The sequence below is a fragment of the Telmatospirillum siberiense genome, assembly GCF_002845745.1.
GTDB lineage: Bacteria > Pseudomonadota > Alphaproteobacteria > Rhodospirillales > Magnetospirillaceae > Telmatospirillum > Telmatospirillum siberiense.
Map to the genome: position 1 here is coordinate 1 of NZ_PIUM01000028.1, position 57671 is coordinate 57671.

47 protein-coding genes and 1 other RNA gene (1 of these 48 running past the window's edge) are annotated in these 57671 nt (G+C 64.3%); 35 read left to right on the plus strand and 13 right to left on the minus strand.

The window, feature by feature from the left end:
• Positions 1-282 precede the first annotated feature (282 nt).
• From CWS72_RS20195 to CWS72_RS20220, 6 genes are all read right to left on the minus strand, one after another.
• A complete protein-coding gene (locus tag CWS72_RS20195) occupies positions 283-1431 on the minus strand; it encodes a Fic family protein (protein WP_241911822.1) in 1149 nt (382 codons plus the stop codon).
• A gap of 307 nt (positions 1432-1738) precedes the next feature.
• The gene (locus CWS72_RS20200; protein ID WP_241911823.1) at positions 1739-2833 is read right to left on the minus strand and encodes a restriction endonuclease; all 1095 of its coding nucleotides are present in this window, start codon (positions 2831-2833) and stop codon (positions 1739-1741) included.
• Between the two features lie 17 nt (positions 2834-2850).
• A complete protein-coding gene (locus CWS72_RS20205; protein ID WP_101252453.1) occupies positions 2851-3198 on the minus strand; it encodes a transposase in 348 nt (115 codons plus the stop codon).
• Between the two features lie 302 nt (positions 3199-3500).
• A complete protein-coding gene (locus tag CWS72_RS20210; RefSeq protein WP_101252454.1) occupies positions 3501-4295 on the minus strand; it encodes a hypothetical protein in 795 nt (264 codons plus the stop codon).
• Positions 4296-4933: 638 nt separating this feature from the next.
• Positions 4934-6487: a glutamine-hydrolyzing GMP synthase gene (gene guaA, locus CWS72_RS20215; RefSeq protein ID WP_101252455.1), complete on the minus strand. Its 1554-nt coding sequence runs from the start codon at positions 6485-6487 to the stop codon at positions 4934-4936.
• Positions 6488-6546: 59 nt separating this feature from the next.
• Positions 6547-7056 carry a prolyl-tRNA synthetase associated domain-containing protein gene (locus CWS72_RS20220; protein ID WP_101252456.1) on the minus strand — a complete coding sequence of 170 codons (510 nt, stop codon included), beginning with the start codon at positions 7054-7056 and terminating at the stop codon, positions 6547-6549.
• Between the two features lie 317 nt (positions 7057-7373).
• Here CWS72_RS20220 and CWS72_RS20225 point away from each other — a divergent pair, with 317 nt between their 5' ends.
• The 3 genes from CWS72_RS20225 to CWS72_RS20235 all read left to right on the plus strand — a co-directional run bounded on the left by CWS72_RS20225 (position 7374) and on the right by CWS72_RS20235 (position 10632).
• On the plus strand, positions 7374-9215 hold the full coding sequence (locus tag CWS72_RS20225; protein WP_158240743.1) for a sulfotransferase family protein: 1842 nt from the start codon (positions 7374-7376) through the stop codon (positions 9213-9215).
• Positions 9216-9289: 74 nt separating this feature from the next.
• Positions 9290-9520, plus strand: coding sequence for a hypothetical protein (locus CWS72_RS20230; RefSeq protein ID WP_101252458.1), 231 nt, complete (start codon positions 9290-9292; stop codon positions 9518-9520).
• A gap of 188 nt (positions 9521-9708) precedes the next feature.
• Positions 9709-10632, plus strand: coding sequence for an EamA family transporter (locus CWS72_RS20235; RefSeq protein ID WP_101252459.1), 924 nt, complete (start codon positions 9709-9711; stop codon positions 10630-10632).
• 369 nt (positions 10633-11001) lie between these two features.
• Here the strand turns inward: CWS72_RS20235 and CWS72_RS20245 are convergent, their stop codons facing one another.
• The 3 genes from CWS72_RS20245 to CWS72_RS20255 form a co-directional block, all read right to left on the minus strand.
• Positions 11002-11712 (minus strand): aspartate/glutamate racemase family protein, encoded by a 711-nt coding sequence (locus CWS72_RS20245; protein ID WP_101252460.1) that lies wholly within the window; start codon positions 11710-11712, stop codon positions 11002-11004.
• Positions 11713-11796: 84 nt separating this feature from the next.
• The gene (locus CWS72_RS20250; protein WP_101252461.1) at positions 11797-12321 is read right to left on the minus strand and encodes a carboxymuconolactone decarboxylase family protein; all 525 of its coding nucleotides are present in this window, start codon (positions 12319-12321) and stop codon (positions 11797-11799) included.
• 21 nt (positions 12322-12342) lie between these two features.
• Positions 12343-13149 carry a MetQ/NlpA family ABC transporter substrate-binding protein gene (locus CWS72_RS20255; RefSeq protein WP_101252462.1) on the minus strand — a complete coding sequence of 269 codons (807 nt, stop codon included), beginning with the start codon at positions 13147-13149 and terminating at the stop codon, positions 12343-12345.
• Positions 13150-13366: 217 nt separating this feature from the next.
• Here CWS72_RS20255 and CWS72_RS20260 point away from each other — a divergent pair, with 217 nt between their 5' ends.
• Genes CWS72_RS20260 through CWS72_RS20270 form a run of 3 tightly spaced genes read left to right on the plus strand, consistent with a single transcriptional unit; the run spans position 13367 to position 16147 of the window.
• Positions 13367-14470, plus strand: coding sequence for an NAD(P)/FAD-dependent oxidoreductase (locus CWS72_RS20260; protein WP_199175828.1), 1104 nt, complete (start codon positions 13367-13369; stop codon positions 14468-14470).
• Positions 14451-14741, plus strand: a complete 291-nt coding sequence (locus CWS72_RS20265) for a (2Fe-2S)-binding protein (protein ID WP_101252464.1) — start codon at positions 14451-14453, stop codon at positions 14739-14741. Before CWS72_RS20260 ends, CWS72_RS20265 begins: the two co-directional genes overlap by 20 nt.
• The gene (locus CWS72_RS20270; RefSeq protein ID WP_101252465.1) at positions 14738-16147 is read left to right on the plus strand and encodes an FAD/NAD(P)-dependent oxidoreductase; all 1410 of its coding nucleotides are present in this window, start codon (positions 14738-14740) and stop codon (positions 16145-16147) included. Before CWS72_RS20265 ends, CWS72_RS20270 begins: the two co-directional genes overlap by 4 nt.
• A gap of 196 nt (positions 16148-16343) precedes the next feature.
• Here the strand turns inward: CWS72_RS20270 and CWS72_RS20275 are convergent, their stop codons facing one another.
• Genes CWS72_RS20275 through CWS72_RS20290 form a run of 4 tightly spaced genes read right to left on the minus strand, consistent with a single transcriptional unit; the run spans position 16344 to position 22707 of the window.
• On the minus strand, positions 16344-19490 hold the full coding sequence (locus CWS72_RS20275) for an efflux RND transporter permease subunit (protein ID WP_101252466.1): 3147 nt from the start codon (positions 19488-19490) through the stop codon (positions 16344-16346).
• A gap of 21 nt (positions 19491-19511) precedes the next feature.
• A complete protein-coding gene (locus tag CWS72_RS20280) occupies positions 19512-21011 on the minus strand; it encodes an efflux RND transporter periplasmic adaptor subunit (protein WP_101252467.1) in 1500 nt (499 codons plus the stop codon).
• Positions 21008-22276 carry a TolC family protein gene (locus CWS72_RS20285; RefSeq protein ID WP_158240744.1) on the minus strand — a complete coding sequence of 423 codons (1269 nt, stop codon included), beginning with the start codon at positions 22274-22276 and terminating at the stop codon, positions 21008-21010. Before CWS72_RS20285 ends, CWS72_RS20280 begins: the two co-directional genes overlap by 4 nt.
• A 23-nt stretch (positions 22277-22299) precedes the next feature.
• Positions 22300-22707, minus strand: a complete 408-nt coding sequence (locus CWS72_RS20290; RefSeq protein ID WP_101252469.1) for a FixH family protein — start codon at positions 22705-22707, stop codon at positions 22300-22302.
• A gap of 216 nt (positions 22708-22923) precedes the next feature.
• Between CWS72_RS20290 and CWS72_RS20295 the strand changes: the two genes are divergently transcribed.
• The 29 genes from CWS72_RS20295 to CWS72_RS20435 form a co-directional block, all read left to right on the plus strand.
• Positions 22924-25098, plus strand: a complete 2175-nt coding sequence (locus CWS72_RS20295) for a YgiQ family radical SAM protein (RefSeq protein WP_101252513.1) — start codon at positions 22924-22926, stop codon at positions 25096-25098.
• A 38-nt stretch (positions 25099-25136) separates the two neighbouring features.
• On the plus strand, positions 25137-25859 hold the full coding sequence (locus tag CWS72_RS20300) for an NUDIX hydrolase (protein ID WP_101252470.1): 723 nt from the start codon (positions 25137-25139) through the stop codon (positions 25857-25859).
• A 216-nt stretch (positions 25860-26075) separates the two neighbouring features.
• A complete protein-coding gene (locus CWS72_RS20305) occupies positions 26076-26825 on the plus strand; it encodes a TerB family tellurite resistance protein (RefSeq protein WP_101252471.1) in 750 nt (249 codons plus the stop codon).
• Positions 26825-28636, plus strand: coding sequence for an ATP-binding cassette domain-containing protein (locus tag CWS72_RS20310; protein WP_101252472.1), 1812 nt, complete (start codon positions 26825-26827; stop codon positions 28634-28636). Before CWS72_RS20305 ends, CWS72_RS20310 begins: the two co-directional genes overlap by 1 nt.
• Before the next feature lie 340 nt (positions 28637-28976).
• The gene (locus tag CWS72_RS20315; RefSeq protein WP_101252514.1) at positions 28977-29687 is read left to right on the plus strand and encodes an N-acetylmuramoyl-L-alanine amidase; all 711 of its coding nucleotides are present in this window, start codon (positions 28977-28979) and stop codon (positions 29685-29687) included.
• A 137-nt stretch (positions 29688-29824) separates the two neighbouring features.
• An RNA gene (rnpB, locus tag CWS72_RS20320) (RNase P RNA component class A) lies at positions 29825-30242 on the plus strand.
• A gap of 334 nt (positions 30243-30576) precedes the next feature.
• A complete protein-coding gene (gene mraZ, locus CWS72_RS20325; RefSeq protein ID WP_101252473.1) occupies positions 30577-31041 on the plus strand; it encodes a division/cell wall cluster transcriptional repressor MraZ in 465 nt (154 codons plus the stop codon).
• Positions 31038-32000, plus strand: a complete 963-nt coding sequence (rsmH, locus tag CWS72_RS20330; RefSeq protein WP_101252474.1) for a 16S rRNA (cytosine(1402)-N(4))-methyltransferase RsmH — start codon at positions 31038-31040, stop codon at positions 31998-32000. The genes mraZ and rsmH overlap by 4 nt, the downstream gene beginning before the upstream one ends.
• Entirely contained in the window at positions 31997-32773 is a 777-nt protein-coding gene (ftsL, locus tag CWS72_RS20335) for a cell division protein FtsL (RefSeq protein ID WP_101252475.1), read from the plus strand. The genes rsmH and ftsL overlap by 4 nt, the downstream gene beginning before the upstream one ends.
• Positions 32770-34536 (plus strand): peptidoglycan D,D-transpeptidase FtsI family protein, encoded by a 1767-nt coding sequence (locus tag CWS72_RS20340; RefSeq protein ID WP_101252476.1) that lies wholly within the window; start codon positions 32770-32772, stop codon positions 34534-34536. The genes ftsL and CWS72_RS20340 overlap by 4 nt, the downstream gene beginning before the upstream one ends.
• The gene (locus CWS72_RS20345; protein WP_199175830.1) at positions 34520-35959 is read left to right on the plus strand and encodes a UDP-N-acetylmuramoyl-L-alanyl-D-glutamate--2,6-diaminopimelate ligase; all 1440 of its coding nucleotides are present in this window, start codon (positions 34520-34522) and stop codon (positions 35957-35959) included. Before CWS72_RS20340 ends, CWS72_RS20345 begins: the two co-directional genes overlap by 17 nt.
• The gene (locus CWS72_RS20350; RefSeq protein WP_101252478.1) at positions 35956-37395 is read left to right on the plus strand and encodes a UDP-N-acetylmuramoylalanyl-D-glutamyl-2,6-diaminopimelate--D-alanyl-D-alanine ligase; all 1440 of its coding nucleotides are present in this window, start codon (positions 35956-35958) and stop codon (positions 37393-37395) included. The genes CWS72_RS20345 and CWS72_RS20350 overlap by 4 nt, the downstream gene beginning before the upstream one ends.
• Positions 37396-37398: 3 nt before the next feature.
• Complete coding sequence (gene mraY / locus CWS72_RS20355; RefSeq protein ID WP_101252479.1) at positions 37399-38484, plus strand: phospho-N-acetylmuramoyl-pentapeptide-transferase; 1086 nt, start codon at positions 37399-37401, stop codon at positions 38482-38484.
• Between the two features lie 7 nt (positions 38485-38491).
• Complete coding sequence (gene murD / locus CWS72_RS20360) at positions 38492-39910, plus strand: UDP-N-acetylmuramoyl-L-alanine--D-glutamate ligase (protein ID WP_101252480.1); 1419 nt, start codon at positions 38492-38494, stop codon at positions 39908-39910.
• Positions 39907-41031, plus strand: coding sequence for a putative lipid II flippase FtsW (gene ftsW, locus CWS72_RS20365; RefSeq protein ID WP_101252481.1), 1125 nt, complete (start codon positions 39907-39909; stop codon positions 41029-41031). The genes murD and ftsW overlap by 4 nt, the downstream gene beginning before the upstream one ends.
• Positions 41028-42149, plus strand: a complete 1122-nt coding sequence (murG, locus tag CWS72_RS20370; RefSeq protein ID WP_101252482.1) for an undecaprenyldiphospho-muramoylpentapeptide beta-N-acetylglucosaminyltransferase — start codon at positions 41028-41030, stop codon at positions 42147-42149. The genes ftsW and murG overlap by 4 nt, the downstream gene beginning before the upstream one ends.
• Positions 42146-43582, plus strand: coding sequence for a UDP-N-acetylmuramate--L-alanine ligase (gene murC / locus CWS72_RS20375; RefSeq protein ID WP_101252483.1), 1437 nt, complete (start codon positions 42146-42148; stop codon positions 43580-43582). Before murG ends, murC begins: the two co-directional genes overlap by 4 nt.
• The gene (gene murB, locus CWS72_RS20380; protein WP_101252484.1) at positions 43579-44502 is read left to right on the plus strand and encodes a UDP-N-acetylmuramate dehydrogenase; all 924 of its coding nucleotides are present in this window, start codon (positions 43579-43581) and stop codon (positions 44500-44502) included. Before murC ends, murB begins: the two co-directional genes overlap by 4 nt.
• Before the next feature lie 5 nt (positions 44503-44507).
• On the plus strand, positions 44508-45434 hold the full coding sequence (locus CWS72_RS20385; RefSeq protein WP_101252515.1) for a D-alanine--D-alanine ligase: 927 nt from the start codon (positions 44508-44510) through the stop codon (positions 45432-45434).
• Positions 45422-46399 carry a cell division protein FtsQ/DivIB gene (locus CWS72_RS20390; RefSeq protein WP_101252485.1) on the plus strand — a complete coding sequence of 326 codons (978 nt, stop codon included), beginning with the start codon at positions 45422-45424 and terminating at the stop codon, positions 46397-46399. The genes CWS72_RS20385 and CWS72_RS20390 overlap by 13 nt, the downstream gene beginning before the upstream one ends.
• A gap of 6 nt (positions 46400-46405) precedes the next feature.
• On the plus strand, positions 46406-47662 hold the full coding sequence (ftsA, locus tag CWS72_RS20395; protein WP_101252486.1) for a cell division protein FtsA: 1257 nt from the start codon (positions 46406-46408) through the stop codon (positions 47660-47662).
• Between the two features lie 54 nt (positions 47663-47716).
• Positions 47717-49411, plus strand: a complete 1695-nt coding sequence (ftsZ, locus tag CWS72_RS20400) for a cell division protein FtsZ (RefSeq protein ID WP_101252487.1) — start codon at positions 47717-47719, stop codon at positions 49409-49411.
• A gap of 351 nt (positions 49412-49762) precedes the next feature.
• On the plus strand, positions 49763-50776 hold the full coding sequence (lpxC, locus tag CWS72_RS20405; RefSeq protein ID WP_101252488.1) for a UDP-3-O-acyl-N-acetylglucosamine deacetylase: 1014 nt from the start codon (positions 49763-49765) through the stop codon (positions 50774-50776).
• 75 nt (positions 50777-50851) lie between these two features.
• On the plus strand, positions 50852-51667 hold the full coding sequence (locus CWS72_RS20410) for an outer membrane protein assembly factor BamD (RefSeq protein WP_101252489.1): 816 nt from the start codon (positions 50852-50854) through the stop codon (positions 51665-51667).
• A gap of 10 nt (positions 51668-51677) precedes the next feature.
• Positions 51678-53345 carry a DNA repair protein RecN gene (gene recN / locus CWS72_RS20415; RefSeq protein ID WP_101252490.1) on the plus strand — a complete coding sequence of 556 codons (1668 nt, stop codon included), beginning with the start codon at positions 51678-51680 and terminating at the stop codon, positions 53343-53345.
• A 135-nt stretch (positions 53346-53480) separates the two neighbouring features.
• Positions 53481-55565: an NAD-dependent DNA ligase LigA gene (gene ligA / locus CWS72_RS20420; protein WP_199175835.1), complete on the plus strand. Its 2085-nt coding sequence runs from the start codon at positions 53481-53483 to the stop codon at positions 55563-55565.
• Between the two features lie 136 nt (positions 55566-55701).
• Complete coding sequence (locus CWS72_RS20425) at positions 55702-56139, plus strand: CBS domain-containing protein (protein ID WP_101252516.1); 438 nt, start codon at positions 55702-55704, stop codon at positions 56137-56139.
• Between the two features lie 146 nt (positions 56140-56285).
• Complete coding sequence (locus CWS72_RS20430; protein WP_241911824.1) at positions 56286-56819, plus strand: pentapeptide repeat-containing protein; 534 nt, start codon at positions 56286-56288, stop codon at positions 56817-56819.
• Positions 56819-57671 carry the 5' portion of a GGDEF domain-containing protein gene (locus tag CWS72_RS20435; protein ID WP_158240745.1) on the plus strand. Its footprint extends 227 nt past the window's final position, so the window shows 853 of its 1080 coding nt (coding positions 1-853); its start codon is at positions 56819-56821; the stop codon falls past the right edge of the window. The genes CWS72_RS20430 and CWS72_RS20435 overlap by 1 nt, the downstream gene beginning before the upstream one ends.

Here is a 57671-nt window from a genome sequence, read left to right on the forward strand (position 1 = left end):
CGTCATCACCCGCATCGTCGCCGGCCATCCGCAAACAGGCCTCGACGATCTGCTGCCTTGGGCTTACGCCGCCGCCAGTATCAAGGCCGTGGCCTGAGAACACCGCTTACGTATTATCGTTCATATATGACCAATCATCGTAGTTCGGAAATGTAGGTGGCACTGTGAGGTTTCCTCGGCAAACTCCGCAGATGGCAGAGGTTTCATCACTCCATCCACGTAAGGGAACCCGGAGTGCGAGCAAAACGAATCCGGAGCAAAATCATAGAGCTCGGATTCGAATTAGCTGGGCGCGAGCGAATAGCTCGTGCTGCGCCCCCCGGCCTCATCTCTGATCAAGATCTCTCGCCCTATGAGATCGTTGATGTCACGCAGGGCCGTGTCGGGCGACACTTTCGTGAGCTTGGCCCATTTCGACGACGTCAGCTTGCCCTCGAAGCCGTCGAGGAGACGGTTGATCATCGCACGCTGCCGGTCGTTCAGCGGTTGGCCCTCCATTTGCCGCCAGAAGCGGGCCTTGCGAAGAACATTGCCGAGGACCGCCTCGGCTCCGTCGATCGCCCGGTCGAGGCAGGCCAGAAACCAAGTGATCCACTCCGTGATGTCGAGATCGCCCTTCTGCGTGCGCTCGAGGACAGCGTAATAGCCCTTCCGTTCCAACTGGATCTCGGCCGATAGGCTGTAGAAGCGCTGCGGGCTGCCCTCTGAACGAGCGAGAGCCATGTCGGCGATCGCCCGGGCGATCCGACCATTGCCATCCTCGAAGGGATGGATCGTCACGAACCAGAGATGCGCGACGGCGGACTTCAATACGGGGTCGATGCCCGTTTCGCCCTCGAACCAGACAAGGAAGGCCGTCATCTCATGAGATAATCGGCCCGCATTCGGTGCCTCGAAATGCACGCGCTCGCGCCCATAGGGACCAGAGACCACCTGCATGGGACCGGAACTCTCGTCGCGCCAGGCTCCGACGGCGATCCTGGTCATGCCGCTTCGCCCGGTCGGGAAGAGCGAGGCATGCCAGTCGAACAACCGCATCTCGGTCAGCGCCCGGGCATAGTTCTGCGTGGCGTCGAGCATCATCTCGACCACGCCTTCGACGTTTCGATCGACCGGAGTGAGCGCGCCGATGTCCAGGCCGAGGCGCTGGGCGATCGACGAGCGCACCTGCTCCTTGTCGAGCTTCTCACCCTCTATCTCGCTCGACTTGACCACGTCCTCGGTCAGAGTGGCGAGAACTGCTTCGGTCCGGAGATCGAAGCCGAGCGCCTCCATGCGACCAATCAGCCGGCCCTGGCGATGACGAACGGCTGCCAGCGGCCCGCTGATCACTGCCTCCGCCCACCTGAACCGTGGCCAATCTTCCAACTCGTGGATATAGACCATATTCACCGCACCTTTCGCGGTGAATATGGTCTTCTTTCTCCGCATGGACAAGGGCAATCACCGCGAAATTTGCAGCGTATGATGCGAGCCATCTCCGCATACCCATCCCAGGCAGCTTGAAGCGGGCATCTCAGGCGGTTTCCCAGACCTTGTCGAGAATGCGCGGGCATCTGAACAGGCCCGTTGAGTGGTCTTTCCGTCTGTGAGCGGCCGAGGTGGCTGAACGAACAGGAGAGAGAATATGTCGAGACCGCGCCGCGGCGGCGGCCAGCGTTCTCGTTGCTCATCGAGAGAGGGAGATCGAAGGCACAGGGCATGAACGCAAGACCGCGAAATGCGGCAACCGTGCCGGTCATTCCTCGACAAAAAAATCCTCATCGATACGCTTGAACTCCAGCACGCGGCTCGATCGGACGCCGACGCCGTGCTCGATCATGAGTTCGGTGAGCCTCTTCCCGTCAATCAGGATGACGCGTTGCGGGATGCGTGCGGCGAATTCGACGGCCTGCGGAGAAAACGTCGAGGTCGTGACGAACACGCCCTTCGTCGCACCGAGCCCGACCAGGCTGCCTGTGAAAGCCTGAACGTCAGGACGACCAACGGATGTGCCGGGGGTGTAGCGTTTGGCCTGCACATAAACGCGGTCAAGGCCCAGAACATCCTCGTTGATCACGCCGTCGACACCGCCATCGCCGGTTCGACCGAGTTGAGCCGCCGCATTTCGATGCGAACCGCCGTAGCCCATGGCAACGAGAAGATCGACAATCAGCCCCTCGAAGAAGCCCGGTCCGTTCTGGAGGATGCGTTCCAAAAGCTCTGTTCGGAGCGCGGCCTGCGTGGCGTTGAACGCTGCCTCGATCACTTCCTCGGGTGTCGCACTGGGCGCTGCACCTTGCGTCGTCGCGCCGACTGTCTCCTCGGGTTGATCGGCCCGGTAGAACTCGCGGAACGCCGGCACGGACAGTAGGTGTTGGGTGTCAAGCTTGGTGGGCGGGTTCGCGAGCAAAGCCGTTCCCGAGGGAGTGATGGCAAACCGGCCACGCTTGAAGAACTGTCCTTTCACCGGTCCCTTGAGCTTCGTTATATCCCAGGACCAGACCTGATTGGGGCCGGTGGCCAGTAATTCCGGCCGGGTATAAACGGGATGACGGCGCAGATTGCGGCGCTCGCGCACTTCGGCATTGGCCGCCAGGATCCGATACATGGTCCGGATCGAACAGAGGTAACGGCCTTCATCAAGCAGGATCGCATAGATTTCAGCAGGCGCCTGGTCGATGAACCGCACTTCATGCAGGACATCCAGAACGGCTTGCCGCTCGATCGGCGTCAATGCTCGATGGTGAGGGCGCTGCGGCGTCACGACGGTGACGCGCGTCGAGCGGCTGTACAAGCGCGAGCGGACCAAGCCGGTCGCCACACAGGCGGCCCGGCGCTGCCCTTTCGGCATGGCGACGATAAAACCCGTCAGGAGTCGTCGTCGTTCCGTTTGGCTTCCATCAACATCGCTACTTTTTTTTGGATATCGATGATCAGGTGAGCCGTTTCCAGTTCGCGCTTCAGACGGCGGTTTTCACGAAGAAGTTCTTTGTTTTCAGGAGCCTGTTTTACGGGCACAAGCGGCGCCGGGCCACGCTTGGTCTCCACCAATTGCCCCGCGCGCCGAAGTCTGCGCCATTCTGATATCGAAGAAGAATAAATGCCTTCCCGGCGCAAAATCGCACCAGCTTCTCCTGGTTGGCAATTATCCAATTCCGCCAGTAGGGCCGCCTTGTAGGCGGCGGTCAGCGTTCTCCGCCGAGGTTTCGGGGTCACCTCCGGATCCGGAGGTGACCCCGAAACCTCAACACCCGTCCCGCCTGCATACGCAGGCCGTTCATCCGACACTGACTGCCTCCTGTGTGATCCTCACTAAACCTCATAGCCCGAGGTTGTCGCAAGAATCATTGGCACACAGGGCCATCGTTGACGCGGATCCAAGGGACGCGGAGGCGTCCCGCCCGGCGCATAAGGGGCGGTGATCGGTTGCCGCGCCGCGGAAGAACTGGAATAAACGTCTCATTACTGTTGGGAAGATTCCCCCGAGGTCGGGCGAAAGAACCACTCCAGAATTTACCTCACCCTATGGGGATCGCAATGAACGAAGGGAACTTTGCCCTCGCTTGCCTTATGAGGTCGAGGCACTTCCCACATTTACCAGCATGGTCAAGATCGTTGAAGTCCTCCGCAGATAATAGGAAAGGATCGTAATCAAACGAGCCTTCCGCAGCGCAGACATCGAGGAACAATTCCATTTCCAAGGTGAAATATGACATCAAGGACCTAAATGCGGCGCTTGCCTGGATTAGCAGGGTGACATTGTCAACTTCGTCCAATTTGAGACCCGCCACCTTCATCCGGTCGGCATGCTTCAGGAAATTCGGCACTTCGTTGAAATAATCGGCTATTTTCTTCACGAATTTGCTGTCCACGAGAGACAGGGCATCTTTCACGAAGCTAGGCGGTTGACCTCCGTTCTCGGCAATGATCCGTTCATCCTCGGACGTGAGTTCGCCGAACAGAAACCGTTCATCAAAATCCGACTGGGTTTTCCGAGCCAGAACCAACCTTTCGACCAGCGAACGGTAGGTGGGCTCAGCCAAAAAAGCGATGTCCCGCTCGTCAAGCGGTCCCTGTTCCATTTTCCGAGCCAGAACCCCCAGACCGCGCTTCACTATGTCCTGATACCAAAGGCCTTCCTTCGGCTGGTCTTTTTTCTTCGGCAAAGGATCCTGAAGGTCCCTGAGGATCGTGTAGGCTGCGGCTGCCACCGTTTGCACCGCCAGTTCGTCCTCTTGCGCGAAGTACATCCTGATGGCGGCGTCGATCTGACGCTGCGCCGCAGTCTCCTTAGTGACGATTACGCTTCCCATGCCGATCCCTCCGTCGCTGGGCGATCAGGATAGCTCTCATGAGGTTGATTTTCGTGCAGCACCGCTTCCAAAGCCCCTGCGCTGAAGAAATGCTATCACGCGTTTCGGCTGCGTGCCAGCCGGCTAGGGCCGCTCATGGCCCAATCCTGTCGGCGCAGGTGGCTTGCGGAAGGTCCGCTCTCGGGAACTGGCGCAACCTTCGAAACGACCACCATGGGCGCTAAAAAGGCCTTTCGCCCAGCACAGATGCCCCCGAAAATTCTCTTCTTAGTGCAATGAGTTAGCCCGAAAGCCAGCTATCATCGGGCGCCATATACCGTCAGGCAAAAACACTGCCGCTGGATTCAGATTTTCAGCACAAAATCAGCGAGTTAAGGGCAGAAACCGTACCGTCAGAGGCGATTTTGCGCCGACGGTATTTTGCTTTTGGCCATGTCCACGCCCGGCAGATACCGTCAATTTTTCTCGCTGCTTGGCATCCCACAAAAAAGCCGACGTGCGAAACGCCTGAAAATCAGCCCTTTAGCGAATCACCCCGTCCCGTTGATGATGCAGGCGCAGCCGTAAACAGAAACGACGGGAATCGCTACCTTTTCAGCGTAATTTCGCGCCAGAACCGCCGGTTCCCGCCGATTCCCCTACTCCCACTCGATGGTCCCCGGCGGCTTGCTGGTAATGTCGTAGGTCACCCGGTTGATGCCCTTGACCTCGTTGATGATGCGGTTGGCGACGCGGGCCAGGAAATCGTGGGGGAAGGGGTAGAAATCGGCGGTCATGCCGTCGGTCGAGGTCACCGCGCGCAGGGCGCAGGCATAGTCGTAGGAACGCGAATCGCCCATCACTCCGACGGTGCGGACCGGCAGCAGGACGGCGAAGGCCTGCCAGATGGCGTCGTAGAGCCCCGCCTTCCGGATCTCGTCGAGATAGACGGCGTCGGCCTTGCGGAGGATTTCCAGCCTTTCGCGGGTGATCTCCTGGCCGGGAATACGGATGGCCAGGCCAGGACCGGGGAACGGGTGGCGGCCGACCATCTCGTCGGGCAGGCCCAGTTCGCGGCCCAGCGCGCGGACCTCGTCCTTGAACAGTTCGCGCAAGGGTTCGACCAGTTTCATATTCATACGGTCGGGCAGGCCGCCGACATTGTGATGGGACTTGATGGTCACCGACGGCCCCCCGGTGAAGCTCACCGATTCGATGACGTCGGGGTAAAGCGTGCCCTGCGCCAGGAAATCGGCGCCGCCCACCTTGCGGGCCTCCTCCTCGAAGACGTCGATGAAGGTGGCCCCGATGATTTTCCGCTTTTCCTCGGGGTCGGTCTTGCCGGCCAGCTTGCCGAGAAACAGGTCGGAGGCGTCCTTGTGGACCAGCTTGATATTGAAGCGGTCGCGGAAGACGGTGACCACCTGATCGGCCTCGTTCGCGCGCATCAGGCCGTGATCGACGAACACGCACGTCAATTGGCTGCCGATGGCCTCATGCAGCAGGGCGGCCACCACCGAACTGTCGACGCCACCCGACAGGCCGCAAATGACGCGGCCCGAGCCGACCTGACGGCGCACCGTCTCGATGGCGTGATCCTTGAACGCCCGCATGGTCCAGTCGCCGGAACAGCCGGCCACCCGGTGGGTGAAATTATGCAGAAGCTGGGCGCCGTGCGGTGTATGCACCACCTCGGGATGGAACTGGACGGCGTAGAAGCGCCGCGCGTCGTCGGCGATGGCGGCGAAGGGAGCCCCCTCCGAGGTGCCGACCGCACGGAAGCCGGGGGGCAACTGCGTCACGCGGTCGCCGTGGCTCATCCACACCTGCTCGCGGCCGCCCTTGGCCCAGACACCGTGAAACAGCGCGCAATCGTCGACGATATCGACGAAGGCGCGGCCGAACTCGCGGTGATCGCTGCCTTCGACCTTGCCGCCCAGTTGCGCGCACATGGTCTGCTGGCCGTAACAGATGCCCAGCACGGGCACGCCGAGGGTGAAGATCGCCTCATGGGCCCGTGGCGTCGTCGCCTCGGTGACCGAGGCCGGCCCCCCCGAAAGAATGATGGCCTTGGGGGCGAAAGCCTTGAGGCTTTCCGCCGTCACCTTGTTGAAGGGATGGATTTCGGAATAAACGCCGCTTTCGCGCACGCGCCGGGCGATCAGTTGCGTAACCTGCGAGCCGAAATCGACGATAAGAATACGGTCTGACATGGGACCTCCACCACGAGAGCCCGGACTTTATCCAAGCCGGGCGGGCGGAACAAGGAAAGTTAGCCCGGCAGGCGGACGATCCGCACCTCGTGGCCGCAATCCTTCAGAAATTTGCGAAAGTCGGCATTGGTGACGGTGGTGGTCGCCTCGTTGCTCAGCGGATGGTAGTTGAGCAGGGGCTCGTCCATCATGCCGGCATCCAGGACGACCCGCACCCGATGACCAGGATCGTTGACCAGCGCGAAAGGGGTCACCGAACCGGGGCGGATCCCCAGCACCTCCTCCAACAGGGCGGCGGAACCGAAGGACAGTCGGGCCGAACCGATGACGTCGGGCAGGCGCTTCAAATCGATCCGCCGCTCGGCCGGCGCCACCACCAGCCAGAGCTTCCCCTTGGCGTCCTTGAGAAACAGATTCTTGCAATGCATGCCGGGAATGTCGCCCCACACCCGGTTGCCCTGCTCGACGGTGAAGGCCGCCGGGTGACGGGTGGTCGGATGGGAAATGCCCAGCGCGTCGAGCCGGGCGAACAGCGCCTCGGGGCTATAGGGAAGCCGGATATCGTCCATGGGGAAATCACGTCCTTGAGTTTTTTTTGGGAGTGTACCGCGCGGAGCGCCCGTTCGAAAGCCGCCCGTCACTCATTACGATAAGAAAACGACCAGGCCCCGCCCTGCCCCCACTCCGCCCTCGCCCAACAACCGGGCGGACCGGGCGAAGCGGTGTCGTTTCGATCAGACAATGAAGTAACAACTTTCGCAGTACCCCATCGTGGACGATGACGACATGCCTCTGACGGCGTTATAAAAAAACATCCGCATCCGACGCATTGTCCAATGCGGAATCGAGCATAATCCCTTCGTCATCCTCCAGCAGCGCGGTTCCCTTGAACACACCCCCTTTCCAGGATAGCGACGCAGAGTCCGGCAACCCGCTCTTCTCGCCCGAGAAGCTGTTCACGCTGGGCAACGCCCTGCAATCCCTGAACCGCGGCGACGAGGCGCTGACTTGTTATCGCCGCTCGCTCGCCCTCGATCCGACCAGCGCCGCCGCCCAGGCCAATCTCGGCTCCGTGCTGATGCTGAAGGGCCAGGGCGGGCAGGCGATGACGGAATTGCGCCGGGCGCTCGCCCTCGATCCGCTGTCGGCGCATATCCACGTCAATCTCGGGGATGGATATGCGGTCTGCGGGCGTCACGAGGCGGCGGCGGACTGTTACCGGATGGCTTTGGTCCTCGAACCGCAATCGGCCGCGGCCCATTACGGGCTGGGTAATCTGCGCGCCGCCCTCGGGCATCACCGGAAAGCCTGCGGCCATTATCGGCAGGCTCTCGCGCTCCATCCCGATTTCGCCGAGGCTTACAACAATCTGGGCAACTCCCTGCAGGGACTGAAACGGGCGGACCTGGCCCTGGCCTGCCATCGCGCCGCCGTAGCACTACTGCCCGGAGATGCCAAGTCCTACAACAACCTCGGCTCGGCCTTGCAGACGCTCGGCGGTGCCGGGGAAGCGCTGGCCTGCTACCGGCGGGCGACCACCCTCGCCCCCGCCTATGCCGAGGCCCATTACAATATCGGAACCGCCCTGCTCGACACCGGCGACGCCGTCGGCGCTTACGGCGCCTTCAGACTGGCCATCGACCTGGCGCCCCGGCGCGGCTGCTTCCACCGCATGCTGGCCGAAACCGGCAAGGTCGCCCCCGACGGACCCGACCTGCGCCGCATGGAGGATCTCGCCGCCGACATGGCGTCGCTGCCCGAAGCCGACCGGATGGAGCTGCATTTCGCGCTGAGCAAGGTCTATGCCGACGCCGGCCGCCAGGAGGACTCGTTCCGCCAAATGCTGGCCGGCAACCGGCTCAAGCGGCAAAGCCTCGTCTATGACGAAGCCGCCACTTTGCAGGCGCTGGCCCGCCTTCCCGAAATTTATACCCCCGAACTGCTGGCGCGCGAATCCAAGGCGGGCTTTTCATCCCGCCTGCCGATCTTCATCGTCGGCATGCCGCGATCGGGAACGACCTTGATCGAGCAGATTCTCGCCAGTCATCCGCAGGTTTTCGGAGCCGGCGAATTGCGCGATCTCCAGCATCTCGCCGACGAGTGGACGCGATCGAGCGGCCTGCCCCTGCCCGAGGCCGCCCCCCTGCTGCCCAAGGAGGCATGGCGCCGTCTGGGCGCCGCCTATGTGGACGCCGTGGCGCGCCGCGCGCCCGGGCATCCCCATATCGTCGACAAGATGCCCGGCAATTTCGCCCAGATCGGCCTGATCCGCCTGGCCTTGCCGGAGGCGAAAATCATCCACGCCGTCCGCGATCCCGTCGACACATGCCTGTCCTTCTTCTCCAAGCTGTTTTCCGGGCGCCACCCCTTCGCTTACGATCTGGCCGAATTGGGCCGTTATTACCGGGCCTACGACGCCCTGATGGCCTATTGGCGCCGGACATTGCCCACCGACGTGATGCTGGAAGTCCGCTATGAGGAGGTGGTCGCCGACATGGAGGGGCAGGCGCGACGCATCCTGGAACATTGCGGCCTGGAATGGGATCCCCGGTGCCTCGATTTCCACCGGACCCAACGGGTGGTCCGCACCGCCAGCGCCATGCAGGTCCGCCAACCGCTGTACGCGACCTCGGTGGGACGTTGGCACGTTTACGGCGACCTTGCCCGGCCCCTGCTCGACGCCCTGGAGGGCGTTATTATGGTCGCGCCGACCTCTTCGCCGGAGTAAAGTCGCGCCGACGACGCCCCTATCCCGGGGAAACGGGGGAGGGGAGAAGGCCTTGTCGGGGGAAGGAACGATCCATGACCATGAGAATTACGACCGTCGCGGCCCTTGCCGCCGTTTGTCTGTTGACCGCCTGCAAAAGCGAACCGATCTATCTGCGAAACGCTGCGACCGGCGCCACCGCCCAATGCGGCCCCTATAACCATCTGCTGACGACGACGAACACCAACGTCTCCATCCTCGAACAGAAATGCGTTTCGGCGTTGAAGGAGCAGGGATACGAACCGCTCGCGGCCCCAAAATATTGACGATACCGCATCGACGCCCAGTCCCGGTGACGTAAGACGCGTCACCGGCCGGATGACGGTCAAAAAAACACGGGCGGGAGATGGACAACCTGGTCCCGCCCGCCAATATGAACAGCCACGAAGCCCCGCCGCCGCGATCATCGGTCCTGTTTAGCGAACCGAAGGCGCTCTCATCCGGAGACTAGAAAATGACGACCCGTTCCGCCCCCCTGCCCTGGCGTCACGTTACGCTGGCGGTTCTGGTCGTGGCCGTCTGGGGCACCAATTTCGTGGTCATCAGGGAAGCTCTCGACGTCCTGCCGCCGATGCTGTTCGCCACCCTCCGCTTCGCTCTGGTGGCGCTGCCGGCCATCTTCTTCCTGAAGCGCCCGGCGGCGACCTGGGGCAATCTGGCGGCCTATGGCATCCTGATCGGCGTCGGTCAGTTCGGCTTGCTCTATCTGGCCATGCAGGGACATATCTCCCCCGGCCTCGCCTCGCTGGTCGTCCAAACCCAGGTGATCTTCACCATCGGCCTTTCGATGCTGACGAGCGGCGAGCGGGTCCGCGGCTTTCAATGGCTCGCCGTGCTGCTGGCCTGTGCCGGCATCGGCCTGATCGGCCTGCATGCCAACGGCTCGGTCACCCCGTTCGGGCTGGCTCTGGTGCTGGGCGCCGCCCTGTCCTGGGCCGGCGGCAATCTGGTGGCGCGGCGCAACGGCCGGATCAATATGCTGGCCTATGTGGTGTGGGCGAGCCCGTTTTCGCTGCCACCGCTTCTCATCCTGTCGCTCGCCCTCGAAGGGTGGCCGGCCATCGCCGCCGGCCTCGTTCAGGCCGGTCCGGGAACCTGGGCGGCGGTCCTCTGGCAGTCGGTCGGCAACACCATGTTCGGATACGCCCTGTGGGCCTGGCTGCTGGCCCGGCATCCGGCCGCCAGCGTCAGCCCGATGGCCCTCATGGTACCGGTGTTCGGCATGGGCGCCTCGGCCCTATGGCTGAACGAACCCCTGCAGCCCTGGAAATTGGCCGCCGCCGCGCTGGTGCTGAGCGGCTTGGCCCTCAATTTCTTCTGGCCGCTGGTGGCGGCGCGCAGAACCTCCGCCGGGATGGCGGCTCAGCCAAGCGAGTAACGGCTCCCCCCTCATAGGGCGAACCGTCCTTGTGGAGGATCTTCCACTGCCCCTCCGATGTGCGTGCCAACGCGATGTCGTCGTCAGGGTAGGAAACGGCGTCCCCCGCAGTGCGGTCGCCGATCTCCAGATAGAGGACATCGGCCCCGGTTTTGTTGACGAGATGATGGGCGTCGCCCGCGGCGGAACCGATGAGGCTGCCAGAGATTGCTTCCGCACTTGGAGCCGCGCTCGTTCGCGGCGATGGTTCGCCGGAAGTCGAGATCTCAGGCGTAGCAGGCATCGAGGAAGCGGGCCCCGACCAGACTACTTTCCGACCGCCCTGCAACGAGACAGCGGCGGCATTGCCGGATTGAATGCCAGCGACGGTCAGTCGACGGGATAGTGCCGGGGTCGCAATCCGGCGTGGAACCAGTTTACCAAGGTGACGGCATCAAAAACAGGAAGCCCGAAACGGTCGCTGATCGCCGCCGAAAACGGAGCAAGATTAGTGCATTCACTGACGATGGCGCCGATGTTCGGTCGAGACCGCAGCAGCGCTTCGGTGGTGGCCAGAACCTCGTCGCGGAGGATTTCGTAGGCCACCGTGTCGTCCCCCTCCTTGATCGAGCGGACGAATTCGGACTGCGGCGGCATGCCCGCAACCGGCGTATCGGGAGCAATCCCGACCGCCTCCAGATAGGGGCCGTTAAGGGCGCTTCCGTCATAGGTCAGGATGCCGATCTCCTGTCGGGATGACAGCAACCGCTTGACCATAGGCACTTGCAGCAGGCTGCTGGTGGCCACGGGGACGCCGCAGAATTCCGCCAGTTCACGCTGATAGATGGATAGAAAACCGCAGGTAGTCGCGATCCCGTCGACGCCGCTTTCGATCAATTCCACCGCTGCCCGCTTGAAAGGCTCCAGAAGGCCGGCATTGTGCAGATCCGTCATGCGGGCGGGGACCGCCTCGCTGACGATGCGGTACTGAACGGGAAAAGACCAAGTCCCGGCGTGGCCGATATCGCCGGGAAACCGTCGAAAATGCGTTTTCACCATCAGAATGCCGACGGAGACCCCGTAAAAGGTCTTTTTGGTCATGAAACGTCCCTTCCCCTCCAGGGCCTTGTCCGGAAATGACGCCGTTATTTCCGGACAACCGCTAAAAACCTCACGCATCAGGCATCAGGCATCCTGATAACCTTGGAGATAGTCGTCCAGATCGATTTCGAGAACACTGTTGAAGATGTTGGTCGCGACCATGGTCCCCGCGAAGGCGACGAGCGTAACGATGCCGGCTTCGTCAAAATGCTGTCGCAGTCGGGCCTGCGTTTCCTGCGGCAGCGCTCTCTCCCCGCGCCCGATGGCACCGCCGATATCGATCAGGATCTTCTCGACCGCTGTCGGCTCAAAATCCTTGGGATCGATACCGGATTCGCGCAAAAGCCGGCGAAAAAAAGTCGAGCAGAGCAGGCAATCGGATCCCGAGGAGATGGCGTAGGCAAAGATATTGAAGGCGCGCTCGCCGACCAGCTGCCTCGTCGCCAGTTGCAGGGCGTAGAACTCCTTGTAAGTCCGATAGGCCGGCAAGGAATGCAAAATAGCCCGCTTCATATTGGTGACCTGCCCGACGCGGGTCACCTCGTCCTGAAAGGCCTGACGCCGCTGATCGTCCAGACGATCGGGATCGACAGGAGAAATGATGCTCATGAAAAGCGCCTCTGCGAAAGGTCACCAGGCCGGAATTACCGTCCCGTTGAAGCGGGTGAGAATGAGTGTTTTGATCGCATCGGATTCGAATATCTCTATGAAACGCCGGATCCTGGGATCGTCCTTCCGGTCCGCACGCGCCGACCAGACGATCGCCCATTGCGAGGTCTTGTCCTCCAGAGCCAACGCCGTCTTGGGATTGAGGCCGGCCAGCACTCCCTTGTTCAGGGTGACCACGCCGGCGCCGAGATCCGTCAAGACGCGGGGAAGCTGAACCTCGTCCAGAAGCAGGATATCGAGCCTCCTGGGATTCTCGACGATGTCCGCGACACCGGCCGTCAGCGATTGCGGGTCCCTGAGCGTGATGAGACCTTCTCGCTGCAAAAGCACCAAGGCGCGAGCCTCATTCGCCGGATCGTTGGGAATGCCGATCTTGGCTCCGGCCGGTATTTCCGCGATGGATTTGTAGCGAGCGGAATAGACGCCGGCCGGGGCCACGAAACTGGGCTTGATCGAGACGATGTCGTACTTCCTCGATTCGTTCTGTCGCTGCATGTAGGGGACATGCTGGAAATTGGAAACGTCGATGTCGCCGGCCTGGGTCGCCTCGTTGATCTGGGTCGGTTCAGTGAATTCGGTTACCTGCACCGGAAATCCCTGGGCATTGGCAAGTTTCGCGGCCTCCTGCAGGAAATCGCTGAAGGGACCCGGCGATGCCCCAACGCGCAAGGGCTGTTCGGCCGCATGGGCGCTCGTGCCGCAAGCGATCAGCGCAATGGCCGCCAGGACGGACCGAAGAGCGGCGACGAACGATATGTTTGGTTTCATGGCGAATCCGAACCTTTTTATAGGCTGCCCGGTGACAAATCAGGGATTTATGTGGAAACAAAAATATATAAACGTTATTTTGTGTCAAATTTTTTAATTAACATATTAACTTTGTTGATTTTGCTCGAATGATCCGGGTCCGTGAAAATTGAAGGAAGCAAGTCTCAGCCGGGTAACCAAGGGAAGGAACACCCCCCCGGATCACCGAAGCCATGATGTGCTCGTCGTGGGGGCCGGACTGATCGGCGCCAGCATCGCTTACGGATTGGCCAGGCAGGGGGTGAACGTTTGCGTGCTCGATGAGGGCGATGTCGCCCTGCGCGCCAGCCGAGGCAATTTCGGTTTGATTTGGGTCCAAGGAAAGGGCCTGGGCGCTCCCGCCTATGCCCGCTGGACCCGGCGTTCGGCCGGCCTGTGGCGGCAATTTCTTACCGATCTGACCGATATTTCAGGCATCGCGGTGCCCTTCGAGCAGAGGGGCGGCGTCGAGCTCTGCCAGACCGAACAGGAACTGGCAAACCGGCTGAACCAGATGGAACAACTGTCCGCCGAGGCCCGGGACTTGGGCTTTGCCTATGAACGGCTCGACGCGGAAGGTTTGCGGCGCCATTTTCCGGGCATCGCCGCCGATGTGGCCGGAGGCGTCTTCACGCCCTATGACGGACATGTCGATCCCCTGCGCCTGCTTTCCGCCTTGCACACCGCCCTCGCCCGGTTGGGAGTCCCGGTCCGCTCCCACGCCGGCGTTGTCGGCCTGCGCGCCCTCGACCACGGCGGCTATGTCGCCGAAACCTCGTCGGGCGGCGTCGAGGCGGCCCAACTGGTGCTCGCCGCCGGACTGGGTACTCGCTCCGTCGCGGAACAACTGGGCGTGGCCGTCCCCCTGCACCCCATCCGCGGACAGGTTCTGATCACCGAGCGTCTGGCCCCGGCATTCGGGTTGCCCACCAGCATCGTCAGGCAGACCGCCGATGGCACCGTGCAGATCGGCAGTTCCCAGGAGGATGTGGGATTCGATACCGGAACCCGGCCCGAGGTGCTGGCCGCGATCGCCCGGAAGGCCATCCGTTTCTTCCCGTTTCTGAAAAAGGTCCAGGTTGTCCGGGCATGGGGCGCCTTGCGGATCATGAGCCCCGACGGCCTTCCGATTTACGACAGCCCCGCCGACCACCCCGGATGTTTCATCATCAGTTGCCACAGCGGCGTGACATTGAGCCCTGTCCACGCCCTCGTCCTCGCGCCGGCGATCGCCGGCGGCTTGCTTCCCGACGGTCTTCGGACCTTCCAACTGGAGCGCTTCCATGTTTCGCCCCCGGTCTGAGACCGTTCCGACCGTCACGGTCATCATCAATTCCCGGCCGGTTCCCGTTCCCCTCGGCAGCACCGCCGCCGCCGCCCTGCTGGCCGGCGGGAGCAATGTTTCCGGGTCAACCGGTGATGATCGTCCTCGCGGCCCTTTTTGTCTGATGGGCGCCTGTTTCGGCTGCCGAGTCACCATCGACGGAGAATCCGGCAGGCGCGCCTGCATGACGTCCGTCCAGGATGGCATGCGGATCGACTTCGATACGCTCGCCCGAAAGGACCTCCCATGAGCGGACCGTCCGACAGCTTTGACCTGATCATCATCGGGGGCGGTCCAGCCGGGTTGGCGGCGGCCGTCGAAAGCGCCCGTCATGGCGTTCGATCGCTCATTCTTGATAATCATCCCGAGCCGGGAGGATCGGTGTTCCGGGATCTCGTCGCGGCGGCACGCCACCGGCCGGGGGATCTAGCCTGTTTTTCCGCCTATGCCGAGGCCGGCCTCGAACTTCTTGCGGCAGTGAAGCGGGCAGGAACGACAATATTGTCGGGCAGCTCCGTCTGGTCTGTTGAACCCGACGGATCGGTTCATGCCAGCACGCCCGCCGGGCCAAGAACCATGCACGCGAGCCGTCTCCTGATCGCCGCGGGCGCCCAGGAGCGCCCCTGCCCAATCCCGGGCTGGACGCGGCCCGGCGTCATGACCGCCGGCGCGGCGCAATTGCTGATGAAGCAGTCGGGGCTGGTTCCCACCGGCCGTGTCGTTCTGGCCGGAAGCGGGCCATTGCTGACCATGGTGGCCGCTCAGCTTGCCGGCTTCGGCGCGGACGTCGCGGCGGTGCTCGACACGTCGACCATCGGCGACGCCCTGGCCGGCCTGCCGCGCTTGCCTGCGGCCGTTTCCGGCGGACCGGACCTGTTGTCCTACGGCCTCCGATTGGTCCATCGGTTGCGCCGCGCCCATATCCCGATCCATCGCGGCGTCAAGAACTTGCGCATCCTGGGCAAGGGGGACGACGGACCCGCGGAGACAATCTTCTGGGACGGCCCCGGGGGCAGAGGCAGCATTGCCGCCGATCTTGTCCTGCTCCATGCCGGATTGATTCCCGACACGCGGATCACCCGCCTTTTGGGATGCGCTCAGGAATGGTCGGCGGAACAATGGAGCTGGCGGCCACGGCTGGATGGTTGGGGCAACAGCAGCATCGAAACCGTCGCCGTGGCCGGCGACGGCACCGGCATAGCGGGCTGGCGCGCCGCCATCGCCGCCGGTCGGATGGCCGCCCTCGACACCGCCTGTCGCCTGCACCGGCTGTCGGTGGCCGAGCGCGACCGGCTGGCCAGACCGCTGCAACGAACCCGCCGCAGGGCCATGGGGCTGCGGCGCTTCCTCGACCGCATCGCTCCGCCCGGCGCCGGTTTCCTGGCGCCGCCGGACGAAACCATCCTCTGCCGGTGCGAAGGGGTAACGGCCGGCACCGTGCGAAATTTGCTGCGGGATGGATGCGCCGGCGTCAACCAGATAAAAGCCTTCACCCGCTGCGGCATGGGGTCCTGCCAGGGCCGGTTCTGCTCGGCCAGCCTCGCCAACTTGGTGGTGGCGGAAACCGGCCGGACGATGGAGGACGTCGGCGAAATGACCGTGCGCCCACCGTTGGAGCCGATGTCCCTGGAGGTTCTGGCCAACTCTGAAGAGTGATCGGACGTCTTTCGGCGCGGAAACCAAGTTTCGATCGACGAGAATTGGTATGAGGCCGCACCAGGCACGCGGATGCCTCCGTTAGAGCCAAGGGTTTGGAAAACAAGCTGGAACGTGATGCGGATCTAAAGCATCTCCAGGGAAATCGATTCGAAAACTCATCAACAGGCCCCCGACGGAGGAGAACCGCCCGCCATCATTTTTTCTCCCTCGGCGCCTGCGCCCCGGGATGGCGCAGCAGGGTATATTCCTTGACCAGGGCATAGATGGCGGGGATGACGACCAGGGTCAGCACGGTGGACGAGATCATCCCGCCCACCATCGGCATGGCGATGCGGCGCATGACTTCCGAACCGGTTCCGGTACTCCACATGATCGGCAACAAGCCGGCCATGATGGCGACCACCGTCATCATCTTCGGCCGCACCCGTTCGACCGCGCCTTCCATGATGGCCGCGTATAGATCCGCCCGGGTCAAGGGTTCGCCGTTCTTTTCCCGTTCGGCCCGCACCGCCTGCAAGGCGTGGTCGAGATAGATCAGCATGACCACCCCGGTTTCGGCGGCGACGCCGGCCAGGGCGATGAAGCCGACGGCCACCGCCACGCTCATGTTGAAGCCCAGCCACCACATCAGCCAGCCGCCGCCGATCAGGGCGAAGGGCAGCGACAGCATGACGATCAAGGTCTCCGTCAGGCGTTTGAAGTTCACATAGAGCAGCAGGAAGATGACGAAGATGGTTGCCGGCACCACGATCTTCATCTTCTGCTTGGCGCGTTCCATATATTCGAACTGGCCGCTCCAGGTGGCGTAATAGCCGGGCGGCATCTGCACCTGCGTCTCGACCGCCTTTTTCGCGTCGGCGACATAGCCGCCGATGTCGCGATCGCGGATATCGACGTAGATGTAGGCCGACAGCAGGGCGTTCTCGGTCCGGATCGTGGAGGGGCCCTTGGTCAGCTGGATCTTCGCCAACTGACCAAGGGGGATGTGCTGGCCATCCATCGTCGGCACCAGGATGCGGGTGCCGATGGCTTGCGGATCGCTGCGGAAATCCCGGGGATAGCGCACATTGACCGAGAATCGCTCGCGGCCCTCGACGGTAGTGGTCACCATCTCGCCGCCCATGGCGGTCAGGATGACTTCCTGCAGGTCGCCGACGACCAGCCCATAGCGGGCCAGGGCGTCGCGATCGGGCAGAATCTCCAGATAATAGCCGCCCATGATGCGTTCGGCATAGGCGCTGGTGGTGCCGGGAACCGCCTTGACCACCTGCTCGATCTGTTTGGCCACCCGCTCCATCTCGGTCAGGTCCTTGCCGAACACCTTGATACCGATGGGCGTGCGGATGCCGGTGGACAGCATGTCGATACGTCCGCGCAGCGGCATGGTCCAGGCGTTGCTGACGCCCGGGATCTGCAAGGCCTTGTCCATGTCGGCGATCAATTGGTCGATGGTCATGCCGGCCGGCCATTCCTCCTGTGGCTTCAGATTGATCGTCGTCTCGAACATTTCGATGGGTGCCGGATCGGTGGCGGTGTCGGCCCTCCCCGCCTTGCCGAACACCGATTCGACTTCCGGAAAGCTCTTGATGATCTTGTCCTGGGTCTGCATCAACTCGGCCGCCTTGGTCACCGACACGCCCGGCAAGGTGGTCGGCATATAAAGCAGCGTCCCTTCATAGAGGCGGGGCATGAATTCCGAGCCCACCTGACTGATCGGATAGGCCGAAATGCCCAGGATGGCGAGGGCCAGCAGGATGGTCGCCCCCTTCCAATTCAGCACCATCCTGATCAATGGCCGATAGAGCCAGATGAGGAGGCGGTTGATCGGATTCTTATGTTCCGGAAGGATTTTTCCGCGAACGAAGAGGGCCATCAGCACCGGCACCAGGGTGACCGACAGCACGGCGGCGCCGGCCATGGAAAAGGTCTTGGTGAAGGCCAGCGGCTTGAACATCCGGCCTTCCTGCGATTCCAGGGTGAACACGGGCAGGAACGACACCGTGATGATCAGCAGGCCGAAAAACAGCGACGGCCCCACTTCGATAGCCGCCTCGATCAGCGCCTGAACGCGGGAATCGCCCGGCTTCATCCGTTCGAGATGCTTGTGGGCGTTCTCGATCATCACGATGGCGGCGTCCACCATGGCGCCGACGGCGATGGCGATGCCGCCCAGGCTCATGATGTTCGAGGTCAGCCCCAGGAATTGCATAACGATGATGGAGATCAGGACGCCGACCGGCAGCATCAGGATGGCGACCAGGGCACTGCGCAGATGCAGCAGGAAAATGATGCAGACGGCGGCGACGATCAGGCTTTCCTCGATAAGCGTCCGCTTCAGCGTATGCACCGCCCGCAGGATGAGGTCGGAACGGTCGTAGACCGAACTGATGCTCACTCCTTCGGGAAGACCGCTGGCGATCTCGGCAAGCTTGTCCTTGACGTTTTGAATGACGTCGAGAGCATTTTGCCCATAGCGCTGGACGACAATGCCGCTGACCGCCTCGCCCTCGCCGTTCAGTTCGGCGAAACCGCGCCGCTCGTCCGGCCCCAGTTCCACCCTTGCCACGTCGCGCAGCAGGATCGGCGTGCCGTTCTGCGCCTTCAGCGCGATCTTCCCGAGATCCTCGATGCTCCGCAGATAGCCGCGTCCGCGCACGATGAATTCGGTCTCGGCCATTTCGATGGAGCGCCCGCCGACGTCGGTGTTGCTCTTGCGAATCGCCGACGACACCTTGTCCAGCGAGATGTTGTAGGACTGCAGCTTCTGCGGATCGACCACCACCTGATATTGCTGGACGAAACCGCCGATACCGGCCACTTCGGCGACGCCTTCCGCCTTGGCCAGCTGGTAGCGCAGGAACCAGTCCTGAATGGTGCGCAGTTCGGCCAGGCTCTTGTTCTTCGCCTGCACCACATATTGATAGACCCAGCCGACGCCGGTGGCGTCCGGCCCGAGCGACGGGGTCACCCCGGGCGGCAGCCTCTTGGCGGCGAAACTCAAATATTCCAGCACCCGCGAACGCGCCCAGTAGATGTCCGTGCCGTCTTCGAAGACGACATAGACGAAGCTGGTGCCGAACATGGAAAATCCCCGCACGACCTTGGACTTCGGCACGCTCAGCATGGCCGTGGTCAGCGGATAGGTAACCTGATCCTCGACCACCTGCGGCGCCTGACCGGGATAGTCGGTATAGAGGATCACCTGGGTGTCGGACAGGTCGGGAAGCGCGTCGAGCGGCAGATGTTCCGTCGCATAGACGCCGGCGGCGATGATGGCGACCGTGGCCAGAAGAACAAGGAAAGTGTTCTTCACCGACCACCGGATGATGCTGGCAATCATGACTGGAAACTCCGGCGGCGATCAGTGATGGAAGCTTTGCAGCGCGGCGCGCAGATTGCTTTCGGCATCAATCAGGAAATTGGCGCTGGTCACCACGGTTTCCCCCGCCGCCAGGCCGTCGACGATCTCGACATAGCCGTCGGCCCGCGCGCCGGTCGTCACCTCGCGAGGTTCGTATCGCCCCTCGCCGCGTTCGACCAGGACAACCTTGCGCGTGCCGGAATCGAGCAGCGCCGAATCGGGCACGGCCAGCGCGGCATGGTCGGCTGCGGCGGTCGCGATATCCACCGAACCGTAAAGGGCGGGCTTCAGGCGCAAGCCGGGGTTGGGCAACTCGATGCGCACCTTCACCGTGCGGGTTTCCGCCGACAAGGTCGGATAGATGAAGGTCAGCTTGCCGGTGAAGGTCTCACCGGGCATGCCGTTGAAGGTCACCCGGGCGGTCTGTCCAACCCGGATATAGGACAGTTCCTGCTCATAGACCTCGCCGATCAGCCAGACGTTGGACAGATCGGCGATCCGGTAGAGCACTTCGCCGGGCATGAAGCGCTGACCGCTGATGACGTTCTTCTCGAGGACCACCCCGTCCGCCGGGGAGGGCAGGGCAAGGGTGCGCGAGACGATCCCCCGGCCTTTGAGTCTTGCCAGTTCTCCGGACGGGATGTCCCAGTTGCGAAGACGCTGAAGGGCGCCGTCGACCAGCAGGCGGGCCGACGCGCGCGCTTCGGTGCTGGCATCGGCGTCAAGGCTTTCCAGGCTTTTCGCGGCTGCCAGATATTCCTCCTGCGCCAGCACCAGATCCGGGCTGTAGATCTCCATCAAGGGCTCGCCCCGGCGCACCAGTTGGCCGGTGGTGTTGACATGCAGCGCCTCGACATAGCCTTCGAACTTCGGCGTCACCAGACGCAGGAGCCGCTCGTCGACCTGCACCGTGCCGACCGCCCGCACGGTATGGGTCAGTTGGCGCCGTTCCACCGCCGCCGTTCTGACGCCCAGTTTCTGGACCTTGTCGACCGAGATCTTGACGATCGGTCCACCGTCGTCGTCACCTTCGAAGACCGGCACATAGTCCATGCCCATGGGATCCTTCTTGGGAACCGGCGAGGTATCGGGCAGGCCCATCGGATTGCGGTAGAAAAGGATCTTTCCCTTGCCCTGGACCGGAGCCGGAAGCGCCACGGCGGCCGGCGCGGCCGCCGCCTCCTCCTCGGCGTAGACGGGCAGGTAATCCATGCCCGTGGCGTCCTTCTTGGGTTCCGGCGAAAAATCGGCTTTGCCCATCGGGTCTTTGTAATAGAGGACCGTTTTGCTTTTCGTCTCCCCTTGCGGGTGAGGATGGGCCTGGCCCGAGCGGGCCTCCGGTTCCCCGGACGAATGCCCGGCGGCGGCGGAATGTTCGCCTCCCGCCGACGAGGGAAGAGGGACGATCTGGGAACGGCCCAGCCAATAGCCGCCGCCAAGGGCGGCGATGACGGCGACACCGGCAATGGCGATCGCGGCGGATGAGGTCTTCCGGCTCATAGCTCGCCTCCCAGCAGTTTTTCGATCTCGGCCAGACGGATCTGCTGCTCGAGTTGGGCCTTCAAATGGTCGAGGTGGGTTTTCCGCCACTGCTGTTCCGCAGTCAGCACCATGATGAACTCTCCTTTGCCCACCGCATAGGCGTGCTGGGCGCTCTCGAAGCCGAGGCGGGCTTGCGGAAGCGAGCTTTCGACAATCAGCTTTTCCATCTTCCTGGCCGTCTCGAAGCTCCAATAGGCCTCGCTCAGGTCATTCTGGATCGCCAGTTCCTTGGCGTCGCGTTTCGACCGGGCGGCCCCGGCGCTGGCTTTCGCCGCGCCGATCTCGGCGTCGTGAAGATCGCCGCGGATGGGCAGCGTCACTTCGAGCATCCCCTCGTAACCGGAAAACCGCCCATAGGATTTGACGCCGCCGAAGGTGACGGCGATGTCCGGATACAATCCCCTCTCGGCGAGATCGGCGGTTTTATTCGCCGAAGCGATGGCGGAGTCCTCGGCCCGCAAGTCCGGATTGAGCCGGAGCGCGCGCTCGGTCAAGTCGCCCAATTCGATGTCGCCCGGCAAAGCGCGCAAATGGGGAGTTTCGACGATGGGCGCGCGAGGATCGCGGCCGATCAGGGTATTGAGGCGGGCCTTCAACGTGCGCCGCTGGCCTTCCAACACCAACAGTTCCGTCTGCAACTGGGTCCGTTCGATTTCGGCGCTGGTGGCTTCCTGCTGACTGCCCACCCCTTGCGCATAGCGGGCCGAGGCCAGCCGCGCGACGGTGGTCAGCCGGGGCAGCAACTCGCGATCGAGGTCCATCGCCTGATGGACCTCGTGATACTCGGCATAGGCGGCCTTGACCCGGGCCACCACCTCGTTTTCCACCACACCGCGCAGCGCCGCCATCTTCTTGGCGTCGGCCTCGGCGATTTCGCGCTTGAGGTCGCGTTTGCCCCACAGGGGAAATTCCTGTTGCAGAAAAAACTTGTCGGTGCGGGGCAACTGGCTGGGCAGATAATTATCGGCGCCGCGGGGAATATCCATCGGCTGCCACTGAAATTTCGGATCCGGCAGGCTGTCGGCGCCGGCGACCTTGGCGGCGGCGGCGTCGCTTTCCAAGGCCGCCGCCGCCAGTTCCGGGCTCATCTGCCGGGCGATGGCGATCAATTGATCGAGATCCGGCGCGTCCATTGCCTGGTCATGGTGCTCGTCCGCCCAACCCGCCGTCGGCAGGAACAGGAGCAACGCCACCACACGGCAGGACATTTTGATCAAGGTCATCGCCATTCCCCTTTACCCCAGGATCACTTCATCGCTATGAAGGGAACCGAGCCGCTCACCGTGCCGGTTTCGCCCTGAACCTTGGCCGAAACGGTCAATGTCCATGAGCCGCCGTCCGACAAATCGGTCTGGAAACGGTATTCACCCGGCGTGGTGGACTTCAGAGCGGCGACCTTGGTCGCCATGGGGGCCATGCCGGCCATCGGCATTTCCATCTTGCTGCCGAAGATGACGGCGTCGGTCACCGGCTTGTTGTCGGGGATATGAATCAGACGCAAGGCCACCACGGTGTCGCCGGCCGCCTTGACATGGGCCTGCACCGCCTCGAAGCGGTAATCCTTGGGATCGGCGTGGGCGCTCCCCGCCGCCATGATCGTCAGGGTACAGATCGCCAGCAGGGTGGCGAAGCGGCGCTGAAACGGATAACGCATTTTCGATGCTCCTCGTTACGCGGCATAAATTGCAACGCATGATTTTGTCGGATCATGGTTAGCGCCGCGGCCCGAGGATTGCGCGTAACATAGTGTAACATATTCGCCGGTGAGTGTTACCTTGGCCCAAGGGGAAGCTGGAACCCTTCCAATTGCCCTCGGGTTTCGCCTATGATCCGGCCCCTGCCGACAAAAGAGGACTGCCGAGCCCGCGCCATGGATAGCGCCAAGCCTATTTTCAGCTACCGTCGTTACTGGGCGCACCGTTTCGGTCCGGCCCCCATGCTGCCCATGTCGCGCGCCGAGATGGAGGCGCTGGGCTGGGACAGCTGCGACATCATCGTGGTGACCGGCGACGCCTATGTCGACCATCCCAGTTTCGGCATGGCGGTGATCGGCCGCGCGCTGGAGGCGCAAGGCTTCCGCGTCGGCATCATCGCCCAACCGGATTGGAGCGACGCCAAGGCTTTCGCCGCGCTCGGCAAGCCCAATCTGTTTTTCGGGGTGACCGCCGGCAACATGGATTCGATGGTCAACCGCTATACTTCGGATCGCCGGATACGCCACAACGACAGTTACACGCCCAACGACGAGCCGGGAAAACGCCCCGACCGGGCGGTCATCGTCTATTCCCAGCGTTGCCGGGAAGCCTTCCGTGACACCCCCATCGTCATCGGCGGCATCGAGGCCTCGCTACGCCGCATCGCCCATTACGACTATTGGTCCGACAAGGTGCGCCGTTCGGTTCTGGTGGACAGCCGGGCCGACCTGCTGGTTTTCGGCAACGGCGAACGGGCGATCATCGACATCGCGCACCGCCTGGCCAAGGGTCAGGCGATCGGGCATCTGGACGACATTCGGGGCACCGCCTTCCTGCGCAACGCCGTCCCCGGGGACTGGACCGTCGAGGCCAGCGACCATCTCGACGACGAGCCCGGAGTGCCGGACGCCGGTTGGGAAGGCATCAGGGAGAATGCCCTCGAAAAAGCCTTTGGCGGCACCGGCGTCCCTGCCGGTGAGGGCGCCCACGCCGGCAGGGACGCCGGTGCCGCTGATTCAAAGGGCGACACGGATTCAAATCGCACGGTGGTGCGCCTGCCGGCCTTCGAACAGGTCAGGGACGATCCGGTGCTTTACGCCCATGCCTCCCGGCTTCTGCACCGGGAAAGCAACCCCGGCAACGCCCGGCCGCTGATCCAGCGCCACGGCGACAAGGAGGTCTGGCTCAATCCACCGCCGATTCCGCTCACCACGCCGGAAATGGATGGCGTCTACGACCTGCCCTATGCCCGGGCGCCGCATCCGGCTTACGGCGAGGCGAAGATCGCCGCCTGGGACATGATCCGCTTCTCGGTCAACATCATGCGCGGCTGTTTCGGCGGCTGTTCCTTCTGCTCGATCACCGAGCATGAGGGACGCATCATCCAGAACCGCTCGGAAGCCTCGATCATCAAGGAACTCGAGAACATCCGCGATAAGACCAGGGGCTTCACCGGCATCATCTCGGACCTGGGCGGACCGACCGCCAACATGTACCGCCTGGCCTGCAAGGACCGGAAAACCGAAAGCCTGTGCCGCCGGCCGTCCTGCGTCTTCCCGGACATCTGCAAGAATCTGAACACCGACCATACGCCGCTGATCGAGCTTTACCGCAAGGCCCGCGCCCTTCCCGGCATCAAGAAGGTGCATATCGCCTCCGGCCTGCGCTACGACCTGGCGGTGCGCAATCCGGCTTATGTCAAGGAACTGGTCACCCACCATGTCGGCGGATATCTGAAGATCGCCCCGGAACATACCGAGGCGGGCCCGCTCGCCAAGATGATGAAACCGGGCATCGGCACCTACGACGCCTTCAAGGCGATGTTCGACAAATTCGCGCGTGAGGCGGGGAAGGAGCTTTACCTCATTCCCTATTTCATCGCCGCCCATCCCGGCACCACCGACGAGGACATGATGAACCTCGCCCTGTGGCTGAAACGGAACGGCTATCGGGCCGATCAGGTGCAGACCTTCCTGCCCTCGCCCATGTCGCTGTCGGCCGCCATGTATTACAGCGGCCGCAATCCCTTGCGGCCGGTCCGCCGCAACGGCTCGGAAGAGGTGGTCACCGCCAAGGGCCTGAAACAGCGCCGCCTGCACAAGGCCTTCCTGCGCTATCACGACGCCGAGAACTGGCCGATGCTGCGCGAGGCCCTGAAACGCATGGGCCGCGCCGACCTGATCGGTCCCGGCAAGCATCACCTGATCCCCAACTGGCAGCCGGCCGGCACCGGATTGTCCGGCGGCGAAGGCGTTCGGGCGGGACGCAAGCATGGTGGCCAGAAATTCTATACCCAGCAGACCACGCAATCGCGCCGGCCAGGGTTGCCGGCGCGGAAAAAGGACGCTTGAGCCCATCGACGCTTGAGTCTTGAAAACGCGGATCTTTTATGTTCACGCCACGGATACTCAGGAAAGAGCGCTTCTCCATCGCGGACATCGCTGTCACGGTGCAGGATCATGAATGGGTGGCACCTCCGGAATACGAGCGCATCGTTGAGGCCGAGTGGAGGAAACGGATCTCCGAGGCGACGTATCCGATTTGGGACGGCACCTACTATCGGGTGATGAACATCGCCGACTCGGAGAATTCGAGATCCCCGCCGATGTTTCGGTTGGGCACAATTCGATATCGCTATGTCGCGACGCTCCCGGCTCTCTACCAGGAGCATCGGAAATGCCGTCTTGAAGCCCTTTATCATCTTTCGACAATCGCCCTCATCCAGACGACTGACGATTACTACCTGTTCGGCAAACGAACTGGGAACGGAACCATCGACCTCATTGGCGGCGGCGTCCAAAAAGATGAGCTGGCGGTCTCCAACGGCTCCGATATCGAACAAAACCTTTTCAAGGAAATTCGCGAAGAGGTGGGCATTCCCGCAAACGCTGTCGAAAGCATGAGCGGAATCGGCATCTTGTTGTCGGGCACCAGCAACGTTCTGATCGTTGGGCACGCCCGCGTGCGGCTCTCGAAGACCGATGCCGAACTGCGGTTTGCACAACGGGAGGACGATGAGATGGCGGCGCCGGTTTTCGTACCGAAGGACAAGCTCCGCGCCTTTCTGGAAGACATGTCCGACTATCGAAAACTCATTCCCGACGTGCTGTAACCGATCTTTCCAGATTGGCTTGGGCGACCCCGCCCATCCCCATCACGGGTCGACCGGATGTCTGCTGGAGTGAGGGTGTGCTATCAGGCACAGTCACCGCAGCCGGCAAAATTTTCTTGGACATCGGCGATCCAAAGGATCCCCCTGTCCCAATACACCCATCCTTCGCCAAGTTCCGTCCTTGCTATCCCTCGCCGGGCGTTGTAGGCAGACGCCATGTACTGGGGCAAAATCATCGGAGCGATGGCGGGATTTGCTCTCGGCCACGGCTTGCTGGGCGCGGTGCTGGGCGTCGTCGTCGGGCATTGGGTAGACGTGCGCCTGCTCCGCAAACTGCGCGGCAAAAAAAAGCCGCCGGTTTCGGCCCGCGCCAGAACGGTCGAACGCCAGAGGGTGTTCTCGACCTGCGTGGTCAGCCTGGCCGCCAAGCTGGCCAAGGTCGACGGCGTCGTCCTGCGCGAAGAGGTCGATGCCTTCAAGGCGGAATTCGTCATTCCACCGGCCCAACGCGCCGGCATCGCCGCCCTTTACGACGACGCCAAGCGCGATCCGCGCGGTTATGAGATTCACGCCCAGCGCCTGGCCCAGACTTTTTTCGACGAACCCTCGGTATTGAAGGATATCCTGGATTCCCTTCACCGCATCGCCCTTGTCGACGGGCCGTTGAAGCCCGAGGAACGGGCGTTCCTCGACAAGGTCGCCGGCATTTTCGGATTTGCCGACCGCCCCTTCGCCGAGCGCTACGGCGACCTCGTCGAAAGCGACCCTTATTCGGTGCTGGGCGTCACCCGTAACACCCCGGCATCCGAAATCAAGGCGGCCTGGCGCCGGCTGACCCGCGAACATCATCCCGACACCCTGATGGCGAAAGGCGTTCCCGCCGACCATATCGAATTCGCCACCAGGAAAATGGCGGCCATCAACGCCGCCTACGACCGTATCCGCAATGAAAGAGGAGAAATTTGATGGCGCCGCCGCCCTTACTCGCCTTGAAGGACGGTTTCGTCACCTTCGGCGGACGTCCCCTGTTCACCGGGGTCTCCTTCCAGGTGGGACGGGGCGAGAAATGTTGCCTGGTCGGACGCAACGGCAGCGGCAAATCGACGCTGTTGAAGGTGCTGGCCGGCGAAGTCGTCCTCGATTCCGGAGAGCTCTTCGTGCAACCGGGTATCCGACTGGCCTATCTGGCGCAGGATCCGCAGATCGAAACGCCGACCATCGGCGACTGGGTGGCGACGGGCCTCTCCCCCGACGAGCGCGATCAGCGCTATCGCGTCGATGCCGTGCTGGAAGGCCTGTCCGTCGATGGCGGGCGATCCCCGGCCAATCTGTCGGGTGGCGAACGGCGGCGGGCGGCCCTGGCCCGCGCCCTGGTCGGCGAACCCGACGCGCTGCTGCTCGACGAGCCGACCAATCACCTGGATCTGCCGACCATTCTGTGGCTGGAGAGCCATCTGGCCACCTACAAGGGCGCCCTGGTGGTGATCAGCCATGACCGCTCCTTCCTCGCCACCATCTCGCGGCAAACCCTGTGGCTGGACCGAGGACTGGTCCGGCGCAGCGAAAACGGCTTCGCCGCCTTCGAAACCTGGCAGGAGGAAATCTACGCCGCCGAGGAGGCCGAACAGGATCGCATGGACAAGCGCCTGGCCGCCGAGACCCATTGGCTGCATCGCGGCGTCACCGCCCGGCGCAAGCGCAACATGGGCCGCCTGCGGGCCTTGCAAAGCTTGCGCAAGGAGCGGTCCGAACGCATCCAGGTGCAAGGCTCGGTCAAGCTGGCGGTCGATGCGGGGGACGTCTCGGGCAAACTGGTGATCGAGGCCAAGGACCTGTCGAAATCCTTCGGCGACACGGTGATCGTCAAGGGATTCAGCACAAGGATCAGCCGGGGGGATCGGGTCGGGCTGATCGGCCCCAACGGCGCCGGGAAGACCACCCTTCTCGGCCTGCTGACCGGCGCCGTCGCCCCCGATTCGGGAACGGTCCGCCTTGGCACCAATCTGCAGACGGCAACCTTCGACCAGCAACGCGCCCAGCTCGACGCGGAAGCGACCGTCTGGAACACCCTGACCGAAGGGGCCGGCGACAATGTCTCGGTGCGCGGCCAGCCCCGCCACGTGATGGGCTATCTGCGCGATTTCCTGTTCGAGGACCGCCAGGCCCATTCGCCGGTGAAATCCCTGTCGGGCGGCGAGCGCAACCGGCTTTTGCTGGCCAAGCTGCTGGCCAAGCCCTCCAATCTGCTGATCCTCGACGAACCGACCAACGACCTCGACATGGACACGCTGGACCTGCTCGAGGAGATGCTGGCCGACTATGACGGAACCCTGCTGCTGGTCAGCCATGACCGCGACTTCCTCGATCGGCTGGTCACCAGCGTCATCGCCGTCGAGGGCAATGGCGCGGTCGATGAATATGTCGGCGGCTATTCTGACTATCTGCGCTGGCGGCCGGCCGCCAGCCCATCCCAGCCGGCGAAGACGGACGCGCCCGCGGCGGCGCCCAGGATAGAACGGCAGAAGACCGTCACCAAGCTTTCCTACAAGGACCAGCGGGAACTGGAAGAGCTTCCCGCCCGCCAGGAGGCGCTGGCGTCCGAAATCGCCGGGATCGAACGGGAATTAGCCGATCCCGCGCTTTACAGCCGTGATCCCGACGGCTTTTCCCGGCGCAGCACGCGCCTGGAAGAAGCCCGCGCGGCTCTCGCCGCCGCCGAGGAGCGCTGGCTGGAGCTTGAGATGAAACGGGAGGAACTGGCGGCGGGCCGGACATGAACGGGGGGGGCGTGGAATGGCGGTGGCGTCTCTCCTCGGTCCGGGGGCATCATCTCCCGCTGTTTGAACCACCAAGACACCAAGGCACCAAGGCGTTTCCCGCGATCTTCGGTCCCGCATCGATCCCGATTAGGAATTTGCGCCGCAGGCAATCATCCGACGGTCCAACCGTTGGTCCCTGGATGGATGGGGAATGCCTGCGGCGCATTCCGTCGCCTTGGTGCCTTGGTGTCTTGGTGGTTCCCCATCACCTCGCGGCGCAGATTCCGCCAGAGCTTCCGCACACCGCCCCATCCCGCTCCCCGACCATGGAGGCGGGTTTATCGCGGTGGCCGGAACCATGATCGATCTGCCCTCGCCCAATTTCGACGAACGGCCCGCCGGGACATCCATCGACATGCTGGTTCTGCACTATACCGGCATGCCCAGCGCCAAGGCCGCGATCGAGCGCCTGACCGATCCCGCCGCCCAGGTCTCCGCCCACTATCTGATCGACGAGGATGGCGCCTGCCACGGCCTTGTCGACGAAAACGTCCGGGCCTGGCATGCCGGCCGGTCGTTCTGGCGCGGGCGGACCGACCTCAACGCCCGCTCGATCGGCATCGAACTGGTCAATCCCGGCCACGAATTCGGCTACCGTCCGTTCCCCGAGGCCCAGATGACAGCCCTCATCCGGCTGGCCCGGGACATTCTCGGACGCCATCCCATTCCGCCGCGCAACGTGGTCGGCCATGCCGACGTCGCCCCCCGGCGCAAGGAGGATCCTGGCGAATTGTTCGACTGGCGCAGGTTGGCGGCCGAGGGTATCGGCCTTTGGCCCGCCGCCAGCGAGACTGACGCCCCCCCTCCTCCCGACTGGCCTAATCTCCTGGAGCGGCTGGGCTATGACGTGGCGGATCTCGCCGGGGAAACCAAGGGAACCGGCAGCCGCGCGGCCCTGGTCGCCTTCCAGCGACATTACCGTCCGCGCCGCTTCGACGGCATGGCGGATGGCGAGACCATCTCCAGGATGACCGCGCTTCTCGAGATGACCGGAGAGATGTCTCGTTGAATTCGTCAAGGTGTGATGACCATCACACCAATCAAGAAAAAGTATTCGCGATCTTCCATTCTAATTTTTTCTAGCCGATTTCTCCGTCACATTAACCCTTGCGCCGCCGCTGCGGATTGCCTAGCTTTCGCGCTGCGTCAGATGGCTGGATGGCCGCTCTCCGGGTAACCGGGGGGAGGAAAGTCCGGGCTCCACGGAAATACGGTGCCGGATAACGTCCGGCGGGGGAAACCCCAGGGAAAGTGCCACAGAAAGCAAACCGCCGGCTCAAGCGGCCCCTCACGGGACCGCCGGCAGGCAAGGGTGAAAGGGTGCGGTAAGAGCGCACCGCGCGCCCGGCAACGGGAGCGGCACGGCAAACCCCACCGGGAGCAAGACCAAGTAGGGACGGCATGCCGGTCGGAAAGCCCGTCAGGGCTTGATTGGCAAGGCGCATTTCCGCGCTGTCGTCCGGGTCGGTCGCGCGAGGCGTCCGGTAACGGGCGTCCCAGATGAATGGCCATCCATCCGCCCTCGGGCGGGGGACAGAACCCGGCTTATAGGCCATCTGACGCAAATTTTCCCGCCCGCTTCCCGCCCTCATTGCGACATACGATGGTAACCCCCGGCAGGCTAAATGGAACGAAGAAGGAACAACCTTCGCGGCGCATATCCGCTTCGTTTTTTAACGGCATGCAATACAAGGCTTTTTGGCGTTTGAATGAAATTTAGAATTTTTCCTGTCGACACTGTAAGAAGTCGGCTTTTCCCATTGTTTTACTATGAGATTCCATTGACGCCCATGTTTTCCCATGCTATCCCATAACGACCCAAGCGATGCCACCACCATGCCTGGAAGGTGGCTGAAGTCTGGGTCGGTGAAACAGGGGTCTTTGTGGGCGGACGACAGATGGCATTGTTCGTTTCCACGTTTGTCAACAAGGTCGACCGCAAGGGACGCGTATCCGTCCCGGCGCCGTTTCGTGCCGCCCTGTCCAATCAGATGCCGCAGGGCATCGTCGTGTTCCCGTCCTTCACCGCGGCCGCCATCGAAGGATGCGGCAACGACTTCCTGGAACAGTTGGCCACCAGCACCACCGCCGCCTTCGACCTGTTCTCCCCAGAACAGGACGACCTCAACACGCTGATTTTCTCGTCGTCGCATCAATTGGCCTGGGACCCCGAAGGCCGCGTCATGCTGCCCGAAGAGATCCTGGCGCACGCCAACATCACCGAACAGGCGGCCTTCGTCGGCAAGGGCCGCACCTTCCAGATCTGGGAACCCCAGGCTCTGAAGAGCCATACCGAGGAAGCCCGCAAGCGCGCCCTGCAGAACCGGCCGCAGATCGCCTTGCGCACGCCGGAGGTCAAATGACCGCCGCGCCCCACATCTCCGTCCTGTTGAACGAGGTCGTCGCCGGCCTCGCCCCGAAAGCCGGCCAGATCTTCGTCGACGGCACTTTCGGCGCGGGCGGCTATTCGCGGGCGCTTCTAGACGCCGCCGGCTGCCGCGTCTTCGGCATCGATCGGGATCCGACCGCCGTGGCTCGCGGCGCCGAACTGGCCAGGCATTACGACGGCCGCCTGACCGTGCTCGCTGGACGTTTCGGCGACATGGACAGCCTGCTGGCCGAGCGCGGCATCGACCGGGTCGACGGCGTCGCCCTGGACCTGGGCGTCTCCTCCATGCAGATCGACGAGGCCGAGCGCGGCTTTTCCTTCCAAAAGGACGGCCCGCTCGACATGCGCATGGAAAAGGACGGGACGTCCGCCGCCGACATGGTCAATTCGCTGCCGGAAGCCGATCTCGCCGACATCTTCTGGCGGTTCGGCGAGGAACGGCATTCCCGCCGCATCGCCCGGGCCATCGTGGCCGATCGCAAGGCGCAGCCCTTCACCACCACCCGGCAGCTGGCCGAATTGATCCGCCGCATCGTCCCCCGGTCGAAGGACGGCATCGATCCGGCAACCCGGACGTTCCAGGGACTGCGCATCGCGGTGAACGACGAGATGGGCGAGGTCGAGCGCGGCCTGGCTGCCGCCGAGCGCCTGCTGACCGAGGGGGGCCGGCTGGCCGTCGTCTCGTTCCACTCGCTCGAGGATCGCGCGGTCAAGGATTTCCTGAAAACCCGCAGCGGCGGCCAAGCCCAGCCGAGCCGCCATCTTCCCGTCGCCGGGGAAGCCCGGGAACCGAGCTTCCGGCTGTTGTCCAGGAAGCCGATCGCCCCCGGCCCGCAGGAAACGGCGGCCAATCCCCGCGCCCGTTCGTCGCGCCTGCGTCTGGCCGAGCGGACCGCCGCCGCCGCCTGGCCCTCGCCGGAAGGGCACGCATGATGCGCGCCGCCACGATCCTCTGGGCGGTTCTCGCCGCCGCCGCCGGCACCAGCCTCTTCATGTTGAAATATGAGGTTCAGGCCCAGGAGCAGCGGCTGTCCGGCCTTCGCAAGGACATCGTCGAGGCCCAGGAATCCATTCACGTGATGAAGGCCGAGTGGAGCTATCTCAACGATCCGGCACGGCTGCGCGAGCAGGCGGAGCGCCATTTGGGCCTGCACCCGCTGAAACCGAACCAGATCGTCACCATCGCCAGCCTGCCGATGAGGGATCCGAAGACCGACGAAGCCCCCATCGCCCAAGGCCCGGCGTTGCCGCAGGCCGCGCCGGCGGTGACGGTTCCGCCGGCGCCGGTGGTCACCCGCAAGACGCCCAGTCCGCCGCTCAAGGCTGCCCCCGGACCCGCGCCCGCGCCGGTCCCCTCGAAGCCGGCGCGCAGCATGATGGCCGAGAAGGCCCCCCCCGCCCCGGCGGCCGGAATCGCCAAGGCGGCGCCGGGACCGGCGCCCAAAGTCGTGGCCAAGGCGGTCCCCGCGTCCAAGCCCGCCGTCAAGCCCGGTCCGGCGAAACCCACCGCCGTCGCTTCGGCCAAGCCGGTCAAACCGACGACGACGCCGGCACAACCGCGCCCCGCGGCCGGCGCCACGCCGGTCTATACGAGCACCCCGGCCAGATCCGCCTCCAGCGAGACGGCGAGCAGCGGCAACGTCATGGTGATCAAATCGCCGGCCCTTGCCGACCCGGAAGTTGCCAGCACGCGGGCCCAGCCATGATCCGCCCGCTCCTCAACCTGTTCAAGCCCCGCCCGACCCTTTACCAGGGGGAAGACGAGAGCGCGGGAATGGTGCATCTGGACGGCGCCCGCAAACGCGCCATCGAAATCGGCCGGACCCGCCTCATCGTCACCGGTGCCATGTTCACCCTGGCCTTCTGCGTGATCGCCGGACGGATGGTCGACGTCACCGTGATCAAGTCGGTCACGGTCCAGCACTCCCGGCAAAGCAAAAGCAACGAGCTGGGGATCGAGCGGGCCGATGTGGTCGATCGCAACGGCGTCCTGCTGGCCACCAGCCTGCCCTCGGTCTCGCTCTATGCCCACCCGCACGAAATCGGCGACAAGAAAGAGGCGGCGCAGAAGATTGCGCGCGTGCTGCCCGACATCAACGCCAACGACCTGCAGAGCAGACTGCAGGGAGACCGGGCGTTCCTCTATTTGCGGCGGAATCTGACGCCGCGCCAGGAATATGAGATCAACGCCCTGGGCATTCCCGGACTCTATTTCGAGAAGGCCGAGAAACGGATCTATCCGCAAAGCGAACTGACCGCGCATGTGGTCGGCCTCACCGACCTCGACAACAAGGGCATCGCCGGAATCGAGAAAGCCTTCGAAAACGAACTGAAGGCCCGACGGGACCCCTTGCGCCTTTCGCTCGATATCCGGGTTCAAACCGTCCTGCGCAACGAATTGGCGAAGACCGTCGCCGACTTCCACGCCATCGGCGCCACCGGCATGGTGATGGACGTCCGCACCGGCGAGTTGCTGGGGATGGTCTCGCTGCCGGACTTCAATCCGAACAATCTGGCCTCGGCCACGCCGGAGGCGATGTTCAACCGGGCGACGAGCGGCGTCTACGAGATGGGCAGCACCTTCAAGCTCTACAACACGGCCGCCGCCCTCGATGCCGGAACCTCGACCCTTTCGAGCACCTACGACGTCACTCACAAGATCAAGGTCGGCCGTTTCGAAATCTACGACTACGAGCCGGAACACCATCCGATGAACGTCGCCGAGATCCTCAAGGTCTCGTCGAACATCGGCTCGGCGCGCATGGCGCTCGATCTCGGCATCGACAATCAGAAGGCCTTTCTGTCCCGCATGGGCCTGATGCGCCCCGCCTCCATCGAACTGCCCGAGATCAGCGCGCCGCTGGTCCCCAATCCCTGGCGCGAAATCAATTCCATGACGATCGCCTACGGCCATGGCATGGCGGTTTCGCCGCTCCATATGATGACCGGAGTGAGCACCCTGGTGAATGGCGGAAACTTCCATTCCGCGACCCTGTTGAGGCACGATGACGGCCAATCCATTCCCAGCCAGCGGGTGCTGAAGCCGGAAACCTCAAAAATCATGCGCGATCTCATGCGCATGGTGGTCGTCGAGGGAACGGGCAAGAAAGCCGATGTGCCCGGCTACGACGTCGGCGGCAAGACGGGTACCGCTGAGAAGAACGGCGCGGGCGGCTATCGCCATAAGTCCCTGCTGTCGTCCTTCATCGCCACCTTCCCGGTGTCCGATCCGAAATATGTGGTGCTGGCGATGATCGATGAACCGCAGGGCAACAAGGAAAGCTATGGCTTCGCCACCGCCGGATGGACGGCGGCGCCCGCCGTCGGCCGCGTCATCGCGCAAATCGGCCCACTGCTGGGATTGATGCCGTCGGCCATTCCCGAACCGGCCGCCAAGGAAAAAGCCCGCCTGGCGCAAGACGCCCCCCCTCAGCAGAAAAAGGGGGTGAGCCTTGCCAAAGCTGAGTGAACTGTTGGCGCCCGCCCTCGAGTCCGATCCGGACATCGCCGGCTTGACCGCCGATTCGCGGGCGGTCAAGCCCGGTCATCTGTTCGCCGCCCTGCCGGGAGCCAAGGCCGATGGACGCGATTTCATCGGTGACGCCCTGTCGCGCGGCGCCGCGGCCGTCCTGGCGCCGCTCGGCACAGCGCTCCCCGATGCGCGCGCCGTACTGTTCACCGACGACAATCCCCGCCGGCGCTTCGCCCTGATGGCCGCCCGTTTCCATTCCCGGCAGCCGAAAGTCGTCGCGGCGGTCACCGGCACCAACGGAAAGACATCGGTCGTCAATTTTGCCCGCCAGATCTGGGCGAAAAGCGGTTTGCGGGCGGCCAGCCTGGGCACCCTCGGGCTCAACGCGCCCGGGCGCGTCGAACCGGGATCGTTGACCACCCCCGATCCGGTCAGCCTGCACCGGAACCTCGACCGACTGGCGGCGGACGGCGTTACCCATGCCGCCATCGAAGCCTCCAGCCACGGACTCGACCAATACCGCCTGGACGGCGTCGCCGTCAGTATCGCCGCCTTCACCAATTTCACCCGCGACCACCTGGATTACCACGGCGGCATGGATGGCTATTGGCAGGCCAAATGCCGTCTGTTCGGCGAAGTGATGCCCGCCGGACGAGTCGCCGTGATCAACGCCGATTCCCCGCAAGCCGGCCTGCTCACTCGTCTATGCCTTGACCGGGGACACCGGATCATCAGCTTTGGCGCCGCCGGCACCGACATCCGCCTGAGCCGCGTCGCAGCCACCAGCGAGGGGCAGGATCTTTCCCTGATCGTCATGGAAAGGCCATATCAACTACATCTGCCGCTGGTCGGGGCGTTCCAGGCGTCGAACGCCGCATGCGCCCTGGGGGTGGTCCTGGCCACCGGCATCCAGCCCGATGCCGCCGTAGCGGCCCTGGCCGGTCTGGAAGAAGTGCCCGGACGTTTGCAGAAGGTGGCGAGCACATCCCGGGGCGCGGCGATCTTCGTCGACTACGCCCATACGCCGGACGGATTGGAAACGGCGCTGAAGGCGCTGCGGCCCCACACCGCGCGCCATCTGGTGGCCGTCTTCGGGTGCGGCGGCGACCGCGACAAGGGCAAACGGCCCCAGATGGGCCGGATCGCCACCCTGTGGGCCGATCGGGTCATCATCACCGACGACAACCCCCGCGGCGAAGACCCGGCGGCCATCCGCGCCGAGATCCTGGCGGCCTGCCCCGGCGCCAGCGAGATCGGCGACAGGAGGGAAGCCATCCGCCAGGCCGTCGCCTCGCTCGGGGCCGGCGATCTGCTGATCGTGGCCGGAAAAGGTCACGAGACCGGGCAGATCGTGAAGGATAGGGTCCTGCCCTTCGACGACGCCGAACAGGCGCGCCGCGCCGTGGAGGAATTGGCATGAGCGCCATCTTATGGACATCGGAGGAGGCGGCGGAAGCCACCGGCGGACGCCTCGGCGGAACGCCATGGCAGGCCACCGACGTCTCCATCGATAGCCGTTCCGTCCAACCCGGCGCCCTTTTCGTGGCCCTGGCCGGTCCCAACCACGACGGCCACGATCATGTCGCCGCCGCCCTGGCGAAAGGGGCAGCAGCCGCCCTGGTGCACAGGATTCCCGCCGACGCGCCGAAGGATGCGCCCCTGCTTCTGGTCGAAGACAGCATGGCCGGCCTTTCCGCCCTGGCCGGAGCGGCGCGGGCGCGGTCGAACGCCCGCATCGTCGCGGTCACGGGAAGCGTCGGCAAGACCGGCACCAAGGAAATGCTCAAGCTCGCCCTTGAGGCCACCGGCCCGACCCACGTCAGCCAGGGCAACCTCAACAATCATTGGGGCGTCCCGCTGTCCTTGTCCCGGCTGCCGCGCGAAGCCCTTTTCGGCGTTTTCGAACTGGGCATGAACCACGCCGGCGAAATCACGCCGCTCACCCGCCTGGTCCGGCCGCATGTCGCCGTCGTCACCTCCGTCGAGGCAGTGCACATGGCCCATTTCGCCTCGACCCGCGAGATCGCCGAGGCCAAGGCCGAGATCTTCCTCGGTGTGGAACCGGATGGATTCGCCGTGCTGCCGCGCGACAATCCGCATTATCGCCTTCTCTTCGACGCGGCGCGGCGGGCCGGGATCACCAACATCATCAGCTTCGGCAGCCATATCGACGCCGGCGCGCGCCTGCTCGACGGGGCGATCGACCCTTCCGCGACCCTGGTGCTCGCCCTGTTCGGCGACGACGCCATCAGTTACCGGGTCGGCGTGCCCGGGTTGCAATGGGCCAGCAACAGCCTGGCCGCCCTGCTGGCCGCGAGAGCCGCCGGGGCCGACCTGGATCGGGCCGCCCGGAGCCTGTCCTCGATGAGCGCCCCGAAAGGCCGTGGAGCCCGCAGGACCCTGCCCTGGGGCGGGGGCAAGATCGAAATCATCGACGAATCCTATAACGCCAGCCCGGTGTCCGTCCGCGCCGCCATCCTTACATTGGCGGCCGCCGAGCGGCCCCGGGGTGCCAGACGCATCGCCGTGCTGGGCGACATGCTGGAGCTCGGGCAAGACTCTCCGGTCCTGCATGGCGCCCTTGCTCAAACCCTTGTCGAGAACCGTATCGATCTGGTGTACACCGCCGGTCCCCTCATGCGTCATCTGCACGAAGCCTTACCGCAGGATCGGCGCGGCGGTCACGCCGCCGACGCCGACGAAGCGGCCTTGCAACTCGTCAAGGCTTTGAAACCCGGCGATGTGATCATGGTCAAAGGTTCAGCAGGCAGCGTGATGGGGCGCGTTATCAAAGCCCTAGAGCAAACCGCGGCGCCGGAGGCGTCCCCCGAAGGCTGCTGCGAGGAGAAGCCGTGATTCATGCTGTATAATCTGCTGTTCCCGCTGGCCGACCAGGCCGGCATTCTCAATCTCTTCAAGTATCTCACCTTCCGCACGGGCGGAGCGGTGCTGACCGCGCTTCTCATCTCCTTCTTCGCCGGGCCTTCGGTCATCCGCTGGCTTCGCCGCAAACAGGGACGGGGCCAGCCGATCCGCACGGACGGGCCGGAATCCCACCTGACCAAGAAGGGCACGCCGACCATGGGGGGCATCCTCGTCCTCCTGGCGCTGACTCTGTCGACCCTGCTGTGGACGGATCTGACCAACCCCTACATCTGGATCGTGCTGCTGGTCACCTTGAGCTACGGGCTGATCGGTTTCGCCGACGATTACCTCAAGGTCAGCAAGCGCAACACCAAGGGCCTTCCCGGAAAGCTGAAGATGGCGGGGCAGATCGCCGTCGCCATCGTCGCCACGATCTTCATCATGCGCCTGTCGCCCGAGCCGCTGTCGCGGGCCATGGCCGTTCCCTTCTTCAAGAACGTCCTGCTGCAGTTGGGGTGGGGTTATATGGTGATGGCCGTCTTCGTCATGGTCGGCGCCTCCAACGCGGTCAACCTGACCGACGGCCTCGACGGGCTGGCCACCGTTCCGGTGATGATCGCCGCCGGCGTCTTCTCGCTGATCGCCTATATGGTCGGACATGCGGTGTTCGCCAATTACCTGCAGATCCACCATGTGCCGGGAGCCGGCGAGTTGGCCGTGTTCTGCGGTGCGCTGGTCGGCGCCGGCCTGGGGTTCCTGTGGTTCAACGCCCCCCCGGCCATCGTCTTCATGGGCGATACCGGCTCGCTGGCCATGGGTGGCGCCCTCGGCGCCATGAGCGTGGTGACCAAGCACGAGATCGTCCTGGCCATCGTCGGCGGCCTGTTCGTCCTGGAAACCGTTTCGGTGATCGTCCAGGTGGCCTCCTACAAATTGACCGGAAAGCGGGTCTTCCGCATGGCGCCCTTGCACCATCACTTCGAAAAGAAGGGCTGGGCCGAGCCGACGGTGGTGATCCGCTTCTGGATCATCTCGGGCATCCTGGCCCTGGTCGGCCTTTCCACCTTGAAGCTGCGGTGAGGTGAGAATGGCGCTCGTCCCCTTCCTGCGCGGTGAAACGGTGGCGGTCATGGGCCTCGGCAAGTCCGGGGTCTCGGCCGCCCGCGCCCTGATGGAAAGCGGCGTCCGCGTCGTGGCCTGGGACGACAAGCCGGAAGCCCGGGCGGCCGGACAGGCGGCGGGGCTCGTCATCGGCGACCCCGCCACGCTGGACGTCTCGGCGTTGCGAATGGTGGTGTGGAGTCCCGGCATTCCCCACACCCACCCCCGCCGCCATCCCTTCGCCGAACGGGCCCGGCAGGCCGGCGTGCCCCTGGTCTGCGACGTCGAACTGCTGGCCATGGCGAGCCCCGCCGCCCGCTTCGTCGGCATCACCGGCACCAACGGCAAGTCGACCACGACCACCCTGACCGCCCACATTTTCCAGGCGGCGGGGCGCGCCGTGGCGGCCGGCGGCAATCTGGGCACGCCCGCCCTCGACCTGCCTACCCAGGACAGCGAGGGAACTTATGTCCTCGAACTGTCCTCCTACCAGATCGAGCTTCTCGACCATGCCGGTTTCGACATCGCCCTCCTGCTCAACCTGACGCCCGATCATCTGGCCCGGCATGGCGGCATGGAAGGATATGTCGCGGCCAAGGCGGGCCTTTTCGACCGCATGCGTCCGGGCGGCGTATCCATCGTCGGCATCGACGACGAGCACAGCCGCGCCATCTTCGAGCGCCTGCGCAAAACCGACGGGGCATGCGTCATTCCCATCTCCGTCGAAGGACCGGCGGCGGGCGGAGTTTCGGCGAAAAACGGCATTCTGGTCGACGACTGCGGCGGCGAGGCCGTCGAAATTCTCGATCTGCGCACCCTGCCCCACCTGCCGGGCCGCCACAACTGGCAGAATGCCTGCGCATCCTACGCCGCGGCGCGGGCCGCCGGGCTGTCTCCGGACGTCATCTGCCGCGGCCTGAAAAGTTATCCCGGCCTCGCCCATCGCCAGGAGTCGGTCGCCGAGATCGACGGGATCGCCTATGTCAACGACAGCAAGGCGACCAATGCCGACGCCGTGGAAAAGGCCCTGGTCTGCTACGACACCGTCTATTGGATTCTGGGAGGTCAGTCGAAGGAGGGCGGCATCACCAGCCTCGTCCCCCTGTTTCCACGGATCGCCCGGGCATTTCTGATCGGCGAGGCCAGCGATGAATTCGCCCTGACCCTGGAGGGCAAGGTCGGCTTCGAACGGTGTGGTACCCTCGACGTGGCCGTCGGGCGGGCCCGCGACGCCGCATTGGCCGACGGCAAGCCGGGAGCCGTGGTCCTGTTGTCGCCGGCCTGCGCCTCCTGGGATCAGTTTTCCAGTTTCGAACATCGCGGCGAACGCTTCCGGCAACTGGTCGGCGCCCTTCCCGGCAAACGAAACCATGATGTCCCCGCGGACGAGCGGAGGGACGCATGATCCTGCTGGGACGCACCGACACCTCCGTCATCGGCCGCTGGTGGTGGACCGTCGACCGCTGGACCATGGCGGCGCTGGCCGCCCTGGTCGCCGTCGGCGCCCTGCTGATCATGGCCGCCAGCCCGGCCGTCGCCGAGCGCATCGGCGCCGATCATTTCCATTTCGTGCGCCGCCAGTTCGTCTTCCTGCCGCCGGCGCTGCTCGTCATCTTCGCCGTATCGCTGCTCTCGCCGAAGAACATCCGCCGTCTGGCATGCCTGGGTTTCCTGGGCGCCGTGCTCCTGATGATGATGACCCTGATCGGCGGACAGGAGATCAAGGGCGCCACCCGCTGGGTCAGCCTGGCCGGCATCTCCATCCAGCCCTCCGAATTCGTCAAGCCCACCTTCGCCGTGGTCGCCGCCTGGATGTTTTCGGAACAGCGCCTGTCGGAGGCATTTCCCGGCAACATGATCTCGCTCGGTCTTTATCTGCTGGTCGCCTGCCTGTTGCTGCTCCAGCCGGACGTCGGCATGACGCTGGTGGTCTCCTCGGTGTGGTTCGTCGAGTTCTTTCTGGCCGGGCTGCCCATCGTCTGGGTGCTGATGGGCATGGTCGTCGGCCTGGGCGGACTGGTCGCCGCCTATTTCACCTTCAGCCATGTGGCCAGCCGCATCGACCGTTTCCTCGACCCATCGGCCGGCGACAGCTATCAGGTCACCACCGCCCTGCAGGCCTTCCATTACGGCGGCTTCTTCGGGCGCGGACCAGGCGAGGGACGGGTCAAGGCGGTACTGCCCGACGCCCATACCGACTTCATCATGGCGGTGGCCGGCGAGGAGTTCGGCCTGATCCTCTGCCTGGTCGTGGTCGGCATCTTCGCCTTCATCGTGCTGCGCGGGTTCGCCCGTATGCTGACCGAGGAAAATCTCTTCGTTCTTCTCGCCACCTCCGGCCTCTTGGTGCAATTCGGCCTTCAGGCCATCATCAACATGGCCTCGACCCTGCATCTGATGCCGACCAAGGGCATGACCCTGCCCTTCATCTCCTACGGCGGATCGTCGATGCTGGCCCTGGCGCTGGGCATGGGCATGGTGCTGGCGCTGACCCGCAAGCGCTACGGGCGGGAGGGCTGGCAATGACCCGGCCTGACCGTCTCATCGTGCTGACCGCCGGGGGCACCGGCGGCCACGTCTTCCCGGCGGAGGCCCTGGCCGCCGAGCTGCTGGGCCGCGGTCATGCGCTGGCCCTGGTCACCGACCGCCGGGGACAGGCCTACGGCGGCACGCTGGGTCAACTCGCCACCCACCGGATCAGCGCCGGCGGCATCGCCGGCCGGGGAGTCACGGCCAGAGTGTCGGCCATCGCCGCCTTGGGCATCGGATTCCTGCAGGCCCGCTCGCTGTTGAAATCGCTGGCTCCGGCGGCCGTCGTCGGCTTCGGCGGCTACGCCTCGGTGCCGGCCATGCTGGCGGCGTCGCTGGCCGGCATTCCGACGCTGCTGCACGAACAGAACGCCGTACTGGGACGCGCCAACCGGCTGCTGGCGCCGCGAGCCACCCGCATCGCCACCTCCTTCGCCCAGGTCAGCCATATCGCCCCGGCCTGGCGGGGCAAGGTGGTCCACACCGGAATGCCGGTCAGGCCGGCCCTCATCGCCCAGAGGGGTTGCGATTATCCCGCCCTGTCCGACGACGGTCCGATCCATCTCCTGGTCCTGGGGGGCTCGCAAGGCGCCCGGGTGCTGTCCGACGTGATCCCCGCCGCCCTGGCTTCGCTTCCCGAAGGGCTGCGCCACCGACTGAAACTGTCCCAGCAGTGCCGCCCCGAGGATCTGGAGGGCGTGCGCCGCGCCTACGAGGGCACTGGTATCGACACGACGCTGGAGAGCTTTTTCCACGATGTGCCGGAACGCCTGGCCGCCGCCCATCTGGTGATCGCCCGCTCCGGCGCCTCGACCGTCGCCGAGCTGACCGCCCTGGGCCGACCGTCGATCCTGGTGCCCTATCCGCATGCCATCGACGACCACCAGACCGCCAATGCGCACGCCCTGGACGATGCCGGCGGCGGCTGGCTCATTCCGCAGACGGCCTTCGACGCCGCCACATTGTCGGCCCGCCTGCTTTCCCTGTTCACCCGTCCCGACAGCCTGACCATGGCCGCCGCCTGCGCCCGCACCGCCGGCATCCCCGACGCGGCGACACGACTGGCCGATCTGGTCGAACGGCTGACATCCGATACGCTTGAGGTTGTTCCATGAGATCCCTGCCGCTTTCCATCGGCACAGTGCACTTCGTCGGCATCGGCGGCATCGGCATGAGCGGCATCGCCGAGGTCATGCACAACCTGGGCTATGCGGTGCAGGGCTCGGACATCGCCGCCAACGCCAACGTGAAGCGCCTGCGCGCGCAGGGGATCACCATCCATATCGGCCACCGGCCGGAAAACCTGGGCAACACCCGGGTGGTGGTGATCTCGTCGGCCGTGAAGGCGGACAATCCCGAAGTGGTCGCCGCCCGCGCCCGCCTGATTCCGGTGGTCCGCCGCGCCGAGATGCTGGCCGAACTGATGCGCCTCAAATGGGCGATCGCCATCGGCGGCACCCACGGCAAGACCACCACCACCTCGCTGATCGCCGCCATGCTGGATGCCGAAGGCATGGATCCGACGGTCATCAACGGCGGTATCATCAACGCCTACGGCACCAACGCCCGCCTGGGCGCCGGCGACTGGGCGGTGGTCGAGGCCGATGAATCCGACGGCACCTTCACCAAGCTGCCGGCAACCATGGCGGTGGTCACCAACATCGACCCCGAACATCTGGATTTTTACGGAACCTTCGATCGCGTGCGGGAGGCCTTCCGCATTTTCGTCGAGAACATCCCGTTCTACGGCTTCGCCGCGCTTTGCAGCGACCATCCGGAAGTCCAGGCGCTGATCCCCCGCGTCCCCGACCGCAAGATCGTCACCTACGGCTTCAACCCGCAGGCCGACGTCCGGGCGGTCAATGTGACGCTGGGACCCGACGGCGCCACCTACGACATCGTCATCGTCGACCGGGCGAGCGGAGACAGCCGCACCATTCCCCAGGTGCATCTGCCGATGTACGGCCAGCACAATGTGCAGAATTCGCTGGCGGCCGTCGTCGTCGCCAACGAGCTGGGCTTCTCCGACGAAGTGATCCGCGCCGGTCTCGGGGGTTTCGGCGGCGTGAAGCGGCGCTTCACAAAGACCGGCACCAGCCACGGCGTCACCGTGATCGACGACTATGGTCACCATCCCGTGGAAATCGCCGCCGTTCTGCGCGCCGCCCGCCAAGCCTCCACCGGCAATGTGATCGCCGTCGTCCAGCCCCACCGTTTCACCCGCCTGCAAAGCCTGTTCGAGGAATTCTGCGGCTGCTTCAACGATGCCGACACGGTGATCGTCGCCGATGTCTATGCCGCCGGCGAAACGCCGATCGAGGGAATCGACCGCGACGCCCTGGTCAGCGGATTGCTCTCGCGCGGCCATCGCAAGGCGGTGGCGCTGTCCTCGCCGCAGGAATTGCCGGCCCTCCTGCACGGCCTGGCCAAGCCCGGCGATTTCATCGTCTGCCTGGGCGCCGGCAACATCACGACCTGGGCAAACGCCCTGCCGTCGCAACTGGACGCCATCGCCGACGGCCGTCCGCTGCCGGAGCCTGGAGAATGAACGCCATGCCCGTGCAGCCCCCGCTGATCGAACGCCTGCCCGCCGTCCGCGGACGCCTGACCGAAGGAGCGAGCCTCGCCTCGGTCACCTGGTTCCGCACCGGCGGACCCGCCGAAGTCCTGTTCAAGCCGGCCGATCCCGACGATCTGGCGGCTTTTCTGGCCGGCACGCCGGAGGACGTTCCGCTGACCGTGATCGGCGTGGGCTCCAACCTTCTGGTCCGTGATGGCGGCGTACCGGGAGTCGTCGTGCGGCTGGGACGCGATTTCGCCGGCATCGACTGGGATGACGACCGCCTTGCGGTGGGCGCCGGAGCCCTCGATCTCACGGTGTCCACCAGTGCCTGGGAAGCCGGGGTGGGCGGACTGGAATTCCTCTCTGGCGTGCCCGGCACCATCGGCGGCGCGTTGCGCATGAATGCCGGGGCCTATGGCGGCGAGATGGCCGGGGTCACCCTCTCGGCCCGCGCCCTCGACCGGCGGGGCGGCATGCACCAACTGACCCGGGACGACATCGGATTCTCCTATCGCCATGCCGCGGTCCCCGAGGACTGGATCTTCATCGACGCCCTTTTGCAGGGCCGCCGCGACGAACCGGCGGAAATCGCCCGGCGCATGGCCGAGATCAGACGGCAGCGCGAAGACAGCCAACCCTTGCGCACCAGAACTGGTGGATCGACCTTCGCCAACCCGCCGGGCCAAAAGGCCTGGCAGCTGATCGACCGGGCGGGATGCCGCGGTCTGGCCCGGGGCGGCGCCCAGGTTTCGGAAAAACATTGCAATTTTCTCATCAATACCGGTTCGGCCAGTGCCGCCGACATCGAGGATCTGGGCGAGGACGTCCGTCGCCGCGTTTTCGAAACGTCCGGCGTCACTCTCGTGTGGGAAATCCGCCGAATCGGTGTGCGGGCTAGGAAGTGAAGAACATGAGCAAACGCGTCGTTGTGTTGATGGGGGGATTTTCGGTCGAACGCGAAGTGTCGCTGAACAGCGGCGCCGCGGTGGCCGGCGCCCTGGAAAAAGCCGGTTATGCCGTCGCCACGATCGACGTCCGCCGCGATCTGCGAACCCTGGTGGCCGGCCTGGAAGCGACCAAGCCCTGGGTCGTCTTCAACGCCCTGCACGGCCGCTTCGGCGAAGACGGCTCGATCCAGGGGATTCTCGACATCATGAAGATCCCCTACACCCATTCCGGCTTGCGCGCCTCGGCCCTGGCCATGGACAAGCCGACGGCCAAGAGCATCTTCACCGCCGCCGGCATCCCGGTGCCCGAGGGACGCATCGTGCGGAAGGACGACGTCCTGGCCGGCGACGTCCTGCCGCGGCCTTACGTCCTGAAGCCCTTGAACGAGGGATCCTCGGTGGGGGTGCATATCGTCCGCGAAGGCGAGAACGGCAACCCGCTGGCCGGCGAGGACTGGCCGTTCGGCGATTTCGTCCTGGCCGAACGCTTCATTCCCGGCCGAGAACTGACCGTCGGCGTGATGGGCGACAAGGCCCTGGCCGTCACCGAAATCACCTCGGAACGGGGATTTTACGACTATACGGCGAAATACGCGGCCGGGGGCTCGTTGCATCTGATTCCGGCGCCCGTCCCCCCCGAGATCCAGCAGGCCGCGATGGAGATCGCCGTCAAGGGGCACCAGGCCCTGGGCTGCCGCGGCGTCAGCCGCGCCGATCTGCGCTACGACGACACCGAGCCCGGCCAGCCGGGCAAGCTCTACATGCTGGAAATCAACACCCAGCCGGGCATGACCAGCACATCTCTGGTGCCCGAGCAGGCGGCGCATGCCGGCATCGGTTTCGCCGATCTCGTCACCTGGATGGTGGAGAACGCCCAATGCGACGGATGAACGATATCACCATCGAAATCGGCGACCGGCTGGGACCGTCGCAGGCGGCGCATTCGCGTCCCGCGACGGCGAGCCGCCAGCCCAGGGCCCCTGGCAAGAGCGCCCGCACGGGAAGCCGCCAGGAATTGCATCGGCGCTGGCTGCCGCCCTTTTTGCGCAAGCGCACCCGGCGGGCCGCCTTGATCGCCCTGGCGGTCGGCGGCGGCGTGCTGTTTCCGGCCTGGATGATACATTCCGGCACGGCGCAGCGCCTGATCGACGACACCCGCCATCAAGCCGTTCAGATGTCCGCCCGCGCCGGCTTCCGCGTCGAGGAGATCCTGGTCGTCGGACGCAACCGCACCCCGCGCGAGGAATTGCTGAGCGCTCTCGGCGTCCAGCGGGGCGATCCGATCCTCGGCATCGATCTGGCGGCCACCCGTCAGCGGCTGGAGGAGATATCCTGGGTCAAGAACGCGACCATCGAACGCCGCCTGCCCAACGAAGTGCATCTTCTGATCAGTGAACGCAACCCCATCGTCCTGTGGCAGAACCAGGGAAAATACTATCTGGTCGACCGCGAGGGCCAGGTGGTGGGCGACGAGATCGAGGAATATGCGGATCTGCCCCTGATGGTCGGCGAAGGGGCGCCCGATCATGCCTCCGAACTGGTCGACCTGCTGAATGCCGAACCGGCGTTGAAGAAGCGCGTCAAGGCGGCCCAATGGGTCGGCGAGCGGCGCTGGAACATCACGCTGGACCGCACCTCGGGCGGCATCGATGTCCGGCTGCCCGAGGACAACCCCATCGCCGCCTGGCACGACCTCGCCAACCTCGACAAGGAACAGAGCCTGCTGGAACGCAAGGTGACCCTGATCGACATGCGCCTGCCCGACCGGCTGGTCCTGCGCTCGACCGGCGGCGCCGAGGAATCGAATATTTCCAACCAGACGAAACGCAAGAACCACCCCGGCAAGGACGCCTGAGAACCCATGCCCAAAGCAAAGATGCGCCACGGATTGATCGCAGCCCTCGATGTCGGCACCACCAAGGTGTGCTGCTTCATCGCGCGCGCCACCGACGACGGATCGCTTCGTGTCCTGGGGATCGGACATCAGTTGTCGCGCGGCATGCGCAATGGCGCCGTCGTAGACATGGAGGAGGCCGAGACCTCCATCCGCGCCGCCGTCGACGCCGCCGAACAGATGGCCGAGGACCGCGTGCGCGAGGTCCTGGTCAATGTCTCGGGCGGCCAGCCGACGTCGAACAACGTCACCGTCGAGGTGGCGGTCAACGGCCATGAGATCGGCGAACAGGACATCCGCCGCATGCTCGATCACGCCAGGCATCATACCCAGTCCACCGACCGCGATCTGATCCACTCCATTCCCGTCGGCTTCACCGTCGACGGGAACGAAGGGATCCGCGATCCGCGCGGCATGTTCGGCGAGCGCCTGGCGGTCACCATTCATCTGGTCAGCGCCAATCCCGGCCCGGTGCGCAATCTTTCGACCGTCGTGCATCGCTGCCACCTGGACATCGAGGCGCGCGTCGCCTCGGCCTATGCCTCGGGCCTGGCCTGCCTGGTCGACGACGAGCGGGACCTGGGGGTCACCTGCATCGACATGGGCGGCGGGACCACCACCATCGCCGTCTTTCAGGGCGGCCATCTGATGCACACCGACACCATTCCGGTCGGCGGGGTGCACGTCACCAACGACATCGCCCGCGGGCTGTCGACCCCGCTGGTGCATGCCGAACGGATGAAGACGCTATACGGCAGCGCCCTGCCCTCGCCCTCGGACGACAGGGAAATCCTCAAGGTTCCCCTGGTCGGCGAGGATGAGGACGGAGCCACCAATCAGGTTCCCCGATCCATGCTGGTGCAGATCATCCAGCCACGCCTCGAAGAAACGTTCGAACTGGTCCGCAGCCATCTCGAGGCGGGCGGGTTCGACAAGGTAGCCGGACGGCGCGTCGTGCTGACCGGCGGCGCCGCGCAGATGCAAGGGGTGCGCGATCTGGCGGCGATGGTCCTCGACAAGCAGGTGCGGCACGGCCGTCCGGTCGGCATGCAAGGCTTGCCCGAGGCGACCAACGGACCGGCCTTCGCCACCTGTGCCGGACTGTTGCGCTATGCCCTGCTCAATGCGCGGGCGGAAACGGCGGCCAAGCCGGCACGCGCCACGGAAAGTGACGGCACCGGCAAGTTCGGTCGCCTGACCTCATGGTTACGCAAGAATTTTTAGAGTTTCAAAGCAAGCAGACGGGTCTGTTCCAATTCAGTGCGGAGGGTAAACACAATGATCAATTTCCATCCCAGCAATACCGGCGAGTTGAAGCCGCGAATCACCGTGATCGGTGTCGGTGGTGCCGGAGGCAATGCCGTCAACAACATGATCCAATCCCATCTTGAGGGGGTCGAGTTCATCGTCGCCAATACCGATGCCCAAGCGATGGCGCAGTCGCGCACCGACCGGCGCATCCAACTGGGCTCCAACGTGACGCAGGGGTTGGGCGCCGGCGCCCGTCCGGACATCGGCCGGGCGGCGGCGGAAGAGACCCTGGACGAGATCATCTCGCAGATGCAGGGCAGCAACATGGTGTTCATCACCGCCGGCATGGGCGGCGGCACCGGCACCGGAGCAGCCCCGGTGATCGCCCGGGCCGCCCGCGAGCATGGCATCCTGACCGTCGGCGTGGTGACCAAACCCTTCAACTTCGAAGGCCAGCACCGCATGCGTCTGGCGGACTCGGGCATCGAGGAGCTGTCGCAATATGTCGACACGCTGATCATCATCCCCAACCAGAACCTGTTCCGCATCGCGTCCGAGCGGACCACCTTCGCCGACGCCTTCAAGATGGCCGACGACGTGCTCTATTCGGGCGTCCGCGGCGTCACCGACCTGATGATCATGCCCGGCCTGATCAACCTCGATTTCGCCGATATCCGGACCGTGATGAGCGAAATGGGCAAGGCGATGATGGGCACCGGCGAGGCGGAAGGCGAAAAGCGCGCGCTGGAAGCCGCCGAGGCGGCGATCAACAATCCCCTGCTCGAGGACATTTCGATGAAGGGTGCGCGGGGCGTGCTGATCAACATCACCGGCGGTCTCGATATGACCCTGTTCGAAGTGGACGAGGCGGCCAACCGCATCCGCGACGAGGTCGATCCCGACGCCAACATCATCTTCGGCTCGACCTTCGATGAAAAATTGGAAGGCAAGATGCGCGTCTCCGTCGTCGCCACCGGGATCGAATCGGCGGAACAGACCCAGACGCGTCCGACACTGATTTCGCTGGTCGACCAGAAACGCCAGCCCGCGGCGATCCAGCCGGCGGCCAAGGCCGCCGGACTGACCCTGGCGGAACGCGTCGCCGGCACGGCTCCGATGTTCCATGGAACCGCCGCCATCGCCCAGCCCGACTTGGAAGAGGAACTGGACGCCGCCATCGGCGGACCGCGCCAGGAAGACGAGCGTTACCAGAGCGAGCCCAGCCTGTCGGTCCGCAGCGAACCGGCTCCGGAGCCGACTTACGCGCCACGTGCCGAAGCCGCCCCCAGCCAGCGGATGGAACCGACGATGTCCGTCCGCCATGAAACGCCGGCCCGTGCCGAACCGGCCCAGGGCAGCCTGCACATCGAATCGCCCGCGCCCCGCATGGAGCCCCGCGCCGATTTGCGGCCCAGCGCTCCGGCGGCCAGCTACGCCCAGGTCGCCCAGCGCGCCCAGGCCGACGCGGCAGAACCGGTTCCCGAGCAACATCGCCGCAGCGGTTTCCTCAACCGGCTGGCCGGACATGTCAAGACGGCGTCGCACGTGCATGCCAGCGCGACCCAGCCCGCCCATCGTCCGGCCGCGCCCGAGCCGCAGGCCGACCGGCAGCAACCGGTCGCCCAGCCGACCCGGATCAGTCCGGCCGATCGCCTGCCGACGTCGCGCAACGACGAGGATCTGCTGGAAATCCCGGCGTTCCTGCGCCGACAGGCCAACTGAGGCCGGGCCACCCGCCGGTTCGTCCGGCGGGAAGAAGCTGTCAAGGGAAGGAACGGAAGGATCCCGCACGTCCTGGCCGTTCCCCTTGAATAATCTTCGCGCTTTAACCGGGGCGCCCCCGGCGTTCCGTTACGGCGGGCAAAAATGAAAAAAGCGGTGGATGCGCCCTCGTCCACCGCTTTTTCCGTTTCACGCGACACTTGCCGAAAAATCAGCAACTATTTGATATCAAATAATATTTCACCGTCTAAAAAGCGTAATATTTCGTAACAATGATTGATTTGAGCCATCGACTCGCCGCTGCTAGATGTAGAGCCTCGAAAAACGGGTACACCGCAAAGGCGTGAATTTATGTTCGATACCGGCGTGTCTTTAGAAGGCCTTCCGCTGAACGGCTCCGGCAGTGACGAACTCCGTTCGCTCGCCGCTCCGGCGACGGTCCGGCAGCGGACGCTCAAGACCTCCATCAATTGTACGGGGGTGGGACTGCATTCCGGCGCAAAAATCTCGATGACGCTGCGTCCCGCGGAAGTCAATGCCGGCATCGTGTTCCGGCGGACCGACATCGCCGGCGGCGGCGCCCTGATCCCCGCCTCCTGGTCCAATGTGTCCGATACCCGTCTCAACACCTGTATCGCCGCCAACGGCGCCTCGGTTCATACCATCGAACATCTGATGGCCGCTTTGGCCGGCATGGGCGTCGATAACGTCCTCATCGAGGTCAACGGCTCGGAAGTGCCCGTCATGGACGGCAGCGCCGCCCCCTTCCTGTTCCTGATCGAATGCGCCGGAGTGGTCGAACAGGCCGCGCCCCGCCGGGCTCTCAAGGTCCTGAAGCGGGTGATGGTCGAAGACGGCGACAAGATGTCCATGCTGATCCCGGACCATGGCTTCTCCCTGCGCGTCGAAATCGATTTTCCGAGCCCCGCCATCCGCCGCCAGGAATGCTTCCTGCCGATGAGCGGCGGCGCCTTCAAGGCTGAAATCAGCCGCGCCCGCACCTTCGGTTTCGAGCAGGAAGTGGCCGCCATGCGGGCCGCCGGCCTCGGCAAGGGCGGCTCCCTCGACAATGCGGTGGTGATTTCCAGCGACGGTGAAAAGATTCTGAACGAGGAAGGGCTGCGTTACGAGGACGAATTCGTTCGTCATAAGGCCCTTGACGCGTTGGGTGACCTGACGCTGGCCGGCGCTCCCATCCTTGGCCATTTTCACGGCATCCGCTGCGGGCATGGCATGAACAATCTCCTTCTGCGGGCGCTTTTCGCCGACGAGAGCGCCTGGACCATGGTCGATCTTGCCGCTCAAAAGCCGGTAAAAGCCCAGACTTTCGCCGCTCCGCGTCTGCTGGCCGCAGCCACCGCTTGATTTTTCAGCTCGTTGTCGATTTCGTGGGCCGGCGTGATATAGTCGCGCCGGCCCAATTTGTATCCAGAGCAGGTAATGTCGATTCTGTCCCTCCCCCGCACCATAGCCACCGTCTTCGCCTTGGCCGTTGTTCTGCCGCTTCTCGGCGGCTGTGCCGCGGATAAACAGGACACGTACAAGGAGCTTCCCGTCGAGGAGCTCTACAACAACGCAATGGATCTCCTGAAGGACGAGGAGTACGACAAGGCAGCCAAAGCCTTCGATGAGGTCGAGCGCCAGCATCCTTATTCGGTGTGGGCGACCAAGGCCCAGCTGATGTCGGCCTATTCCCATTACGTCCACAACAAGTTCGATGACGCGATCAGTTCCCTTGACCGCTTCATCCAGTTGCATCCCGGTCACAAGGACGTCGCCTACGCCTATTACCTGAAGGCGCTGTGCTACTACGAGCAGATCGCCGACGTTACCCGTGACCAGAAGATGACCGACAATGCGTTGAAGTCGTTGCAGGAGGTGGTCGATCGCTTCCCCAACAGCAAATACGCCCGCGACGCCAAGCTGAAAGTCGACCTGGCCCGCGACCATCTCGCCGGCAAGGAGATGGCGATCGGCCGCTGGTATCAAGGCCAGCAGCAATATCTGGCGGCGATCAACCGCTATCGCGTCGTCGTCGACAATTTCCAGACCACGACCCACGTTCCCGAGGCACTGGAACGCCTGACCGAGTGCTACGAAACCCTCGGACTGACGCAGGAGGCCAGGAATACCGCGGCGGTCCTCGGCTTCAACTATCCCGGCGACCAGTGGTATTCCGACACCTACAATCTGGTCGAAGGCATCACGCCGGACATCCCGAAGCCAAAGCAAAGCGGCTGGTTCGACTGGTGGTGATCGGCACGCCATGCTGCTCGGACTGTCGATCCGCGACGTCGTTCTCATCGACCGCCTCGACATCGGTTTCCGCCCGGGCTTGTCGGTCCTAACCGGCGAGACCGGGGCGGGAAAGTCCATCCTTCTCGATTCTTTGGGCCTGGCTTTGGGAGCACGCTCCGAAAGCGGTCTGGTTCGCCGCGGCGCCGAGCAACTCTCGGTCGCCGCGGAATTCTCCGTCCCCTCCGACCATCCCGCCGTGCAAATCCTGGCCGAGCAGTCCCTCGACGCCGCCGGGGAACTGGTCCTGCGGCGCGTGGTCTCGGCCGACGGCCGCTCCCGCGCCTTCGTCAACGACCAGCCGATCAGCGTCGGACTTCTACGCCGCATCGGCGACAGCCTCGTTGAAATCCATGGACAGTTCGAAAGCCATGGCCTGCTCGACGCCGGCACGCATCGCGGCGTCCTCGACGCTTTCGCCGAAACCGACGTCACGGCGGTCCGCCAAGCCTGGTCAGCCTGGCAGGAGACGATCCGCATCCGCCGCGACGCCGAAGCCTCTCTCGCCAAGGCGCGAGGCGAGGAAGATTTCCTGCGCCATGCCGTCGAGGAATTGAACGCCCTGGCCCCCAAGTCCGGCGAGGAAGCCAGCCTGGCGGAACGCCGGGCCGTCATGATGCATGGCGAAAAGCTCCTCGAAGGGATGAACGCGGCCCAGCAGGCGCTGAGCCAGAAGGGCGACGTCGAAGGCAGCATCCGGGCCGCTCAGAGGGCGCTGGAGCGGGTCGCCGAGCGGGCCGAGGGCCGTCTCGATCCCGTCATCGCGGCTCTCGACAGGGCGGCCCTCGAAGCTTCCGAGGCGCAAAACCTGCTGGAAAAGGTTTCTCAGACCATCGATTTGGACCCCACCGCCCTCGAAAAAATCGAGGAACGCCTGTTCTCCCTGCGTGCCATCGCCCGCAAGCATGGTGTCGCCGTCGACGATCTGGCCGCGCTCGCCAACCGTCTGTCAGGAGAATTGCGAGCCATCGACGCCGGCGGCGACGGCCTGGCGCGGCTCGCCGAGGCCGAGCGGAAGGCCAAACAGACCTATCACGAACGGGCCAAGGCCCTTTCCGCGCAACGGACCTCGGCCGCCCGGCGCCTGGATGCGGCGGTCGCCGTCGAATTGCCGCCACTCAAGCTCGACAAGGCGACCTTTCGCACCCGCGTCGATCCGTTGGAGGAGGACGCCTGGGGCGAGACCGGCCTGGACCGGATTGCCTTCGAAGTCGCCACCAACCCGGGCATCGCTCCCGGCCCCTTGGCCAAAATCGCCTCGGGTGGCGAATTGTCACGCTTCATGCTGGCCTTGAAAGTGGTCTTGGCCCGCACGACTTCAGCCCCCACCATCGTCTTCGACGAAGTCGACAGCGGCATCGGCGGTGCCGTGGCCGCCGCGGTCGGCGAACGACTCGCCCGTCTGGCCGCCGATGTCCAGGTTCTGGTGGTCACCCATTCGCCGCAGGTCGCGGCCAAAGGCGCCCACCATTGGCATGTGGCCAAAGGCAGCGACGGCGGAGACTCGACGGTGACCCGTGTCCAGGCTCTCTCCGGCGACGAGCGGCGCGAGGAAATCGCCCGCATGCTGGCGGGCGCCCAGGTCACCGACCAGGCCCGCGCCGCCGCAGAAAGCCTGTTGGCCACGCCCGGCGCCTAAACCCGCGCGAGCGTCAAAACCTTATGAAGGCGAGTGCCTGCGGCGCGGCGTTCGGAAAAGCGCCTTGGTGTCTTGGTGCCTTGGTGGTTAATTTCCGATGAGCAACTCCCGAGTGATGACATGAGCGAGCCCAAAGTGCTTCCCATCGACGACATGACCCCTCTTGAAGCCGCCGTCGAATTGGCGCGTCTGGCCGAAGAGATCGCCCGGCACGACCAGGCCTATTACCAGGCCGATGCCCCATCCATCTCGGATGCCGACTATGACGCGCTGCGCTTGCGCAACGCCGCCATCGAGGCGCGCTTCCCCGAACTGGTCCGCGCCGACAGCCCGACGCGCCGGGTGGGCGCGGCGCCGGTCGATGGATTCGGCAAGGTGCGGCACGCCCGCCCCATGCTTTCGCTCGACAACGCCTTCGCGGACGAGGACGTCTTCGAATTCGTCGGGCGCATCCGCCGTTTCCTGGGACTGCCGGACGAACAGCCGGTGGACTTGGTGGCGGAACCGAAGATCGACGGGCTGTCGATCAGCCTGCGTTATGAAAAGGGACGCTTCGTGCAAGGCGCCACCAGGGGCGACGGCACCGAGGGCGAGGATGTCACCGCCAATCTGCGAACGATGAAAGACCTTCCCCAGCACCTGTCGGGAGCCGTCCCCGACATCCTCGAAGTCCGTGGCGAGGTTTATATGCTGCGGACGGATTTCTTGGCCATGAACGAGGCCCGCAAGGCCGAGGGCGACAAGTCCCTGTTCGCCAATCCGCGCAACGCGGCGGCCGGATCCCTGCGGCAACTCGACCCGAAAATCACCGCCAGCCGGCCGCTCAGCCTGTTTTGCTATGCGCTGGGCGAGACCAGCGAAACCGTCGCCGAAAGCCATTGGGATTTTCTCGCCCGGCTGCGCGCCTGGGGATTCAAGGTCAACGATCGCGTCCGCCTGTGCCGGGGCGTCGAGGAGGCGCTGGCCTTCTATCATGCCATCGGCGACGAACGGGCCTTGCTGCCCTACGACATCGACGGCGTCGTCTACAAGGTCAACCGCTTCGACTGGCAGACCCGGCTCGGTCAGGTCAGCCGCAGCCCCCGCTGGGCCACCGCCCATAAATTTCCCGCCGAACAGGCGCAAACCATTCTGCGCAAGATCGATACGTCGGTCGGGAGAACCGGCGCGATCACTCCCTTTGCCATTCTTGACCCGATCACCGTCGGCGGCGTCACGGTCAGCCGGGCGACGCTCCACAACGAAGATGAAATTCTGCGAAAGGACTTCCGGGAAGGCGACACGGTGATCATCCAGCGGGCCGGCGACGTGATCCCGCAGGTGGTTTCGGTCGTCCTGGCCAAACGGCCGGCCGATGCCCGCCCCTTCGAACCGAAGGATACCTGTCCCGTTTGCGAAAGCCACGCGGTGAAACCGGAAGGCGAAGCCATCCGTCGATGCACCGGCGGCCTGACTTGCGATGCCCAGCGGGTCGAACGGCTGATCCATTTCGCCTCGCGCAATGCCTTCGATATCGAAGGCCTGGGCGAAAAAAACGTCGATTTCCTGTTCCGTACCGGCCGCATCCGCAGTCCGGCCGATATCTTCCGCCTGGAGGAACAGGAAAATCAGACGCTGCTGCCCCTGCGCACCCAGCCGGGCTGGGGGGCGAAATCGACCCAGAACCTGTTCGAGGCGATCCGCGCCCGGCGGATCATCCCCCTGGGACGGTTCATCTACGGTCTCGGCATCCGGCAGGTCGGCGAGGCGACGGCCCGGCTGCTGGCCCATCATTACCGGTCGCTGGACGCCTGGCGCAGCGCCATGCTGGCCGCCGCCCAAGACCGCGAGGGCGAAGCCTGGCGCCAGTTGACGTCGATCGACCAGATCGGTCCGGCGGTGGCGAACGACATCGCCGACTTCTTCCTGGAGGAACACAATCGCCAGGCTCTCGACGACCTGGCCGGACAGCTTGAACGCGTCGAGGACTTCACCCCTTCCGCCCGCAACGATTCAGCAGTCGCCGGCAAAACGGTGGTCTTCACCGGCGGCCTGGAAACCATGAGCCGTGACGAGGCTAAGGCCCGCGCCCAGGAACTGGGCGCGAAGGTGGCGGGCTCGGTGTCGGCAAAGACCGATTACGTGGTGGCCGGCGCGGATGCCGGCTCGAAATTGACCAAGGCCCGCGATCTCGGCGTCCAGATCCTCACCGAAGAGGAATGGCTTGCATTGATCGCCTGATAACATGCTACCAACGTCCACTTGATCGGTCTCCGGCGCCCCCCCTAATGTCATTGGCCGCTTGGCCTTCATCGCGTCATCGGAACGGCGCCTGTCGGTGTCCCCGAGCGGCCATCAATGTATGGGAGGACCGGCAATGATCGTTAAAGCGATTCTGAAGCAGAAAGCGAACAACGACGTCGAAACGACCTTCGCCGAAATGCCCGTGTCCGAAGCGGCCAAAGCCCTCCACCACCGGCGGATCGGCGCCCTGGTGGTCATGGACCCCCAACAGGGCATCGTGGGGATTCTTTCCGAGCGCGACATCGTGCGCGGCATGGCGCTTCACGGCGCGAAGGCCGAGGATCTCAAGGTCCGCGATCTGATGACCAGTGCCGTTCTGGTCTGCGGCCCGGACGATTCCCTGGACACCTTGATGAGCATCATGACCAACAAGCGCGTTCGGCATCTGCCGGTGGTCGAGGAAGGGGAACTGATCGGCATCATCACCATCGGCGACGTGGTCAAGTCACGCCTGGAGGAAGCCACGATGCAGGTCGATTCGCTACGCGACTATGTGATGGCGGCCCGTTGAATTTCCGCATCCGGGCCGCGACGCCTTCTTTCGCGTCGGCCGCGGGCGGACCTTCCGATCCGGCAAGAGCGCTTGCCGGATCGTATCGGGGAGGCCACGACAAACGGATATGACCGAAAGGCATAGGGCATGACGGAAAAATCGCTGTGTTCCCGGAGCCCTTCGGATACAATCCCTCCATGTTCAAGGGTTTTCCCGTCTTCGTCATGATCGCCCTCCTCGCCGTGCCACGCTTCGCCGGCGCGACCGATTGCACCAGCCAGCCATCGCCCGACGTCGATTGGCAACGCTGCTATTTCGATGGAAAGGATCTGCAGGGCAAGGATCTTACCCGGGCGCGCCTGAGAGACGCCAGCTTCGAACGAGCCAATCTGAGCAACGCCGTCCTGTCGGACGTCAATGCCTATCGCGCCAAATTCATCAGCAGCGTGATGACCGGCGCCAAGCTGGATCAAGGCAATTTTCAGGAAGCCGATTTCACCAAGGCCGACCTGAGCAAAGCCAGCCTGAAAAACGCGGATCTCCGCCGGGCCCATTTTTTCCGGGCGAATTTGCAGGGCGCCGACCTGTCGGGCGCCAAAACGAACGGCGCCGACATGCTCAACGCCGATTTATCCGGCGCCACCTGGACCGATGGACGCCTGATCTGCGCGGCGGGGTCTATCGGGCAATGCAACTGATGGCGCCCGTGCGCCCGGTTCCCCAGGATGACGATTTCGTCGACGCGCTGCGCCGCGCCCGGTCGACGATCGATCTTCTGGCCCAGCTTCGCATCGCGCCGACGCCGTCGCGATTTACCCTGGTCTTCCTGCATCAATGCGGCGAGATGGCCGACCTTTCGAAGGCGGTCAACCGTCTGCTCGGCCACGACAAGCTGACGGCGGTCGCATTGGACGAACTTTATGATGAATTCTTCGGCCGCTTCCTGGAGGAGACGGAACTACGCACCGCCAGCCAACGCATCGGCCGAACCATGGCCGATGTATCGGATTGCCTGGACGAGGCCAGCGATACGGCCGAACGTTACGGTTCAGTACTCGCCGACTTTTCCGGATCGGCGGATCAGTTGGCCGACGTGATCGATCCATCCAATCTCCGCGTCGTCGCCGAACTCAGCGAAGCCATCGGCACGGTCCTGTCGGAAACCCGCAAGATGGCCGAAATCAACGATCTCCTGGAAGAGCGGCTGCAACTGTCGGCCCGGGAGATCGAGTTGCTGCGCGAACATCTTGATCTTTTGGAACGCGAGGCCGGTCTCGACGCCTTGACGGGCATCGCCAATCGCAAGAGTTTCGACATCATGCTGCGCGAAACCATCGCCATGGCCTCGCGCGAGGAGCAGCCGGTGGCGCTCCTGATGATCGATATCGATCATTTCAAGGTTTTCAACGACACCCACGGCCATCAGCTGGGCGATAACGTCCTGAAACTGGTGGCCCGCTACATGAAGGAATGTATCAAGGGACGGGACACCGTCGCCCGCTACGGCGGCGAGGAGTTCGCCGTGATCCTGCCGCACACCGGCCTCGACG

Coding starts and splice junctions, on each gene's coding strand:
- CWS72_RS20195 (WP_241911822.1), bottom strand. CDS start 1,431: ATGCGGAGAAAGAAGACCATATTCACCGCGAAAGGTGCGGTGAATATG.
- CWS72_RS20200 (WP_241911823.1), bottom strand. CDS start 2,833: ATGCCGAAAGGGCAGCGCCGGGCCGCCTGTGTGGCGACCGGCTTGGTC.
- CWS72_RS20210 (WP_101252454.1), bottom strand. CDS start 4,295: ATGGGAAGCGTAATCGTCACTAAGGAGACTGCGGCGCAGCGTCAGATC.
- guaA (WP_101252455.1), bottom strand. CDS start 6,487: ATGTCAGACCGTATTCTTATCGTCGATTTCGGCTCGCAGGTTACGCAA.
- CWS72_RS20220 (WP_101252456.1), bottom strand. CDS start 7,056: ATGGACGATATCCGGCTTCCCTATAGCCCCGAGGCGCTGTTCGCCCGG.
- CWS72_RS20230 (WP_101252458.1), top strand. CDS start 9,290: ATGACCATGAGAATTACGACCGTCGCGGCCCTTGCCGCCGTTTGTCTG.
- CWS72_RS20235 (WP_101252459.1), top strand. CDS start 9,709: ATGACGACCCGTTCCGCCCCCCTGCCCTGGCGTCACGTTACGCTGGCG.
- CWS72_RS20245 (WP_101252460.1), bottom strand. CDS start 11,712: ATGACCAAAAAGACCTTTTACGGGGTCTCCGTCGGCATTCTGATGGTG.
- CWS72_RS20250 (WP_101252461.1), bottom strand. CDS start 12,321: ATGAGCATCATTTCTCCTGTCGATCCCGATCGTCTGGACGATCAGCGG.
- CWS72_RS20255 (WP_101252462.1), bottom strand. CDS start 13,149: ATGAAACCAAACATATCGTTCGTCGCCGCTCTTCGGTCCGTCCTGGCG.
- CWS72_RS20265 (WP_101252464.1), top strand. CDS start 14,451: ATGTTTCGCCCCCGGTCTGAGACCGTTCCGACCGTCACGGTCATCATC.
- CWS72_RS20270 (WP_101252465.1), top strand. CDS start 14,738: ATGAGCGGACCGTCCGACAGCTTTGACCTGATCATCATCGGGGGCGGT.
- CWS72_RS20275 (WP_101252466.1), bottom strand. CDS start 19,490: ATGATTGCCAGCATCATCCGGTGGTCGGTGAAGAACACTTTCCTTGTT.
- CWS72_RS20280 (WP_101252467.1), bottom strand. CDS start 21,011: ATGAGCCGGAAGACCTCATCCGCCGCGATCGCCATTGCCGGTGTCGCC.
- CWS72_RS20285 (WP_158240744.1), bottom strand. CDS start 22,276: ATGACCTTGATCAAAATGTCCTGCCGTGTGGTGGCGTTGCTCCTGTTC.
- CWS72_RS20290 (WP_101252469.1), bottom strand. CDS start 22,707: ATGCGTTATCCGTTTCAGCGCCGCTTCGCCACCCTGCTGGCGATCTGT.
- CWS72_RS20295 (WP_101252513.1), top strand. CDS start 22,924: ATGGATAGCGCCAAGCCTATTTTCAGCTACCGTCGTTACTGGGCGCAC.
- CWS72_RS20300 (WP_101252470.1), top strand. CDS start 25,137: ATGTTCACGCCACGGATACTCAGGAAAGAGCGCTTCTCCATCGCGGAC.
- CWS72_RS20305 (WP_101252471.1), top strand. CDS start 26,076: ATGTACTGGGGCAAAATCATCGGAGCGATGGCGGGATTTGCTCTCGGC.
- CWS72_RS20310 (WP_101252472.1), top strand. CDS start 26,825: ATGGCGCCGCCGCCCTTACTCGCCTTGAAGGACGGTTTCGTCACCTTC.
- CWS72_RS20315 (WP_101252514.1), top strand. CDS start 28,977: ATGATCGATCTGCCCTCGCCCAATTTCGACGAACGGCCCGCCGGGACA.
- mraZ (WP_101252473.1), top strand. CDS start 30,577: ATGGCATTGTTCGTTTCCACGTTTGTCAACAAGGTCGACCGCAAGGGA.
- rsmH (WP_101252474.1), top strand. CDS start 31,038: ATGACCGCCGCGCCCCACATCTCCGTCCTGTTGAACGAGGTCGTCGCC.
- ftsL (WP_101252475.1), top strand. CDS start 31,997: ATGATGCGCGCCGCCACGATCCTCTGGGCGGTTCTCGCCGCCGCCGCC.
- CWS72_RS20340 (WP_101252476.1), top strand. CDS start 32,770: ATGATCCGCCCGCTCCTCAACCTGTTCAAGCCCCGCCCGACCCTTTAC.
- CWS72_RS20350 (WP_101252478.1), top strand. CDS start 35,956: ATGAGCGCCATCTTATGGACATCGGAGGAGGCGGCGGAAGCCACCGGC.
- mraY (WP_101252479.1), top strand. CDS start 37,399: ATGCTGTATAATCTGCTGTTCCCGCTGGCCGACCAGGCCGGCATTCTC.
- murD (WP_101252480.1), top strand. CDS start 38,492: ATGGCGCTCGTCCCCTTCCTGCGCGGTGAAACGGTGGCGGTCATGGGC.
- ftsW (WP_101252481.1), top strand. CDS start 39,907: ATGATCCTGCTGGGACGCACCGACACCTCCGTCATCGGCCGCTGGTGG.
- murG (WP_101252482.1), top strand. CDS start 41,028: ATGACCCGGCCTGACCGTCTCATCGTGCTGACCGCCGGGGGCACCGGC.
- murC (WP_101252483.1), top strand. CDS start 42,146: ATGAGATCCCTGCCGCTTTCCATCGGCACAGTGCACTTCGTCGGCATC.
- murB (WP_101252484.1), top strand. CDS start 43,579: ATGAACGCCATGCCCGTGCAGCCCCCGCTGATCGAACGCCTGCCCGCC.
- CWS72_RS20385 (WP_101252515.1), top strand. CDS start 44,508: ATGAGCAAACGCGTCGTTGTGTTGATGGGGGGATTTTCGGTCGAACGC.
- CWS72_RS20390 (WP_101252485.1), top strand. CDS start 45,422: ATGCGACGGATGAACGATATCACCATCGAAATCGGCGACCGGCTGGGA.
- ftsA (WP_101252486.1), top strand. CDS start 46,406: ATGCCCAAAGCAAAGATGCGCCACGGATTGATCGCAGCCCTCGATGTC.
- ftsZ (WP_101252487.1), top strand. CDS start 47,717: ATGATCAATTTCCATCCCAGCAATACCGGCGAGTTGAAGCCGCGAATC.
- lpxC (WP_101252488.1), top strand. CDS start 49,763: ATGTTCGATACCGGCGTGTCTTTAGAAGGCCTTCCGCTGAACGGCTCC.
- CWS72_RS20410 (WP_101252489.1), top strand. CDS start 50,852: ATGTCGATTCTGTCCCTCCCCCGCACCATAGCCACCGTCTTCGCCTTG.
- recN (WP_101252490.1), top strand. CDS start 51,678: ATGCTGCTCGGACTGTCGATCCGCGACGTCGTTCTCATCGACCGCCTC.
- CWS72_RS20425 (WP_101252516.1), top strand. CDS start 55,702: ATGATCGTTAAAGCGATTCTGAAGCAGAAAGCGAACAACGACGTCGAA.